The organism is Niveispirillum sp. FG156 (genome assembly GCF_057809555.1).
The window spans coordinates 1-56,149 of the sequence record NZ_JBMDKE010000032.1 but is presented as its reverse complement, the minus strand read 5'-3'; the positions used below and the strand labels follow the sequence as shown (position 1 = coordinate 56,149).

At 63.4% G+C, this 56,149-nt stretch carries 56 protein-coding genes (1 of these 56 cut by a window edge); 26 read left to right on the top strand and 30 right to left on the bottom strand.

Translation table 11 applies throughout. The annotated features are described in order from the left end of the window. Positions 1 to 737: the 5' portion of a replication initiation protein gene (locus tag ACODSP_RS19755; RefSeq protein ID WP_488967263.1), read on the bottom strand. 583 nt of this gene lie to the left of the window's left edge; 737 of the gene's 1,320 nt are visible here — the first part of the coding sequence; the start codon lies at positions 735 to 737; its stop codon lies beyond the left edge, outside the window. Positions 738 to 1,438: 701 nt separating this feature from the next. Further along, the gene (locus tag ACODSP_RS19750; RefSeq protein WP_488967262.1) at positions 1,439 to 2,014 is read right to left on the bottom strand and encodes a PAS domain-containing protein; all 576 of its coding nucleotides are present in this window, start codon (positions 2,012 to 2,014) and stop codon (positions 1,439 to 1,441) included. 127 nt (positions 2,015 to 2,141) lie between these two features. Between ACODSP_RS19750 and ACODSP_RS19745 the strand changes: the two genes are divergently transcribed. Genes ACODSP_RS19745 through ACODSP_RS19730 form a run of 4 tightly spaced genes read left to right on the top strand, consistent with a single transcriptional unit; the run spans position 2,142 to position 4,262 of the window. Then, complete coding sequence (locus ACODSP_RS19745) at positions 2,142 to 2,648, top strand: hypothetical protein (protein WP_488967261.1); 507 nt, start codon at positions 2,142 to 2,144, stop codon at positions 2,646 to 2,648. Between the two features lie 58 nt (positions 2,649 to 2,706). After that, entirely contained in the window at positions 2,707 to 3,090 is a 384-nt protein-coding gene (locus ACODSP_RS19740; protein ID WP_488967260.1) for a hypothetical protein, read from the top strand. A gap of 51 nt (positions 3,091 to 3,141) precedes the next feature. Then, positions 3,142 to 3,636 (top strand): copper chaperone PCu(A)C, encoded by a 495-nt coding sequence (locus ACODSP_RS19735; protein WP_488967259.1) that lies wholly within the window; start codon positions 3,142 to 3,144, stop codon positions 3,634 to 3,636. Positions 3,637 to 3,680: 44 nt separating this feature from the next. Beyond that, positions 3,681 to 4,262, top strand: a complete 582-nt coding sequence (locus tag ACODSP_RS19730; protein WP_488967258.1) for an SCO family protein — start codon at positions 3,681 to 3,683, stop codon at positions 4,260 to 4,262. On the opposite strand, the gene ACODSP_RS19725 is transcribed toward ACODSP_RS19730, so the two are convergent. After that, on the bottom strand, positions 4,259 to 5,152 hold the full coding sequence (locus tag ACODSP_RS19725) for a LysR substrate-binding domain-containing protein (protein ID WP_488967257.1): 894 nt from the start codon (positions 5,150 to 5,152) through the stop codon (positions 4,259 to 4,261). The two genes, ACODSP_RS19730 and ACODSP_RS19725, sit on opposite strands and share 4 nt — an antisense overlap. 148 nt (positions 5,153 to 5,300) lie before the next feature. Here ACODSP_RS19725 and ACODSP_RS19720 point away from each other — a divergent pair, with 148 nt between their 5' ends. Then, positions 5,301 to 5,720, top strand: coding sequence for a YbaN family protein (locus ACODSP_RS19720; protein ID WP_488967256.1), 420 nt, complete (start codon positions 5,301 to 5,303; stop codon positions 5,718 to 5,720). 59 nt (positions 5,721 to 5,779) lie between these two features. On the opposite strand, the gene ACODSP_RS19715 is transcribed toward ACODSP_RS19720, so the two are convergent. The 5 genes from ACODSP_RS19715 to ACODSP_RS19695 form a co-directional block, all read right to left on the bottom strand. Further along, positions 5,780 to 5,974: an AbrB/MazE/SpoVT family DNA-binding domain-containing protein gene (locus ACODSP_RS19715; protein WP_488967255.1), complete on the bottom strand. Its 195-nt coding sequence runs from the start codon at positions 5,972 to 5,974 to the stop codon at positions 5,780 to 5,782. Between the two features lie 61 nt (positions 5,975 to 6,035). Then, positions 6,036 to 6,785 (bottom strand): substrate-binding periplasmic protein, encoded by a 750-nt coding sequence (locus ACODSP_RS19710; protein ID WP_488967254.1) that lies wholly within the window; start codon positions 6,783 to 6,785, stop codon positions 6,036 to 6,038. Positions 6,786 to 6,890: 105 nt separating this feature from the next. Next, positions 6,891 to 7,937: a ferrochelatase gene (gene hemH / locus ACODSP_RS19705; protein WP_488967253.1), complete on the bottom strand. Its 1,047-nt coding sequence runs from the start codon at positions 7,935 to 7,937 to the stop codon at positions 6,891 to 6,893. Positions 7,938 to 7,978: 41 nt separating this feature from the next. After that, positions 7,979 to 8,149 (bottom strand): hypothetical protein, encoded by a 171-nt coding sequence (locus ACODSP_RS19700; protein ID WP_488967252.1) that lies wholly within the window; start codon positions 8,147 to 8,149, stop codon positions 7,979 to 7,981. Positions 8,150 to 8,240: 91 nt separating this feature from the next. Beyond that, positions 8,241 to 8,717 (bottom strand): YchJ family protein, encoded by a 477-nt coding sequence (locus tag ACODSP_RS19695; protein WP_488967251.1) that lies wholly within the window; start codon positions 8,715 to 8,717, stop codon positions 8,241 to 8,243. Between the two features lie 55 nt (positions 8,718 to 8,772). Here ACODSP_RS19695 and ACODSP_RS19690 point away from each other — a divergent pair, with 55 nt between their 5' ends. Continuing rightward, on the top strand, positions 8,773 to 9,114 hold the full coding sequence (locus ACODSP_RS19690) for a DUF4258 domain-containing protein (RefSeq protein ID WP_488967250.1): 342 nt from the start codon (positions 8,773 to 8,775) through the stop codon (positions 9,112 to 9,114). Further along, entirely contained in the window at positions 9,111 to 9,305 is a 195-nt protein-coding gene (locus tag ACODSP_RS19685) for a DUF2283 domain-containing protein (protein ID WP_488967249.1), read from the top strand. Before ACODSP_RS19690 ends, ACODSP_RS19685 begins: the two co-directional genes overlap by 4 nt. A gap of 11 nt (positions 9,306 to 9,316) precedes the next feature. Here the strand turns inward: ACODSP_RS19685 and ACODSP_RS19680 are convergent, their stop codons facing one another. Then, entirely contained in the window at positions 9,317 to 9,901 is a 585-nt protein-coding gene (locus ACODSP_RS19680) for a thymidine kinase (RefSeq protein WP_488967248.1), read from the bottom strand. Positions 9,902 to 9,994: 93 nt separating this feature from the next. Between ACODSP_RS19680 and ACODSP_RS19675 the strand changes: the two genes are divergently transcribed. The 7 genes from ACODSP_RS19675 to ACODSP_RS19645 all read left to right on the top strand — a co-directional run bounded on the left by ACODSP_RS19675 (position 9,995) and on the right by ACODSP_RS19645 (position 20,342). Then, positions 9,995 to 11,485 carry a class I SAM-dependent methyltransferase gene (locus tag ACODSP_RS19675; RefSeq protein ID WP_488967247.1) on the top strand — a complete coding sequence of 497 codons (1,491 nt, stop codon included), beginning with the start codon at positions 9,995 to 9,997 and terminating at the stop codon, positions 11,483 to 11,485. 126 nt (positions 11,486 to 11,611) lie between these two features. After that, positions 11,612 to 11,917 carry a DUF2934 domain-containing protein gene (locus ACODSP_RS19670; protein WP_488967246.1) on the top strand — a complete coding sequence of 102 codons (306 nt, stop codon included), beginning with the start codon at positions 11,612 to 11,614 and terminating at the stop codon, positions 11,915 to 11,917. 255 nt (positions 11,918 to 12,172) lie between these two features. Then, a complete protein-coding gene (flgK, locus tag ACODSP_RS19665; protein WP_488967245.1) occupies positions 12,173 to 13,579 on the top strand; it encodes a flagellar hook-associated protein FlgK in 1,407 nt (468 codons plus the stop codon). Then, positions 13,576 to 15,666 (top strand): hypothetical protein, encoded by a 2,091-nt coding sequence (locus tag ACODSP_RS19660; protein WP_488967244.1) that lies wholly within the window; start codon positions 13,576 to 13,578, stop codon positions 15,664 to 15,666. The genes flgK and ACODSP_RS19660 overlap by 4 nt, the downstream gene beginning before the upstream one ends. A gap of 29 nt (positions 15,667 to 15,695) precedes the next feature. Then, entirely contained in the window at positions 15,696 to 15,983 is a 288-nt protein-coding gene (locus tag ACODSP_RS19655) for a hypothetical protein (RefSeq protein ID WP_488967243.1), read from the top strand. 292 nt (positions 15,984 to 16,275) lie between these two features. After that, positions 16,276 to 19,587, top strand: coding sequence for a flagellar hook-basal body complex protein (locus tag ACODSP_RS19650; protein ID WP_488967242.1), 3,312 nt, complete (start codon positions 16,276 to 16,278; stop codon positions 19,585 to 19,587). 152 nt (positions 19,588 to 19,739) lie between these two features. Then, on the top strand, positions 19,740 to 20,342 hold the full coding sequence (locus tag ACODSP_RS19645) for a putative metalloprotease CJM1_0395 family protein (protein WP_488967241.1): 603 nt from the start codon (positions 19,740 to 19,742) through the stop codon (positions 20,340 to 20,342). 10 nt (positions 20,343 to 20,352) lie between these two features. Here the strand turns inward: ACODSP_RS19645 and ACODSP_RS19640 are convergent, their stop codons facing one another. Further along, positions 20,353 to 21,159 carry a hypothetical protein gene (locus ACODSP_RS19640; RefSeq protein ID WP_488967240.1) on the bottom strand — a complete coding sequence of 269 codons (807 nt, stop codon included), beginning with the start codon at positions 21,157 to 21,159 and terminating at the stop codon, positions 20,353 to 20,355. A 155-nt stretch (positions 21,160 to 21,314) separates the two neighbouring features. Continuing rightward, positions 21,315 to 21,788, bottom strand: coding sequence for a flagellar biosynthesis regulator FlaF (locus ACODSP_RS19635; protein ID WP_488967239.1), 474 nt, complete (start codon positions 21,786 to 21,788; stop codon positions 21,315 to 21,317). A 145-nt stretch (positions 21,789 to 21,933) separates the two neighbouring features. On the opposite strand from ACODSP_RS19635, the gene ACODSP_RS19630 reads away from it, so the two are divergent. Continuing rightward, positions 21,934 to 23,925 carry a tetratricopeptide repeat protein gene (locus tag ACODSP_RS19630; protein ID WP_488967238.1) on the top strand — a complete coding sequence of 664 codons (1,992 nt, stop codon included), beginning with the start codon at positions 21,934 to 21,936 and terminating at the stop codon, positions 23,923 to 23,925. A 183-nt stretch (positions 23,926 to 24,108) separates the two neighbouring features. Further along, on the top strand, positions 24,109 to 27,012 hold the full coding sequence (locus ACODSP_RS19625) for an ATP-binding protein (protein ID WP_488967237.1): 2,904 nt from the start codon (positions 24,109 to 24,111) through the stop codon (positions 27,010 to 27,012). Between the two features lie 118 nt (positions 27,013 to 27,130). Here ACODSP_RS19625 and ACODSP_RS19620 read toward each other — a convergent pair whose 3' ends face one another. Next, positions 27,131 to 27,469, bottom strand: coding sequence for a ribbon-helix-helix domain-containing protein (locus ACODSP_RS19620; protein ID WP_054169090.1), 339 nt, complete (start codon positions 27,467 to 27,469; stop codon positions 27,131 to 27,133). 223 nt (positions 27,470 to 27,692) lie between these two features. Between ACODSP_RS19620 and ACODSP_RS19615 the strand changes: the two genes are divergently transcribed. From ACODSP_RS19615 to ACODSP_RS19575, 9 genes are all read left to right on the top strand, one after another. Next, a complete protein-coding gene (locus ACODSP_RS19615; protein WP_158659995.1) occupies positions 27,693 to 27,869 on the top strand; it encodes a hypothetical protein in 177 nt (58 codons plus the stop codon). A gap of 101 nt (positions 27,870 to 27,970) precedes the next feature. Beyond that, positions 27,971 to 29,209 (top strand): YcaO-like family protein, encoded by a 1,239-nt coding sequence (locus ACODSP_RS19610; protein ID WP_488967236.1) that lies wholly within the window; start codon positions 27,971 to 27,973, stop codon positions 29,207 to 29,209. 18 nt (positions 29,210 to 29,227) lie between these two features. Further along, complete coding sequence (locus ACODSP_RS19605; protein WP_488967235.1) at positions 29,228 to 29,977, top strand: TfuA-like protein; 750 nt, start codon at positions 29,228 to 29,230, stop codon at positions 29,975 to 29,977. Positions 29,978 to 30,131: 154 nt separating this feature from the next. Further along, positions 30,132 to 30,752, top strand: coding sequence for a Crp/Fnr family transcriptional regulator (locus ACODSP_RS19600; protein WP_488967234.1), 621 nt, complete (start codon positions 30,132 to 30,134; stop codon positions 30,750 to 30,752). A gap of 41 nt (positions 30,753 to 30,793) precedes the next feature. After that, positions 30,794 to 31,090: a hypothetical protein gene (locus ACODSP_RS19595; protein ID WP_488967233.1), complete on the top strand. Its 297-nt coding sequence runs from the start codon at positions 30,794 to 30,796 to the stop codon at positions 31,088 to 31,090. 1 nt (position 31,091) lies between these two features. After that, positions 31,092 to 33,014, top strand: a complete 1,923-nt coding sequence (locus tag ACODSP_RS19590) for a tetratricopeptide repeat protein (protein ID WP_488967232.1) — start codon at positions 31,092 to 31,094, stop codon at positions 33,012 to 33,014. A gap of 194 nt (positions 33,015 to 33,208) precedes the next feature. Continuing rightward, positions 33,209 to 33,685 (top strand): hypothetical protein, encoded by a 477-nt coding sequence (locus tag ACODSP_RS19585; protein WP_488967231.1) that lies wholly within the window; start codon positions 33,209 to 33,211, stop codon positions 33,683 to 33,685. A gap of 460 nt (positions 33,686 to 34,145) precedes the next feature. Continuing rightward, a complete protein-coding gene (locus ACODSP_RS19580; protein ID WP_488967230.1) occupies positions 34,146 to 36,065 on the top strand; it encodes a flagellin N-terminal helical domain-containing protein in 1,920 nt (639 codons plus the stop codon). Between the two features lie 216 nt (positions 36,066 to 36,281). After that, positions 36,282 to 36,743, top strand: coding sequence for a flagellar biosynthesis repressor FlbT (locus tag ACODSP_RS19575; RefSeq protein WP_488967229.1), 462 nt, complete (start codon positions 36,282 to 36,284; stop codon positions 36,741 to 36,743). Here ACODSP_RS19575 and ACODSP_RS19570 read toward each other — a convergent pair. From ACODSP_RS19570 to pseB, 18 genes are all read right to left on the bottom strand, one after another. After that, positions 36,727 to 37,764 carry a ketoacyl-ACP synthase III gene (locus ACODSP_RS19570; protein ID WP_488967228.1) on the bottom strand — a complete coding sequence of 346 codons (1,038 nt, stop codon included), beginning with the start codon at positions 37,762 to 37,764 and terminating at the stop codon, positions 36,727 to 36,729. The two genes, ACODSP_RS19575 and ACODSP_RS19570, sit on opposite strands and share 17 nt — an antisense overlap. Before the next feature lie 16 nt (positions 37,765 to 37,780). Then, on the bottom strand, positions 37,781 to 38,509 hold the full coding sequence (locus ACODSP_RS19565) for an SDR family NAD(P)-dependent oxidoreductase (protein WP_488967227.1): 729 nt from the start codon (positions 38,507 to 38,509) through the stop codon (positions 37,781 to 37,783). Continuing rightward, positions 38,506 to 39,660: an AMP-binding protein gene (locus ACODSP_RS19560; protein WP_488967226.1), complete on the bottom strand. Its 1,155-nt coding sequence runs from the start codon at positions 39,658 to 39,660 to the stop codon at positions 38,506 to 38,508. The genes ACODSP_RS19565 and ACODSP_RS19560 overlap by 4 nt, the downstream gene beginning before the upstream one ends. Before the next feature lie 41 nt (positions 39,661 to 39,701). Continuing rightward, a complete protein-coding gene (locus tag ACODSP_RS19555; RefSeq protein WP_054169144.1) occupies positions 39,702 to 39,881 on the bottom strand; it encodes a hypothetical protein in 180 nt (59 codons plus the stop codon). Positions 39,882 to 39,886: 5 nt separating this feature from the next. Continuing rightward, positions 39,887 to 40,141 carry an acyl carrier protein gene (locus ACODSP_RS19550; RefSeq protein ID WP_488967225.1) on the bottom strand — a complete coding sequence of 85 codons (255 nt, stop codon included), beginning with the start codon at positions 40,139 to 40,141 and terminating at the stop codon, positions 39,887 to 39,889. Beyond that, positions 40,138 to 40,968, bottom strand: a complete 831-nt coding sequence (locus tag ACODSP_RS19545; RefSeq protein WP_488967224.1) for an alpha/beta fold hydrolase — start codon at positions 40,966 to 40,968, stop codon at positions 40,138 to 40,140. The genes ACODSP_RS19550 and ACODSP_RS19545 overlap by 4 nt, the downstream gene beginning before the upstream one ends. 4 nt (positions 40,969 to 40,972) lie before the next feature. Continuing rightward, on the bottom strand, positions 40,973 to 41,203 hold the full coding sequence (locus ACODSP_RS19540) for an acyl carrier protein (protein WP_488967223.1): 231 nt from the start codon (positions 41,201 to 41,203) through the stop codon (positions 40,973 to 40,975). A 15-nt stretch (positions 41,204 to 41,218) separates the two neighbouring features. Beyond that, on the bottom strand, positions 41,219 to 41,962 hold the full coding sequence (locus tag ACODSP_RS19535; RefSeq protein ID WP_488967222.1) for a cytidylyltransferase domain-containing protein: 744 nt from the start codon (positions 41,960 to 41,962) through the stop codon (positions 41,219 to 41,221). Beyond that, positions 41,962 to 43,008, bottom strand: coding sequence for a pseudaminic acid synthase (gene pseI, locus ACODSP_RS19530; protein ID WP_488967221.1), 1,047 nt, complete (start codon positions 43,006 to 43,008; stop codon positions 41,962 to 41,964). The genes ACODSP_RS19535 and pseI overlap by 1 nt, the downstream gene beginning before the upstream one ends. 75 nt (positions 43,009 to 43,083) lie before the next feature. Next, the gene (locus tag ACODSP_RS19525; protein WP_488967220.1) at positions 43,084 to 43,440 is read right to left on the bottom strand and encodes a hypothetical protein; all 357 of its coding nucleotides are present in this window, start codon (positions 43,438 to 43,440) and stop codon (positions 43,084 to 43,086) included. Positions 43,441 to 43,501: 61 nt separating this feature from the next. Beyond that, positions 43,502 to 44,500 (bottom strand): KpsF/GutQ family sugar-phosphate isomerase, encoded by a 999-nt coding sequence (locus ACODSP_RS19520; protein WP_488967219.1) that lies wholly within the window; start codon positions 44,498 to 44,500, stop codon positions 43,502 to 43,504. A gap of 19 nt (positions 44,501 to 44,519) precedes the next feature. Next, positions 44,520 to 45,626, bottom strand: coding sequence for an aromatic ring-hydroxylating oxygenase subunit alpha (locus tag ACODSP_RS19515; protein WP_488967218.1), 1,107 nt, complete (start codon positions 45,624 to 45,626; stop codon positions 44,520 to 44,522). A gap of 449 nt (positions 45,627 to 46,075) precedes the next feature. Further along, the gene (locus ACODSP_RS19510; protein ID WP_488967217.1) at positions 46,076 to 46,642 is read right to left on the bottom strand and encodes a GNAT family N-acetyltransferase; all 567 of its coding nucleotides are present in this window, start codon (positions 46,640 to 46,642) and stop codon (positions 46,076 to 46,078) included. Further along, the gene (locus tag ACODSP_RS19505; protein WP_488967216.1) at positions 46,639 to 47,517 is read right to left on the bottom strand and encodes an RHO alpha subunit C-terminal catalytic domain-containing protein; all 879 of its coding nucleotides are present in this window, start codon (positions 47,515 to 47,517) and stop codon (positions 46,639 to 46,641) included. The genes ACODSP_RS19510 and ACODSP_RS19505 overlap by 4 nt, the downstream gene beginning before the upstream one ends. After that, the gene (locus ACODSP_RS19500) at positions 47,511 to 47,996 is read right to left on the bottom strand and encodes a Rieske 2Fe-2S domain-containing protein (protein ID WP_488967215.1); all 486 of its coding nucleotides are present in this window, start codon (positions 47,994 to 47,996) and stop codon (positions 47,511 to 47,513) included. Before ACODSP_RS19500 ends, ACODSP_RS19505 begins: the two co-directional genes overlap by 7 nt. Then, positions 47,993 to 48,757 carry an SDR family NAD(P)-dependent oxidoreductase gene (locus tag ACODSP_RS19495; RefSeq protein ID WP_488967214.1) on the bottom strand — a complete coding sequence of 255 codons (765 nt, stop codon included), beginning with the start codon at positions 48,755 to 48,757 and terminating at the stop codon, positions 47,993 to 47,995. Before ACODSP_RS19495 ends, ACODSP_RS19500 begins: the two co-directional genes overlap by 4 nt. A gap of 4 nt (positions 48,758 to 48,761) precedes the next feature. Then, positions 48,762 to 49,979: a UDP-4-amino-4,6-dideoxy-N-acetyl-beta-L-altrosamine transaminase gene (gene pseC / locus ACODSP_RS19490; RefSeq protein ID WP_488967213.1), complete on the bottom strand. Its 1,218-nt coding sequence runs from the start codon at positions 49,977 to 49,979 to the stop codon at positions 48,762 to 48,764. Continuing rightward, positions 49,976 to 51,001: a UDP-N-acetylglucosamine 4,6-dehydratase (inverting) gene (gene pseB, locus ACODSP_RS19485; RefSeq protein ID WP_488967212.1), complete on the bottom strand. Its 1,026-nt coding sequence runs from the start codon at positions 50,999 to 51,001 to the stop codon at positions 49,976 to 49,978. The genes pseC and pseB overlap by 4 nt, the downstream gene beginning before the upstream one ends. 165 nt (positions 51,002 to 51,166) lie before the next feature. Between pseB and ACODSP_RS19480 the strand changes: the two genes are divergently transcribed. Next, on the top strand, positions 51,167 to 56,149 hold a 4,983-nt coding region (locus ACODSP_RS19480; protein ID WP_488967211.1), incomplete at its 3' end, for a tetratricopeptide repeat protein.

The window sequence follows — 56,149 nt, the reverse complement described above, 5'->3', positions numbered from 1 at the left end:
AGCAGCTTGCGCAGCGTTTCGATGTCCAGGGTCAGGGACGGGTGGTCCATCTGATAGCGCTGCATCCCGATCTCATAGAGCTTCAGGGCATAGGTGCTGGTGACCTTGACCATGGCCGGACCCGACAGACGGGCCCAGAGCTGGGATGAGCGCTGGAGTTCCAGGAAGGCGTCGGTGAACTGGAAATGGATGTCGGTGCTGTCGATCTCCACCTCATCCTCCGGCCGGACATAGGAGGAGAGAATGCGCAATTCCGCACGGCTGCGCCGGCCCCGGAACGGGCCGATGACGACCAGGGAGCTTTCGTAAATCTCTTTCACCGCATCGAAAATGCGCTCATTGCCCTTGTGGTTGCCGCGTACCACCTTCTTGGGCAGGCGGTAAAGCTTGTTGGCGAAATTCTGGCTGCCGGCCAGATGGATCATGAAATTCAGCATTTTCTGCGCCGGCAGGGACAGGCGCGAGCCGTTGGCGGGGTAGGAATAGACCGCCTCCGCCGCCTTGATCAGATGCTTGTAGCCGTCACGTTCAAAGGTGGCGGCAGCCACGCGCGCCGTCTGGCCCATCCGGTCCAGGGCAGGCAGGTTCTCCCCCCCGCCACTGCTTTCCACCAGGCTGCCTTCCAGGTCGATCACCACGCCACTGTCGCCGGCAGAGGGGACATAGGGTACGATGGCAGCCAAGGGTTTATCCCGCACCGGTTCGGCACTGCTGGTCTTGCGGCGGCTGGGTGGCATGGTGGGGTCCCCTCTCTTGGGACGGAAGTTAGTCCCTTCCTTACAGCTGGTGCAAGTAAGGAAAGGTGTTTTCCACAGGGATTTCCATGCCTTACCGGATGGGGGAAACACTTACGCCCTGGGGCGTGGGTGAAATGCCCCCGAGAAGTGGGGAAAGCCACCCCCGCCCTGTAAGGATGATGCCCAAAAACCCCAGTAATTCCGCGCCTCTCCGCGCCCTAGAATCTTTACTAGAATCTTGGAACACTAAACAGGACAGGATTTTCGAGTTGATTGAGGGATTTGGTAGGGCTGGGTGTGCGCTAACCTGAACCGTCGATGTGTTCGATTATTTCCGACTCGTAAGGGCTTATCCTTACTGTTTGGGGGATTGGCGACTCCGAACGTGATGTGCTTGCCCACTCCTTACGTCTTGGGGGAATCCTTACTGTTCGGGGGCCTGTCATGGGCGGTTTGGCACACCCCCGCGGCGTAAGGGGCTGTTTCCCCCAGGCCGTAAGGAGACTCGGGATTCTGCTTCTGCCCTGTGGTCCTGTGGACTCGGGGGTTGGTAAGACAGAGAAAGGGTTTCAGGCCCCCGAACGGTAAGGAAGTCATCCCCCGGCCAGTAAGGGTTCGGGGCGTATCTCTCATCCCCCAGGGAGTAAGGATGCGCCGAGTCCCAGCTGTGCGGCCCCCTCCCCCAAACAGTAAGGAAAGGGTCAGCGTTCCGTGCTGCGCAGGGCCTCGACAAGGTCCAGCTCCATTTCCAGACAGCGCCAATCACTGGCTGAACGGAGGCCCGCCTTGGGCAGAATCATCAGCATCACGAATCCGACTTCGCCCGTATCGTCAAGCAAAGGAAGCATCAGGCGATGATAGCCCAGCTTTTCCGTGAAGACGCGGAAACAGCGGTCGGAGAAAACGGGGCCGCCCAAGTCCAGCATGCGGCGATAGGCATCGCGCACTTCCGTCAGCGTCTTGCCACTATAGCATTGCGACAGCAGCTTGCCGGTCAGGGGCGAACCAAACAGTTTCACCAGCCCCTGCCCCGCCCACAGGTACCGCGCCTGTTCCACGCCCAGGCGCAGATCGACCAGGGCCAGGTTGTTGGCGATGCTGCGCAGGGCAACCGGCGTGAAATCCAGGGCGCGCGGTATTGCGGGGCCGGCGGCGCATTCGCGCCATTGGTCACGCAATTCCACCATCATGTCCGGCGTGTCCTGCAAAGGCTCACCCGCGTGGGTTTCCCACATGCCAAAGGGCGCGGCCAGACGGGAAAAGATCAGCATGCCCATGGATGAAACCTTTCGACCATTCACAATGGCCCGTCAGGCGTGAGGTGGCAACAGGCATTGAGTTATTGAGAATGATTATCAATAGCTCTATTGTTGCGACGTCGCATCTCCACAAGGATCAAGGAACATGCAGATCGACCGTCGCGGCCATGCCCGCCCCCATCGCCCCGCCATCGCCGGCAACATGCCCTTTGTGGCCCTGTACCCGTCGGCGCGGCTGGCCCTGTGGGGGCTGCGGTACTGGGCGGCATGCACGGGACAGGGGCGGTGCCCTTCCCTGCTGTTGCGGGATGTCTATGCATCGGCGGGGGTTCCTCTTGCCCCTGTCAATATCGACCGCCTGATGCGGATATTCCTGATTGCGGCCCGGCATCCGCCGGCCCTGGGCTGTCCCGCCTGTACCCGGCTGACCGATGATGAGGCAGAGTTGCTGAATGCGATGATCAGTGCCCAGGGTGGCGATGGGGTTGGTTTGGAACATATGATGACGGCATGGTTGCCACCGGAGGCGGCGCAGACGGCGGGTGCCGTGCTGGAAGGATATTCACGGCTGATGCTGGATGCCGGTTACGACCTGTCATCCGATCGGGTGCCGGTGCTGGAGCGGGCGCCGGTGGGCAGCCGCCTGCATTGAGCAGAGGCCGATTTGCGACAACAGAACATTGGACAGCGCCCCGCCCGCATGGCATCGCATGAATATGACAGGCGCCATGATCATGCGACAGGGTGGTTGGCGGGGCTGGACAGCGTGGATGCTGTTGCCGGTGCTGATGCTCGTCGCCCTGCTGCCGCGCGGCTATATGCCGGATACGGCTGCACTGGCGCGGGGTGCGTTGACCCTGACGCTGTGCCGCGTGGTGCAGGTGACGCCGGATGGAACCGGTACCCAGACTGTTGATCATGGGCTTGCCTGCCCCTTCGGCCTGTTGCCGGCGCCGCTGGGGCCGGTTGAACAGGCCGGCATTCCCCTGCCCCGGCTTTGGGACCGGGCGCCGATGCTTTTGCTGCCGGGATTGATCCGGCACGTCACGGTCTGGGCACATGGATTGGGTGCGCGGGGACCGCCGGGGAACTGACCTCCCCTGCCCCAACCCTGTTTCATGATGTTTCACAGACGGAATTCCACCATGCGCAAATTCGCCCAACGCCTGTTCCTTTCCGCCGCTGTCCTGCTGCTGGCCGGTGCCGCTCAGGCGGAGATCAGTGTCACCAGTCCCTTCTCCCGTGCCTCTGCCCCCACGGCAAAGGCCGGCGCCGCCTTCCTGACGCTCAACATTGATGCCGGCAGCGATAAGCTGCTGGGTGGCAGCAGCCCGGTGGCGGACAAGGTGGAACTGCACACCCACCTGATGCAGGACGGCATCGCCAAGATGCGTCCGGTCGAAGGCGGTATCCCGGTCACGGCGGGCACGCCGACCGAGCTGAAGCCCGGTGGTCTGCATATCATGCTGATGGGCCTGAAGGCCCCGCTGAAGCAGGGTGAAAGCTTCCCCCTGACCCTGAACTTTGAAAAGGCAGGGGTCGTGACCGTCAATGTGCCGGTGCAGGGGCCGGGTGCCAAGGCGCCGATGGCGGAGCATGACCATGGCGGTCATGGCGAGCATTCCGGCCATCAGCACTGATTGTCGGCATCGTGAGGCGCCGGACATTTTGGACCGGCCTGGCCGTGTTGGCGACTGCCGCACTGCTGGGCACCGTCGTTCTGGTCGCTGACCGATTGTCGCCGCAGAAGTCGGAGCAAGGACAGGGGCGCGCCGCCATCGGCGGCCCCTTCTCCCTGACCGACCATACGGGGCAGCTGGTCACCCAGGACATTCTCAAGGGCAAAATCTCGCTGGTCTATTTCGGCTACAGCTTCTGTCCCGATATCTGCCCCACCGACCTTCAGGTGATCGGGCAAGCGCTGGATCAGATGACGGATGAAGAACGCGCCGATGCCCAAGCCCTGTTCATCACCATCGACCCGGAGCGTGATACCGCCCAGCAGTTGGCGGGGTATGTCCCCCTGTTCCATCCGCAGATACGGGGCCTGACTGGTACCCCGGAGCAGATCGACGCTGCCGCCAAGGCTTACCGCGCCTATTATAAGAAAGTATCTGCGGAAGAGGCGGGAACGTCCGACTATCTCATGGATCATTCCGCCTTCATCTATCTCATGGACCGCAATGGGACCTTCGTCCGCGTTTTCGGCCATGGGGTGGAGCCGGCGGAAATGCTGGAATGGTTCCGTAAGGTCCGCGCGGGTTAAGTTCCCCCAGGATGTAAGGTTCGGATCGCCGCCGCCACCGCCTCCACGGCTGTGCGGCGGGGGAAGGTCTCGCGGAAGGCCAGACGAACCGTGCGGCCCGCCGTTCCGGGGGCCAGGGGCCGCGTCACCGTGCCAGACACGGGGGACGCGCGCCCCGCCACCGCCACGGCGGGCGCCAGGGTGCAGCCATAGCCGGCGGCCACCATGTTCAGCAGCATTTCCAGGCTTGTCGCGCGAAGGTCGGCGCGTCCGCCGCCCGGCTGTTTACAGGCCGCCAGCGCCTGATCACGCAGGCAATGGCCATCGGCCAGCACCAGCATCTCCACCGCTTCCAGCCGTGCCGCATCGATCTCCTCCACGGCGGATAGCGGATGGGCTTCCGGCATGACCAGCAGGAACGGCTCGTCGAACAGCGGGATGTCGACAATCCCATCTTCCATCACATTGGTCGCCAGAAGGGCGGCATCCAGTTCATGACGGCGCAGACGCGATAGAAGATTGTCGGTGACATCTTCCCACAGCACCAGATCCAGATTCGGATAGTGCTGTTTCAGCGGGCCAAGCACACGCGGCATCAGATAGGGTCCAAGCGTTGGGATGACCCCAAGACGTAAGGAACCAGCCAGCGGGTCGCGCCAGCCCTGGGCCAAGGCGGCGATGGCGTCGGCATTTTCCACAGCGGCGCGGGCCAGCGGCAGGATCTGTTCCGCTGCCGGTGTCGGGACGACGGACTTGTTGGTCCGTTCGAACAGGGTCATGCCCAACATCTCCTCCAGTTTTCGCAACTGACCGGAAAGGGTGGGCTGACTGACATGACAGGCCTCTGCCGCCCGTCCGAAATGGCGATGGTCGGCCACGGCGATGACATAGCGCAGGTCCCGCAGATTCATCCTTCAACCCCAGTTCGAATGATAGGTTTTGCCGATCATTATCATTTGAACAATCAATTGTACCAGTTGAAATGACGGAACTACCGTACGGGATGCTTGTCGTTTGGCCTGATTGCGACGTCGCAATCACAGGTTAGGAGAAGAGATTATGAGACGACCCTACCCTGTACCCCGGCCTATCGCCCGTGGTCTTTACCGGCTTGGTGCCAGTCTGTTCCTGCTGCTGGGTATGGTCGGCATGGTTCTGCCGGTCATGCCGACGACGGTATTTCTGCTGCTGTCGGCATGGTGCCTGGTCAGATTGGGTGATCCGCGTGTAGATCGGCTGCTGCGGCATCCGCGTTTTGGTATGCCGTTGCGGCTGTTCCTGGAGCAGGGACAGGTGACACGGCGCGGCAAGCTGGCGGCGCTAGCAGGGATGAGTGTGGGGGCAGGCATCCTGTACATGATCGAAGATGGGCAGCCTTGGCTGGCCGGCGGTGCGATCGGATTGCTGGCCCTGGCCGCCTTCTATGTCGTGTCACGGCCCGAACCACGCCCCCAAACGGTAAGGAATAGGCGGAGCTGACGGCAGCTTTCCAACGGAAACCTAAAAAGCCCATGGTCGCCAACACATGGGCTTTCTTTTTAAGAGCCTTTGCCCGTTCGGCCCAGCATGCTTTTCAGCAGTTTCTCCCCCGGCGCCTTGGCCGGTGCTGCCAGTTCGACGCGGTGATCGGCTGTCAATAGCACATTCAGACGGTCACCGGGCTTAAGGCCCAGATGGTCCAGCATCTCCGGTGTCAGTGTAATGCCGCCGTCGGGGCCGATGATCGTGTCCATGGCATGATCCAAAATGGTTTGGTCACCAGATTAGGACGGGCCGCGGGGCAGGGCAATGGGATCAGGAGGGGGGCTTTGATGCCAGCAGATCGGGTATCGCCCCTTCCGCCCGCAGCTGTGCCAGCCCCTGGTTGAACGCATCGAGAATCTGTTGGGCATTCGGGTGGTCGCGGGCAACGATCAGATGCAGGGTGGCTTCACTGGCGGCGGGGCCGGGTACGGTGGCCAGCTTTTCCCGCTCCGTCTGTTCCGCACGGCGGGCGACGGCGATGCGTTCATCCTCTACCATGAAATCGGCCCGTCCACCCACGATCATGGATAGGCAACTGCGCTGCTGGGTCGGTGTCACCCGCTGTACATCACCCTGCCGGATCAGGAAATCCATCCAGGGCGGCAGGCCATAGCCGACGGCGGCGCAAACCCGCTTGCCCTTCATCCAGCCACTGGCCATAGCGGCCCGTTCATTGCCCAGGGCCACGATCAGATGCTGGCGCACTGTGGTGATCGGGTCGGAGAACAGCACTTCCCGCATACGCTGTTCGGTACGGATATAGGGGAAGGTTCCATCGAACCGTTGGGCCAGCAGGCCTTCATAGCCCCGACGCCAGGGCTCTACGGCCACGGTCACGGCTTGGCCGGATTTGGCGAAGGCCTGCCGTACCAGCGCCGTGACAGGGCCACCATCGGGCAGCCTGTCATCCACATAGGGGGCATAGTCGGTGCCGGTAACCAGCTTTAACGATGTTGTCTCGGCCAATGCCGGCACGGGAGACAGCGACAAGACCAGCAGGACCATCGCCAAACGCCGCACCTGATGCCCCCGAAGACCATCAACATTCTGATCAGACTATGGTTAACCGTAGTCTGTGGTCAATCGAAGGTTAGAGAATTATATGCCCCCAGGCGGTAAGGATGATCAGAGCCAGCCCGCCAACTCCCGCTCCACAATCCCGCGCAGCAGGCTGATATGATCGGGATGATCATTCAGGCAGGGGATGTAGGTGAAGTCGGTCCCCCCAGCGGTAAGGAAAGTCTCCCGAATACCCTGGTTCACTTCCTCCAGCGTCTCCACACAGTCGCTGACAAAGGCGGGGGCCAGGATCGCCAGCTTCTTCACCCCCTGTTCCGGCAGGGCCTTGACCATGGGTTCCAGATAGGGCTGCAGCCATTCCGTCCGTCCGAAGCGGGACTGGAAGGCGTGCGTCAGCATCCCCGCATCCATGCACAGCTTTTCCCGAAGTAGGCGGGCCGTCTTCAGGCAGTAGCAGTGATAGGGATCGCCCTTTTCCAGGTACATCTTCGGCAGGCCGTGGAAGGAAGCGATAATACGCTCCGGCTTCCAGGACAGGCTGTCCAGATGGCGAGAGACACCGGCGGCCAGCGCGTCGATATAGGCCGGATCGTCGTGATATGTCGGAACGGTCCGTATGGCCGGCTGCCGGCGCAGACCCATCAGATGGCGGAAGGCTTGGTCACAGGCCGTCGCCGTTGTTGTGGCGCTATATTGCGGATAGAGCGGGAACAGCAGAATACGCTCGCACCCCTGCTCGATCAGGCTGTCGATGCCCTTGGCGGTGGAGGGGTGGCCATAGCGCATGCCCCATTCCACGATGATCCGGTCATCATGCGTGCCCGTCAGCGCGGTGCGCAGCCCATCGGCCTGGGCACGGGTGAAGGTCTTCAGCGGGCTTTCATTGCGTTCCTGATTCCAGATGCCGGCATAGGCATGGCCGCTTTTCCGGGGTCGGAAGGTCAGGATGATACCCTGCAGGATCGGCTGCCAAATGGCCTGCGGCACCTCCACCACGCGCCGGTCGGACAGGAATTCCGACAGATACCGGCGCATCGACCAATAATCGGTGGCTTCCGGTGTTCCCAGATTGACCAGCAGCACGCCAATCTTGGGCGCCTTGACAGGCGGATGGCCGGCGGGCAGGGCGGGCGAGGTGCTGTTCTGGGTCAATTCGGGACATACTCTGACAGGGAAGGGGGAGCCCGCCCTGGTCAGGAACGGGCGCGCACCATTGCCGCCAGTGCTTTGCGGTGACGGTGCGCCTGCATCAAGATATCCGCTGGCGCCGAACCTTCAATGACCAAACGGCCATTTTCCGCAGACAGTCCCGCCCCGTGCTGACGCAGTGACTGTATCAGTTTTTCCAGGGACTTGGTTGCCATGATCCTTCCTCCATCCTGTGTGCTTCAAGATGGCAGGAAGGGCGGCAACAGGGAAATCGATTGATCAGATTATGATGATAGGTCGCGCCTATCAGGCGCCGCAGCACTTCTTGTACTTCTTGCCCGACCCGCAGGTGCAGGGATCGTTGCGGCCCACCTTCGCGACGGTGCGCGGGCGCTGGCCCATGACGCCGTCCACATACCACCAGCGGCCATCCTGGTTCTTGAAGCGGCCGGTTTCGTGGTGGATCAGGTCCTTGCCATCCATCGTGAACTTGGCCACGAACTCGACATAGGCCTCGTCAGCGGTCTGGCCATCGGCGGTAGAACGCACCTCCAGGCCGGTCCAGATGCTCTTGGACGCCCATTCGGTCACCTGTTCGGCGTCGAAATCATCCTGCGTGCCGGGCAGCAGGGTTTCGCCCAGATACTTGATGTCCTGCTTGGCGAACGCCGTATAGCGTGAGCGCATCAGCGCTTCCGGCGTCGGGGCCGGTGTAGTGCGGGCCAGATAGGGGCCGCAGCAGGCATCAAATTCACGACCGCTGTCGCAGGGGCACTTGCTCATGGGGATCACTCACGGAACGGAACTGGTTATGGTTGCGCCAAGGGGATAGCTGAACATGACAAGCACCGCCAGTGCGGTTTTGTCATGTGACCTGGTTATCAGCGGGACCGTCCGATCCTACTCTATTCTGCGCAGGGCCATCCCCGAGGGCACTGTGATCATTCTGACCAAGCATGCACAGGATCAAATGCTGGATCGTGGGATCCGGCGTGCGTGGATCGAAGCCACATTGCTTCAACCGCACTGGACACGCCCTGACGATACCGACCCAGGGACCATCCGATCCTTTCGCGCGATTGCCGAATTTGGAGGCCGTGTTTTGCGGGTTGTTCACCGTCAGGAAAAAGATGACATTATCGTTGTCACGGTCTTTTTCGACAGGAGGGCCCGGCCATGATGAAGCAAAGCTATGATCCGCAGGCAGATGCTTTTGCGATCCGTTTCGCGCCGGAGAATGTCGCCGTCGTGGAAAGCGAAGAAGTTGCGCCGGGGGTCATCCTTGATTTTGATGCCGAGGGTGAGGTTGTCGCCATTGAGGTGCTGGGTGTCAGCCGGCGTATGAAACCGAAGGCAGCCGTGGCGGCCTGATCCCGGTTTGCTTACAAATCCAATGACAATTCCCGGCCCGACGCCTCGCTGTGATCGTGCCAATGCAGGTTGCAGCGCGGCTCGTACAGGTCGGCCTGGCCCAGTTCGACGGTGCGGTCATTGCGGTGCTTCTTGAAGGTCTTGTGCGCTTCATGCCCGCACACGGCGCAGCGGGATTTCAGTTTCCACAGGCCGTCGGCCATGGCGGCCAGGGTGGCGGTCACGGGGAAGGCCCGCCCACGCCAATCCATGTCCAGCCCTGATACGGCCACATCAATGCCCCGGTGCAACAGGCTGCGCACATCCTCCACCACGTCGCCGTGATAATGCGGGTCCACGCAGAACTGCACCTCGTCGATGAAGACGGCCTTGATGCTGTCGGCGATGGCCGGCATGCGGGTGATGGGCATGGCGTCGAAGCCGATGCCGTCATGATTGACCACTCGGTTCTCTGCATAACGCACATCAAAAGCCGGCTTCAGCAGCATGATGTGGGAACCGGTGCCGTGCGTGTACCAGATGGCGCGCTTCAGGATCTCCGTGGACTTGCCCGAGAACATGGGCCCGCAGATGACTTCCAGCTTTCCGTAGCGCATGCCTGTTTCCTGTCGATGGGCCGGGGCTTTCCATAGCCGAGTTCACGGCTTCATGCCATGAAAACAGGCTATAATTGGGCTGGGAAGGGGATCATGAGGGGCTGGACGGACGGGTATGTCACGGAAATCGGCTATACCTACAGCTTCCATGCGGAGCTGCAGCCCTGGCCCATGGCCGATGCCCTGGGGCAGCGGTCGCCCATTCAGTCAGGCCAGGCATTTGATTATTGTGAGCTGGGCTTTGGTCAGGGGTTCAGCCTGGCCCTGCTGGCCGCCGCCAACCCGCAGGCGCGGTTCTGGGGTAATGATATCAACCCGGACCATGTGGCCCATGCGCGATGGCTGGCCGATGGAGCGGGCCTGTCGAACCTGACGGTCAGCCCGCTGGGCTTTGCCGATTATGCCGACAGCGATCTTCCCGCCTTTGATGTCGTGGCCCTGCATGGCGTCTGGTCCTGGGTGGGGCCGCAGCAGCGGGCGGAGATCGTGGCCTTTCTGGACCGGCATCTGAAGCCCGGCGGGATCGTCTATCTCGGCTATAATGTCCTGCCGGGCTGGGCGCAATATCTGCCGCTGCGGGAATTGATGCTGGCATCGGCGCGGCGGGGGCAGGGGAGTTTGGCTGAGCGCATCAACGGTTCCCTGGCCCTGGCGGAGCGGTTGCGGGCACAGGAGGCCGGGTATTTCCGGGTGAACCCGACGGTGACAACCCGCCTGGATGCCCTTCTGGAACGTCCTGTCGATTATCTGGCGCATGAATATTTCAATGAGAGCTGGCACCCGACCTATTTCACGGATCTGGCCCTGACCCTGGCCCCTGCCGGTCTGCGGCTGGCCGCGCAGGTGCGGGCGGCAGACCGGTGGGAGGAGGGGGAGTTGGATAATGCCATCCTTACCGTTGGGGGGATGACCGCTGTCGATGATCCTGACTTCAGGGAGTTGCTGCGCGACTATGTCAGCAACCGGCCCTTCCGCCGCGACCTTTTCATCCGGGATGGCGGGGCCGTTAAGGCGGCGACGCCACGTCTTTGGGCCGCGTTGGGCCATCCGCGTGACCTGCCCCGCCGGGCGACGCCGGCCACGCGGCCCTTGGAGGTGCCGTTTGACGCGGCGCACGCCATACTGACGGCGTTGCAGGCGGGGCCGATGGATGAGGCCGCCCTGTTGGCGCAGGTTGGGGGGGAGGGGCCGGTGGCGTTGGCGGCCCTGAAGGCGCTGGACCTGATCGCACCGGCCCTGCCGCCTGATGGCGATGATCAGCGCCGGGACGCTTGCGCGCGGCTGAACACACTCTTGCTGACGGATGCCGCATCGGTAGACCGCATGCCGGCCTTGGCCAGCCCCGTGACGGGTGGCGGCGTAGCGGTCGACAGGTTGGGCAAGCTGTTCCTGGCGGCGTTGAAGCAGGGCAAGGAGCCGGTGATGCATGCCTTCACGACGCTGGAAGCGCTGGGTCAGCGGGTGCTGCGTGATGGCAAGCCGATCACGAATGCGGAGCGGCACAAGGTCGAGCTGGCCGAGCGGTGGGAATCCTTTGCCCGGCGCCGTCTGCCGGTGCTGCACGCTTTGGGTGCGGTGCCATAATGCGAAGGGTGGGCTTGCGGAAATTTCGAGGCAATCCAAAGGAAGGGAGTGGAAATTTCTACGGTTGCGGTGCACCATCTTCCTGCGCCCAATCTGCTTGGTTCCCTGCGATGGAGAGATAGCCCCATGCCGCGCAAATCCGCCAAGTCCGAAGCCCTGTCCGTTCCCGATACCGAAACCGTTCCGGCCCCGCCGCCGGTGAAGAAGGCCAAGGCTCCGGCCAAGCCGCGTGCCAAGAAGGCCGATCCGGCCCCCGTGGCCGCCGTGGCCATCGCGGTGGAGCCGACCACCGATCAGGTCGCCGAAGAAGCCTATCTGCTGTGGCTGTCGGAAGGGCAGCCGCCGGGCCGTGATGTCGAGCATTGGCTGCTGGCCGAACAGATCGTGCGCAGCCGCCTGTCACTGCTGTCGGCGGCGGTTCATTCCGCCTGATCCTGACTGTCCAGCCGATGATGAAGCCCCCGCCCATCGGTGGGGGCTTTTTGTTTTAGTACCCGGCCATCCTTGCCGTTTCCGGATTTTTCCATCCGGCAGATTCTGCCCAGGGGTCATATCGACCGCCCTGGAATGCCCACAAACCCTTGTAAATCCTTGAAACCTGATTGTTGGCCCGCCTATTGCAGTTGATTGGGCGGGCCGGTCATGGGGATCGGTCCTGGCATTTCGCCGGTACAAGGGACCCGTCCGATGACCAGCCTGTTTGGCGTCCTCAACAACTCAAGCAACGGCCTGCGCCTGATCCAAGGGCAGCTGGGGCTGGTTGCTGAGAATGTGGCCAAGGCGGATGATCCCAACCGTTCCAGGCATACGCTGGAGCAGACCTCCGACAATCAGGGCGGCACCGGCATCGCCCAATACAAGCGCCAGGTCGATGTGGCGCTACGTGTACAGCTGGAACAGACCATTTCGGAGGAATCCGGTGCGACGACCACGGCTGATTACATGCGCAAGGCGACCGACCTGTTGGGCACGACGGCGGGCAAGCCGCCCGTAACCGACGCGCTGGACAAGTTCGAAACAGCCTGGAAAGAACTGGCCGCCACCCCGGAAAGCACCGTGGCCCAGGGCCAGATCGTCGTCCATGGTGAAGACTTGGCGCGCGAGCTGCGCCGCCTGAATGACGGTATCAACAGCATCGAGAAGCAGCTGGATACCGACATCAACCAGTCGGTTGATAAGCTGAATTCAGCCTTGTCCTCCATCGATCAGCTCAACACCAACATCCTGGTGACGCGCGGCGCCGGTGATCCGACCATGGAGATGGAGGATCGCCGCGACGCCCTGGTGCGCGACGTGGCCGGGATGATGAGCATCCGTACCGTGGAACGGGCGGACGGCAAGCTGTCGATCTTCACGACATCGGGCGTGTCCCTGCTGGACGCGGCGCCGGTGAAGTTCACCTATGACAATGGCCAGCTGCGTTCCTCGGCATCCGACCGTGACCTGACGGGTATGGTGCGTGACGGCAAGCTGGGCGCCCTGCTGGAGCTGCGTACCGACGGGTCGGTGCAGGACCCGCCGCAGCCCGCATCCAACCTTCCCGGCGCCGAAATCCTGCGCAAGCTGCGCTCGCAGACCCAGGCCATTGCCGAAGCCTTCTTGGGATCGACCAAGCCGGGCGAGCCGACCAGCTTCGCCGACGCCTATAACAGCGCCAATCCTGTTGGCGATGGCGAGTTGCCGAACCGGTTCTTTATCGGGACCGGCGCCGGCAATATCGAGATCAATCCCGGCCTTCTCTCGGGCGACTATACCGTGAAGGCCAGTGCCGCAGCGGGTGTGGCTGACGCGATGAACGCCGCTGGCCGCACCATCAGTGCCGACGGGCTGCGGGCTACCGGCCTGTCCTACGGCTCCATGGTCTCCACCGTCATCGCGCAGTGGAGCAGCAACCAGAAGGTTGCCAGCGAGCAGGCCACCATCGCCACCGATTTCAAGGCGCAGTTGGAAGGCCGGTACAAGAACAATACCGGCGTCAACATGGATGAAGAGATCGCCATGTTGCAGGTGCTCCAGCGCAACTATTCCGCCGCCGCCCGCGTGATGCAGACGGTCAACAATATGTTGGATGCCATCGAGGGGATCGTCAGATGACCCGCATCAGCAGCTATGGCAGCTATATCAACACCATCCGCACGCTCACGGGCGGGCAGTCGGCGATCGACGATCTCTCGACCCAGCTCAACACGGGCAAGAAGTCGCAGGATGTGGCCTTCTTCGGCACGCAGTCACAGCGCCTTTTGGACCTGAAATCGGAACTGGTACGCCGCCAGGCCTATTCCCAGACCATCGACCAGACGATGACCCGCGTGAAGTCCTACGACACGCTGATGGACCGTATGGCCGACATGGCGTCGGAATTGTCCAGCACCACACGCCTGCCGCAGGGGCCCGGTGCCACGCGCATCAGCAGCGTCACCAACCAGTCCGCAGGCGCCATGAAGGTGTCGGTGGACGATATCAACAGCAAGTTCAAGGCCGAGGCCACCTACACCATCTCCGCCGTGCCCAGCCAGACCGGGCCGAAGGGCAGCTTCGATATCACCGTCACCGACGGGCTGGGCGGTCGCGCCGTCAATACCGTCAACATGAAACAGGTGCCGCCGCAGGTGGACGCTGACCGCTTCACCATTTCCGGTGGACCGGGCGACGGCGCCGTCATCAAGCTGAATATCGAGAGCCTTGAAGGGTCGGGCATTTCGTCCTTCGATGTCTCTTGGCCCGACATGGCCTCGACGCGTGAAGTGATCCGCGGCATGACCGTGGAACTGGAATCCCTTCTGAACGAACGGGTCGGCGACCGCTACCTGTTCTCGGGCTCCCGCTACAATACCAAGCCGGTGGACGATATCGTTGCGGCCAAGCAGATCACCCGCACCACGCTGGTGGGCGAGCGTGGAGACGCTGGCGAAACCTACGAGATGATCCTGAATGGCAAGCGTTTCACCTATGTCACGACGGGGAACGAGAAGTCGCTGGACGAGGTGTTTTCCAACGATACTGGCACCGGCATGGTCGACCAGATCCGTCAGTTCAGCGACCCCCCTTTCAATGTGACCCTGTCGGTCTCAAACGGGATCGTCACCGCCACGGCCAATGACGTGAAGGAAAAGTTCACGCTGACCAGCCATGTCTACGACAATGGCACGCATGCGAATGTGGTGCTTACCGCGCCCGACGCCATCGACGCTTCCCAGGCGCCCTACACGGTGCAGGAAGCCAGCGAGACACAGCGGCAGATCGACAATGTGAAGTTCCACGGGGCGGAAGCCGATGTCGGCGATGTGTTCAACATCTCCATCGGTTCCCGCACCATCGTGCAGAACGAAAATGCGCCGCCGCAGGTGATCATCGCCGGGCCGACGAAATATTCCTATGCCATCAGCCCCACTGACACCGACATCCTGCGGGGCAACGCACCGCTGCCGACCGATGCGCCGGGACAGGTGCCATCCTATACCGCCCCCTCCTCCATGTCGAACTGGGTGGCGCAGCGGATGGCGGTACAGATCAATGCCGATCCCGCCACCTCGGTGGTGGCCAGCATTGATCCCACAGACGACACCAAGCTGATCTTTACCGCCAAGGATGTGAACAGCCAGTTCCAGACGACAGCTGACATCAACAATTCCGGCAACCAGACGCGGTTGATCACCAACGACCTGCCGCCCTTGGCGGAGCAGGATACATTTGAAGGCATTGTCAACCCGCCTGGATTGCCCTTCTACGACACCGACTTTGCGAAGTCGCGCCAGGTTTCGGCGGCCTACGACATCGCGAAGCTGCAGGTCGATGACGGGCTCAGCGTCAATTACGGTGTCAGCAGCAACGATCCCGCCATCCAGAAGCTTGTCAGCGGCCTGCGCCGCCTGACCGCCGCCATCAACCGGCCCGGCGACTATACCAAGCTGATGGAGGAAGGCCGCAATCTGCTGACCGATGCGCAGAACCAGCTGCGCGGTGTCCATTCCCGCGTCGTCAATGCGGCGGCCACCATGGACAACACGCAGAGCCGTCACCAGGACGCCATCGCCAAGGCCCAGGGCGAATTGGCCAATATCGAAGGCGTCGACCAGAACGATGTGGCCGTCCGCCTGCAGTCCGCAATGTCCACCCAACAGGCCAGTTACACCATCACCGGTCGCATGCAATCCCTGTCCCTTATCAACTTTCTTGCCTGAAACAGATCCATCAGAAGGAGAACCGAGAAATGAACGCCTTCGCATCCCCCAATGGCTTCACCGCCGCCCCCGCACCGGCCAGCGCCCCCAGCGGTGACGAGGCGATCCGTACCCGCCTGTTCGATCAGTTCAATGCCTTCTGGATGAATGCCACCCGGGAAGGCGTGCCCTATGACATGATCGGCACCATGTCCGTGACGGCTGCCGTCTATGGCCTTCTGGCCAAACATGGCGTGGGCACGACGGCTGAATTCCTGGAAGGAATGGCCAATGACGTGCGCACGGGCATGTTCGCTGTCCCGCCGCGTCCGAACTGATCGGCTGCGACGGCACTGCTGTCACGTCACTTCATGGTTGAGAGTGCCCAAGGGGCCGGTCCATCCGCCGATGGATCGGCCCCTTCTCTGTCCGCACGGCCCCCGGCAAAAGACACCGCTACCCCGGCAAAATCCGCCCAGTAGCATCTTCTACTCCGGAAAAGGGCAGGGAATGCCGATCAGGTGGATTTCATAAATCCAATTAAATCAGTGTATTAGAAATTTTTCGGGAGTTGGCACCGAACTTGCTCAATAGGCCACGACACGCCATCACTCCAACGGGAGCCCTTCCATGAGCATCTTCGGATCCTTGACCACCGGCATTTCTGGCCTTCAGGCCCAGGCCGCCGCCCTTGGTCACATCTCGGACAATATCGCCAACGCCCGCACCACGGGTTACAAGCGCGTCGATACCGCTTTCACGAACCTGGTGCTGCAATCCAATGCTCGTGTGCACAATCCCGGTGGCGTGGTGGCACGCCCCAGCTATGCCAACAGCGTGGCCGGCAATATCGAAACGGTCGACCGCACGACGAACCTCGCCATCCGTGGCCAGGGCTTCTTCAATGTCAGCCGCCTGACGGAAGTCAACGGCACCTCGGTGCCGACCGGCGAACGCTACTATACCCGTGACGGTTCCTTTGAACTGAACGACGAGCGCATCCTGGTCAACCGTTCCGGCTTCGCGCTGAACGGCTATATCTACAGTGAGGCGACGAATTCTTTCTCGACCTCCGCCACGCCCATCCAGGTCACGGCCGACATTGACAGCCCGGTTCCGACCAAGTCGATCGAACTGCGTGCGAATCTGCCGACCGATCCGACGCCGGGCCAGCCGATCCAGCCGACCACGATCCAGATCTTCGACAGCACGGGTAAGCCGCGCGACATCACCCTGGGCTGGCGTCCGGGTCAGGTGGACGGCGCCTGGCGCCTGTCCGTCGATACGCCGGGCGCTGTCGGCAACCTGCCTTTGTCCGGCAACCTGGATGGTTTCCCGGTTTCGGCGCAGTCCACCTCGCTGACGCAGGGCGTCTCGCCACGCAAGCAGATCGAGGAAGTGCAGTTCACATCACCCAACGGTGACGGCGCCTTCAAGATCGGCGACACGTACCGTGTTTCGATCAACGGTGTTGAGTTCACTGAGACGGTGAGCACCACCAACTCCTCGCAGTTGTCCAATCTGACCGGTGTCGCCCAGTCCCTGGCAGACAAGATCAACGGTGCCGTGCCGCCGGTCGGTGTGACCGCCAACGTTTCCAATGGCCGTCTGCGTATCTCCGCGACCACGGCGGGTGACGATTTCACCCTGACGACGAACGTCAATAATGCCACGCCGACCGTCAACACGGCCAACGCCCCCGTTACGACCGCAGCGACCAGTACGCAGCAGCAGCAGTCCGTGATCACGTTTGCGGGCAGCTCGGTCGATATCGGTGACGAATTCAGCCTGAACGTCGATAATAACAGCACCCAGACCTACAAAGTGAAGGTGACAGCCGCCAATATTGGCCAGTTGAAGGACCTGAACGGTGTCGTCACGGCGCTGGCCGCACAGGTGAATGCCAACTCCTCTACGGAGAAGGTAATCGCCTCGGTGACGGGCAATACCCTCACCTTGCGCGGCACGACCGTGGGCGACAGCTTCAATGTCGGTGAGCAGTCCGGCACGACCACGACGGCGGCGTCGTCGTCGGCCGCCCAGGTCACGGAGTTGAGCTACCCGAATCGTGATATTACCGCCGACGAGAACGATATGTCGGTGACCATCAACGGGACCACCATCACCTACTCGCCCGTCTCCGGCAACGACATGGCGACCGAACTGGCCAGCTTTGCCAACGATATCAACGCCCAGGCCCTGGGCGTGACGGCATCCGTGTCTGGCACCCGCCTTGTCATGACTGCCGACAATGTCAACACGGCCTTTACTGTCAGCGGTCGCGACCGCATCATGCAGGCCAATGTCAGCAACGCCCCGCCAGCCGACAACACCACCTTCGTCAGCTCGGTCCAGGGCAATATCACCGGGTCGCGCCAGACGCAGCGCATCTCCATCACCGGCGTGCCGGGTGATGTCGGCGCCACCTATTCGGTGACCCTGCGCAGCCCGTCGACCAATCAGGTCGATCCCATTTCGCTGAAGGGCACGACGACGACCCAGCCCTCGACCTCTGCCGCGCAGGTGACGGAAGTCTCCTATCCCAGCACGGCGCCGAAGGTCGGCGACGTCTATAGCGTGACCATCAACGGTAGCGCCTATAATTACGGCCCCCTGACCCAGGCGGACCTGGACGGTCTGCCGACGCAACCGCCGACGACGTCGGAAGCTCTGACCAACCTGTTCCTGCCGCAGATCACCTCTGCCGACGTGACGCCGACGGTCAGCGGCAACAAGCTGGTTCTGACCGGCAATGCCGTCAACACGGCCTTCCGTCTTACGGGTACCGACGATCTGGCAACCGATCCGTCGTCGCAGTTCTTCGATTTCTCCACGACGACCGCGACGCCGGCAGTCGGCAACCGCTATGCCGTCACCATGAATGGCACTACCTATGCGGTGCAGATCACCGAGCAGAATATCGGTGATTTCCCGACACCTGCCAGCGTGCTGGATGCGCTTGTCACCAAGGTGGGCAATGATTTCGGCGCCCCCTTCACCGCGTCCACCATCAAGAATGACGGTGTCAGCACCGGCATCCTGCTGACGGCCAAGGATGCCAGCATCCAGCTGAACGGCACCCAGGAAGTGGCCCCGAACTTCAACCGCACCATCACCTACACGACGACCGGCAACGAAGTGTCGTTGGATGAGATCGCCGCCAATCTGGCCCTGAAGGTCAACCAGGAAAGCGGCATTCCGGTGCAGGCCACCTCGGTCGGCGGCGTCATCACCATGACCAGCAACCAGGATGGCATTCCCTTCCTGGGTGAGCCCAGCTCCAACATCGGCACCACGCCGCCGCACATCACGCTGAACTTCGGTGGTACGCTGCCGAATGGTGAAGCCGCCAAGGCCGGTACGCTGTCCAGCCTGTCTTCCGCCAATGTCGGTACCGGCAATGCCACGGTGAGCGCCGTGACTGAAGGCGGCCAGCCTGCCCAGGTCAGCTTCACCGTCGATTATGGCAACGGCCCGCAGCGCATCACGCTGGATCTCGGGACCTTCGGTGAAGCCACTGGCCTCACAGAGTATGAGGGCAACGCCATCAACGTGACCTCCCTGCTTCAGGATGGCAGCCCGCAGGGTACCTTCCGGGACGTGGAAATCCGCGAAAACGGTGACGTTGTTGCTAACTATGACAATGGTCGTCGCCGCGTGATCGCACAGGTGCCACTGGTGCTGTTCAACAATGCGAACGCGCTGGGCCGTGAAACGGGCGGCACCTTCACCGAGACGGCGGATAGCGGTCGCGCCCGCTTCACCTCGACCGGCGTCAACGGTGCCGGTGTGATCGCCGCAAGCTCCATCGAAGGATCGAACGTCGATATCGCGCAGGAATTCACCAAGCTGATCGTGGCGCAGCGGTCCTACACGGCCAATACCCGCGTGATCACGACCACCGACGAAATGCTGACGGAGACGATCAACCTGAAGCGGTAAGCTGACGGGCGGCAGCGGCCCCTTATCCCTAGCTGCATGGCGTGTCGATCCCGGCCTCCTCTCGTGGGGCCGGGATTTCGCATTTTTGGGGTTTGGCCAAGCCGGTCGCGGCAGTACAATTCCGGCGACCTTCATCTTCTGCCGCCTGTGCCATGTCCATCTCCGGCATCTCTTCTGTGCTGTTCACACCCATCACCGGCCAGGGACGGCGGGGGCAGGGTACGGCTGGCACAGGCCAGGCGGCGGATACATCCCCGCCGGGTGCGCCGGCGGCTGAAAAGAACCTGACCAGCGACCAGCAGTCACAACTGCGGGAGCTGAAAAAGACCGATGCCGAGGTGCGGACCCATGAGCAGGCGCACAAGACGGCGGGAGGCCCCTATGCGGGCGGTATTCAGCTTGAATATACGACCGGACCCGATGGCCGCCGCTATGCGACTGCAGGTGAGGTGCCGATCGATGTCGCTCCTGTAAGGGGGAACCCCGAAGCCACCATCACCAAAATGGAGGTGGTGAAACGGGCGGCGCTGGCACCCCAGAGCCCTTCCCCTCAGGACCGGGCTGTGGCTTCGCAGGCCGACGCCACAAAGGCCCAGGCACAGACGGAGCTGCGGCAATCGCGGTCAGGCGATGATCAGGATGGCAATGCTCAGGGAGGGGGCTTTCAGCAGGCCAATGCCCGGCAGGCGGCAAGCAGCTACCAACGGGCTGCGTCCGTGACGCAACCCGCCTTCAATGTCGCAATTTCAGCGTAGGGAACGGGGATCAGCCGAACAGCGCGTTGTTCAGCTTGGCCGTGCCGGACAGGCCGGTATCAAAATTCTGCGCGGCGGTCAGCATGTTCTGCAATTCCAGCTGTCCCACGGACTGTTGCGGCACGCCGTCGCCAGCCTTGGGCTGCTGCGCCACCGTGTCATAATCCTTGCGGTAGACACCCATGGACATCTGGATCGCATAATTCTTGGACGTCAGGACATTGCCCTTGCTGTCCTTCACGGGGCCGTTCCCGTCATTGGTGACTTTGATGTAATAGTCACCGGCAGGCATCTTATACTCACCCTTCTGCAGGGCCTTGTAATTCTCGGTGGTCGATCCCAGTCCCTCTTTGCTGTCAGCCACAACGGCGCCATAGCGGGACATGACTTGCACGCGCAGGCCGGGATCACCCAGAACACCGATCTGGGCCTCACCTGCGTTCTGCACACGGACCTTGAAGACGTCGCCCTTGTCGTCCTTCTTGATATTTGAATAGACGTTCAGTCGGGTGCTGTCCTTGACCAGGGTGCCGATATCGGTGGCGGCACCGTTGGTGGAGTAGGGCGACTTGCGCACCTGTTTCTCGAAGGTCTGAACCTGAATCTTGGATTGTGCCTCGGCCTTCTTGTTGGCCTTGGCGGTCGAAGCTGCGAACTCTGCCAGCTGCTGCTCAATGTTTGAGAGCTTCTTGGTGGTGTCAGCGATTACGGCGGAGGCGGCGGCAGTGCCGGTAAGGCCGGGCGTAGGGTTAGTGGTCACCAGAGGCGAACTGCTGGTGGTCAGAACCGAACTCGACCCGCTGACGGACGAGACCATGGCAAGTCTCCCTTCACCTTATGACCACCTAACATGCAGGCGGTCGTAAAAAGCCCCCTCTATCGCACCAATCTATAGGGCGATTAGATAAAATGCAATCTGTTCCGTTCGGTTTCTTTGGCGATTCCCAAAGAAACCGAACCCTGATGCAGGCGCTAGATCGAAATGCTGAGCTTGCCAGGGGCGCCGGGAGGGGGCGCCTGAGGCTTTGGCATCGGTGCCGTCTGCGGCGGTGCCGATGCGGATGGTACAACCGGTGACGCTGCCGACGCCGTTGGCCGCTGAGAAAGGCCGGTAGCCACAGCCCGATTGATGTCAATAAGCCGGTCCAGCTTGTTGACATCCAGGTCAATGAGCCGGTCAAAGGTCTGTCGGTCGACAATGATGGACAGAGCCAGCACATTGTCGCGGATATCCTTCGGCAGCGGACATTCCGGATCGACCATGGACGTCTGAAATATCGTCCATAGCCGCTGATTGAGGGAAAGCGCCTGCCGCAACAGATCCGGATTCTCCGGCGCTTGCCGGGCATGGATCAGGCGGCGTGCCGCTTCCGTCAGGCCCCAGGCCTCGACATCGCGAGGATCATCGGAAGTGGGACGATTGCTGTACCCCGTCGCAGGCTTCATAACGTTCGCCGTGCCCTTTGAACGGTAAATCCATAGAGGCATTATTCCACATCGGGGTACGCCCGACAAGGATAATGGCCTACAGTGAGCGACCGCGCGAAAGCCGGCGGGCTGTGCATCGGTATAGTAGGGCGATGGGGGACAGATGACGGGCGTGCCGGTTACAGCCGAACAGGCAGTGCGTATGCATCAGGGTGGTGACGTGGCGGGTGCGGCGCGTGCCTATCGAGCCTTGCTGACAAGAGATCCACGCAATGCGCAGCTGTTGAACCTGCTGGGTGTTGCCTTATTGCAGATGGGCGACCCTGCAGAAGCCGTGCGCCTGTTGAAGGACGCGGCCAAGCGCCAGCCGCAAGCCGCAGATATCCAGGACAATCTGGGCAGTGCCCTGCGGGCTGCCGGTCATCCAGCACCCGCAGTGGAAGCCCATCGCAAGGCGCTCCAGCAGCGTCCGGATCATTCCCCCTACCTGTTCAATCTGGGGAATGCCTATGCGGCCATGGGGGCTCACCGGCAAGCCATTGACGCCTACCGCCGGTCCCTGGACGGACGCCCAGGGCATGAGGGAGCCATGTTCAATCTGGCCAACAGCCAGCGGGCCATCGGCGAACTGGAAGCCGCAGTGGTTTCCTACCGGCAGCTGCTGGCCGCTAACCCCTCACATGCGCAGGCCTGGAACAATCTCGGTGCCGTCCTGGCCTTGCGGGGGGAACTGGCGGGTGCTGAACGGGCTTATCGTCAGGCGTTGGCTGCGCGGCCTGGTCATGCGGAAACCTTGTCGAATCTGGGCAATGTCCTGGTCGAACGTGGCAAGCTGGGCGAAGCGCTGGCTTTTCACCGGGCAGCGGTGGACGCGGCACCGGAAAGTGCGGAGGCCTTTATCTTCCTGGGCGTGGCGCTGCAGGAACTGGATCAGATGGATGCGGCCATTGATGCCTATCGTCTGGGTCTGTGTCTGGAACAGGATAATGTGCAGGGGCTGACCAACCTGGGTGCTGCCCTGGAACTGACCGGTCAGTTGGCAGAGGCAGAGACCGTCCTGTCACGGGCCCTAACCATTGCGCCCGGTTCCGGCGAGGTGTGGGGCAATTTGGGTCTCTGCCGTCTGGCGCAAGGGGACCGCGCACGGGGGTGCGCGGCCATCGACAGGGCGCTGGAGCTTGACCCCGATCTGCCCCGTGTCCGTGTCGCCCGTGCGCTTCTCCGCCTGGATGACGGCGCGCTTTGCGAGGGTTGGTCGGACTATGCTTGGCGTTTCGCGGCCGGAGAGGCATTGCCCGACCGGCATTTCGCCGTCCCCCTGTGGAGCGGCGAAATGGCATCCAACAAACGGCTGCTGATCTGGCGGGAACAGGGGTTGGGCGATGAGTTGATGTTCGCAAGCCTCTATCCGGAAGCGATCAGCCGGGCCGGGCAGACGGTGATCGAGTGTGATCCTCGTCTTGTCGGGCTTTTCACCCGCAGTTTCCCATCGGTATCCATTCGGGCGCAGCGGTTGCCGCCCGACGGGTCGGATGCGCCCGAACGCCCGGACGCCGATCTGCATGTCCCGGCCGGTGATCTGCCTGGCCTGCTCGCCCCGTCCCTGTCTGGCTTTACGGGTGCGCCTTATCTGGTGGTCGACCGGAAGCGATCGGAAATGTCCCGTCAGTGGTTGGCGGAGTTGCCCCGAGGACTGCGGGTTGGCATCTGCTGGCGCTCCCGACTGATAACCACGCGTCGTCGTCACAACTATGCGGATGTAAGCGCCTGGGCGCCGCTGCTTGCCATGCCGGATATTCAGGTAGTCAACCTGCAATATTCGGCGCGGGATGAGGAGATTGAAGCCCTGAGGAGGGAGGGGCGGGTGCTGCACACCATGCCCGGTCTTGACCTTACCAATGATCTTGAGGGGCTTGCAGCCCTTATCGCCAATCTGGATCTGGTGATAACGGCGCCGACCGCCGTAGGCGAACTGGCTGGAGCGGTGGGCACACCCGTCTGGCGAATTGTTGGTGGTCGCGACTGGTCAACCCTTGGTGCGGCTACCCGTCCATGGTTCTCGTCCATGCGCCTATTCTTACATTCATCGGGCGTTGATGGCGGGCTTGGAGAAATTATACGATTTCTTAAGCAAAATTTGCCCCTGCATGGCTGACATTTTATCTGTGAGCAGTTTTCAGCGGTGAAATGGGATGCTATCGTATGCGCCATTGCCGATCCGATAAGACTTGGTGGGCTTGCGGCGTCGGTATCTGATTTAAATTCCGTTACCATCGGTTGGCGGGCAGACAGAATGTCGGTGGCGGGTGTCGAGAGCGTTATAGACACACACGATGGCATGATTGCATCGTTTGGCTCTGCACGCCCGGCGCTGGTGCGGGCAGACCGCCGCATGGTCACGGCCTTCTTCTGCGATATTGTTGAATCATCCAAGCTGGTGATCCCGCAGGACCCGGAAGATGCCTATGACCAGTTGTCGGGCATGATCGATATCATGCGCCGCCATGTACTGGCCTTCGGGGGCACGGTTTGCCAGACCCTTGGCGATGGCATCTACGCTGTTTTCGGCGCCCCGGTTTCCCAGGAAAATCACGCGATCCGGGCTTGCTATGCTGCTGATGCCATTCTCCGGGAGGTTGCGCGCGGCGGCCGGGCTGTTCGTATCGGCATCTGCTCGGGCGAGGTATTGTGGGACCATATGGCGGTCGGTCGGCAGTCGGCCAACCCTGCGACGGGTCCCGCCATCCACATCGCGGCAAAGATGCAGCAGTCGGCACCCCCCAATGGTGCCAGGCTGGCGGATTGCACAGCACGGCTGATCTCCGACTGGGTTGAAACGCGCCCTTCGATGCTGCTGGCGCTGGGCGGTGATGAGCCGACGCAGAGCCATGAGTTTCTGGGCCTGCGTACCCGTCGTCGTCAGTATGATGATTGCCTGCCGCTTGTCGGTCGTGAATCGATCCGCAAGCAGCTTGGCCTGGCTATGGCCGCCCTGGATGGCGACCATCCGATGCCATTTTCCGCGCATTTGGTGCGGGGCGCTGCGGGCCTGGGCAAAACGCGCCTGATGCGTGCCCTATCCGACATGGCCCGTTCGCGTGGCTTGCGTGTCATTGAATGGCAGGTTCCGGCGGTGGAGCCTGTGGGCGCACCGAGCCCACTGCATCAACTGGTTGTTGAGCTGCTGGATGGCCCTTTGCCACGGACTGCGGGTGGTATTGCGGCCATGCTGCGTGCTGCAGGCGCTTCCCCGGAAGAGGCGGATGCCCTGGTTGGCGTGCTTCTGCCCAGCAACGAGGAAAGCCGGGGGGGAGCGTCGGCCATTCTGGCACTGGCAGTCGGTGCCGTTGTCGCCTTGGCCCGGTCTGCCGCCACCCGCCACCCCCTTATCCTGCTGGTCGAGGATGCCCATTGGGCTGACACGGCGGTGCAGGCGACCCTGTCCGCCCTGCTTCAGCAGATCCCTGCCGAAACACGGATGGTTCTGGTTCTGTCCAGCCGGGAAGAAGGCTTGGCGGCCAGCATCGGTAGTCAGGCTATTCTGCAGAAGTATCCGCTGTCCCCGCTTGCCACGTCCGAGGTGAACAGCCTTCTGGACATGTGGATGGGGCCGTCGCCGGCGCTGGAAGCGATCAAGGCTGACCTTTCCCGCCGGGCCAGGGGTAATCCCTTTTTCATGGTCGAATGCATTCGCGTTCTGATGATGAATGGTGCGCTGCTTGGCGATGTCGGGGCGATGCTGCCGGGCCCATCGCCGAAAATCCCGTTGCCTGATACGGTTCACGCTCTGCTGGCCGCTCGTATCGACATGCTGGATGAAGAGGCGCGTCGGTTGCTGCGGACGGCGTCTGTGGTCGGGCCGACCTTCGACGTTGTGGTTCTTTCAGCGCTTGTGACGAATGGCGCTGTCGAGGATCGCCTGCAGGAACTGATCCGTCTGGGCTTCATTGACGAAACCCGCTTGCTGCCCCGGCAGGAATGCAGCTTCCATCACGCCTTGCTGCATGAGGCGGTTTATGGCGGCATCACGCGGCGGGACCGGCAGCAGCAGCATGCTGCATTGGCCCGGCTGTTGGCGGACGTGGAATTCCAGCAACTGCCCGGCCGGCTGGCGGCGCAGGCGCGCCATGCCTCGCATGGTGGCCTGTGGGATACGGCTGTGCAGGCGGGCCGTGCCGCCGCACAAGATGCGTTGAGCCGGTCGCTGGCCGTGGAGGCGGTGTCGCTTCTGTCCATTGCCGTGGATGCAAATGAAAAGCTGGAGGATACGCACGAGGTGATGCTGGACGGCATCGATCTACGGTTGGCGTTGGCGCGGGCGGCCATGCCCGCCGGCGATGGTGGCCGCGCCCTGTTGGCACTGGATCGCGCCGTTGTTCTGGCCCGTGCCGCCGGTGACGAGACCCGTGCCCTGGCCGGGATGGTCCAGCAGATTAATTATGAGCGGGTCTATGGCCGGCTGGATCAGGCTGTCGCCCTGACGGAGACGGTAATCGCCTATAGCGGTGGCATCACCCGTGCCCACCCGGAATTGCTGGTCATCGCTGCCGCCTGTCATCTGGATGACAGTGCCGCCGAACAGGCCCTGACGCTGCTGGATATGGCGGAACGGCCGGATGCCTGGGTCAATCATGAGCGCAGGCTTTATCTGACCCTTGATACCGGCATGGTGATTGCCGGAAAGCGGGCCAGCTCCCTGTCACTGCTGGGCCGGGATGCCGAAGCAGAAGTTTTCATCCAGAAGGCTCTTCAGGAAGCCCAGGCCAGCACCCATCCGTTTGATCGCATTTATGCCCGTCTTGACGTGGCTGAAGTGCGGATGCGTCAGCGCCGGTTCGGTGATGTTCTGGCCTACAGCTCTGAAGCACTGAACATCTCGCGGGCGACGGGTTCAGCCCTGTTCGATGCCATCAATCTGGCCCGGCGCGGTTTGGCGCTGGCTTATCTGGGGCGCGTTGCGGGTGGGCTTGCGGATATTGATCGCGGGCTGCGGTTGGCACAAAGCAAGGGGGCGGCCATGCACGCTGCATGGGCACGCCATGCCCGCATGCTTGCCCTTGCCCTCTCGGGACGGATGGACGAGGCGATGCGGGAGCGGCAGGAACTGGCCCGTACCGTACAGGAGCGGGGCTATGGTCTGCTGCGCCGATCCATGCCCGATGAAGCGACGTTGAAGGCCATGGCCCATCACTTGCCGTCCAACAGTCTGGGGATGGCAGGACGTTCAATGCTCCTGCATTGACAGATCGGCCTTTGGCCGTGCTCAGGTCGATTGCGGCAGCCAATGCAAAAGGAGCGGTTCCGCAAATGCGGCCGCTCCTTTTTGACAAGTTTGATTATGTCGGCGGTGCCCGACGAAACTAGAATTTCAGGTCTGCCGGCAGGTCGGAAAGGTCACGCAGCAGCATGGTCGACACGCCCTTGGACACCGCGCGGTAGTAAGCCACAAGGAAAGCCCGGATCGTCGCGGTCAACGAGGCATTCTGGTGCTGCCGGCGGGACACGATCGTGATCACCTGATGGATGCTGAAACCTTCGCGTTCAGCGATTTCATGCAGGGCCTGCCACATCACAGCTTCCAGCCGAACGCTGGTCCGATGTCCGTCAACCCAGACATTGTGGCTGATCAGCTGCCCATCGATCTCCAGATCGTGGGGCTCATAGACCGTAATATCGTTACGGGAATGCGGAGCGTTCATCGGCGACCTCGCCTTTCTGGATCAAGTGGATGCCCATCGCCATTCAGCGACCGACCGCGCTTTGTAAGCACACCATAGCGTTCCTTCTGCATACGATGCTGTGAACCACTTCACACAGCAAAACGGCCCCTCCGCATTACGGTCATTATCGAGACCTGAAGCGCGCCTTGTGCCGACAGGTTGTCACCTGACCCAGCCCTGACCCTTATCAAGGAGAACTTATATGCTGACGCGTGGTGCTGATGGCCGCCTGTATCGCATTGGCCCGAACGGGGCCGTCGTTGTGACCGAAGAGCAGAACCTGTCCCGTGGACGTACGCCGTCCCAGCGCACAATGGATAACGGCGCCTCGGCCGACCTGTATTTCGCCAGTGCCGATCTGTACACGGCAAAGATGTGACGATTGGTGGGTGCTGCCCCGGAAATTGGCCGGGGCAGCCCCAACCAGTACGCTAACCGTTGCGTTAGCTTTTGCTTCATTGAATCTGAAAGGGAACGGCAATGGATCAGGTTCGCTTGACCGACTGGGACAATCTGGAAGCCCCGCAGTGGCGCCGGTTAGTCTCGGCGGAAGAGACGCTGGCCCGTGTCAAACCGCTGTTCCCGTTATTCGGCATCACCCGCGTGGCCAATGTCACCGGCCTGGACACGATCGGCATTCCCGTCGTTATGGTCAACCGCCCCAATTCTCGCGGTTTGGCCGTTTCGCAGGGCAAAGGCGTCACCCTGGCTGCGGCCAAGGCGTCGGCGGTGATGGAAAGCATTGAAAGCTGGCATGCGGAACGGGCCTCGCACCTGTCGCTGCGTATCGGTTCCTATGAGGATCTGCGCTACTCGCTGCCCGTGGTGGACCCCGATCTGCTTCCCTGCAACATGGACAGTGTGTACACCCCGCACCATCAGATGCTGTGGGCGGAAGGCACCAACCTCCGGGATGGCAACAGCCTGTGGATCCCGTATGAGATGGTTCACAGCAACTACACCCTGCCGCTGCCGACGGGGCATGGCTGTTTTCAGGCCACGTCGAACGGTCTGGCGTCGGGCAATCACTGGATTGAGGCGGTGATTCACGGCCTTTCCGAAGTGATCGAGCGGGATGCCCGTACCTTGTGGAATCTGCTGCCCGAAGAGGCGCAGGAAGATACCCGCCTTGACCTGGAAACCATCGCCGATCCTGCTTGTCGTGCGCTGCTGGCCCGCTTCGCCCATGCCGGTGTTGCGGTCGGGGTGTGGGACCTGACGTCCGATGTCGGGGTGCCCACCTTCCTGGCCCGCATTGTTCAGGCCGATGCCGGCCTGGGGACCACGGTGCGCCCGGCCGCCGGCTATGGTACGCATCTGGTGCCGGAAATCGCGCTGTCCCGCGCCCTGACCGAGGCTGCGCAAAGCCGGCTGACCTTCATCTCCGGCGCGCGCGATGACATGCGCCGCGAGGAATATGATCATTTCCTGGCGGAAGAGCAGCAGATGCTGTGGCTGAACCGCATCCGTCTGGGCGCCACGGTGCGTGACTTCAACGAGATCAAGGGATGGCGTGGTCAATCCCTGCGCGGTGACCTGGGTGAGCTGCGGCAGCGCCTTGCCAATGTCGGTATCGAAGATGTCGTCGTTGTCGATCTGACCCGTGCCGAAATCGGCATCCCCGTTGTCCGGGTTGTGGTGCCGGGCCTCGAAGGTGTGGATGCGACGTCGCAATATAGCCTGGGTACGCGCGGGCGCCGCGCCGCCGGGCTTGCCTGACCCCTGGAGGGATAGAGCATGAGCAATCCTGTGATCGTCTTCCTGGGCCCCACCCTGCCGGTATCCGCCGCGCGCAAGGTGTTGAACGCTGATTTCCGACCGCCTGTCGCACAGGGCGACGTGCTGCGCGCAGTCCAGGACAATCCGGTGGCCATCATCATCATTGATGGCTATTTCGGGAATGTCCCTGCCGTCTGGCACAAGGAAATCCTATTCGCCATGGCGCGCGGTATCCCGGTTCTGGGGGCGGCCAGCATGGGGGCCCTGCGGGCAGCGGAACTGCATACGTTCGGGATGGAAGGCCATGGGGCCGTATTCCAGGCCTTCGCCGATGGCCGGCTGGAAGATGATGACGAGGTTGCAGTCACCCATGGGCCGGCGGAGCTTGGCTATCCTTCGCTGTCCGAGGCCATGGTCAATATCCGCCGCACCCTGTCCGACGCGCATGCCGCTGGCATCCTCTCGGTGGATGGGCGGCGGCGGCTGGAAGAGATTGCCAAGGATCTCTGCTACCGCGACCGTAATTATGGCCGCGTCCTGCGCGAGGCGGAGGAAGCAGGCGAGGTCGATCCGTTTGAGCTGTCCGCTTTCCGTGACTGGCTGACCATCGGGCGGGCCGATCAGAAGCGCGAGGACGCCGTGTCCCTGTTGACCCATGTGCGCGATACGCTGACCAATGGCAGCCTGAGCGTCCGTCCGATCTACGCTTTCGAGCATACGGCCATGTGGGAGCGGGTGGCCCGTCCGGCATCGGCAATGCCCGTCTGACTTGCATTTTCCTGCCGCAGCATCAATCCTGGCACTGTAGGGGGATCGTGGTTACCGGTCCCCTGGAGATGACAGGGGGATGTCAGTGGCACCTGCCTTAGATACCGCGCTTTTGCGCCGTAACAGTCTTTTCGCGGTATTAGACGACACTGAAATGGAAGCGATGCTGGAGTTCGCCAAGGTTCGGCGGGCCGCAGCGGAGGAACGTATTTTCGCCAAGGGTGACCCGGGCGACAGCCTTTATGTCATCCTGCGTGGACGGGTGGCGGTACAGACCGAGTCGGATGAGGCGAAGGTCATGCTGCTGAACATCCTTGATACGGGCTCCCTGTTCGGGGAAATCGCCATGCTGGATGGTGGCGAGCGGACGGCAACGGTTGTGGCGCAGGAGGCGACGGAACTTCTGCGGATCGACCGCCGCGATTTCATGCCGTTCCTGTTGCAGCGTCCGGACCTCTGCGTTCGCCTGATGACGGTTCTATGCGAGCGGGTGCGCTGGACCAGCGCGATCATCGAGGACACGGTTTTCCTCAACGTGCCGCGCCGGCTGGCCAAGCGCATCCTTATGCTGTCCCAGGCCTATGGCCGTACCACCGATGACGGTACACGCATCACCACCTTCGTCAGCCAGGAAGATCTGGCCAATATGCTGGGCGTGTCGCGGGAAAGCGTGAACAAGACGTTGAAGCAGTTCCAGACAGCAGGGGCCATTTCCTACCGTAACGGCTACATCATTTTGCATGATGAAAGCTTCCTGGATCAGGTCTCGCGCTAGGCGTACTGTATCGGCGGGAATCGGCAAGCTGGTGGCGTGGCGTGAAGAAGGCATCTGACGCTCGGAATGTGGTGATCCTGGTGCTGGGTCTGGCCCTGTCGGCCTGCGCCAGCCATGAGAGCCAGGTGAACGACAATTACATGTATGTTCCGACCCGGCCACCGGCCCCGGCTCCAGCCACGGTGGCAGCCCCTGCGGCTCCGGCCCCTGTTGCGGCTCCCGCCTCGCCCCCGGCAGTAGCGCCCGCCCCAGCACCGGTACCAACGACACCGGCGCCTGTGGCGAAGCCCCCCCCGCCCGCCAAGCCTGCCCCTGCCGCGCCAAAGGCGGGCACCTGACATGGATGTCAATTCAGCGATCGATCAGGCCATCGCACGCCATCAGGCGGGCGATTGGGCCGGGGCGGAGGCTGCCTATCGGGATATCCTGGTCGTGGCGCCCGCACTAGCGGATATACATTACCTGCTGGGCATGTCATGCCTTTCCCAGGGCAAGGCAAGTGCTGCCGTGAAGCCATTGCGCACGGCCCTGCGGATGAAGGATGGCCGCGGGGATTGGTGGCACAATCTGGGTATCGCCCTGCGGCAATCCGGTGACCAGGCGGCGGCACGGCAGGCCTTTGCCACGGCCATCACCCAACTGGATGGAAACCCCGCCCAGCAGGCGGAGGCCCTGGCGGAGCAGGGCGCCCTGCTTGCCGGTACAGACCCGCAGGAGGCGGAGGCGCTGTTGCGCCGTGCCCTGGTGCTGGTACCCGGTTTGCCGTCCGCTGCGGGCAATCTGGCGGCGGTGCTGTTCAACCGTTGTACTGATGGTGAGTTTCTGAACCGGCCCGAGGCCGTGTCACTGCTGAAAGAAGCGCATCGCCTGTCGCCGGCCAATACCGTCATCGCCAATCGCCTGGGCATTGCGTTGCTGCGGGCGGAACGGCATCAGGAGGCGCTGGCCCTGTTCGATGCCGTGCTGTCGCGGGAGCCGGATAATGGCGCCGCCCTGCTGGCCCGATCGGATGTGCTTTCCATCCTGGGGCGTTTCGAGGAGGCTGCCGCCGCAGCGCGCCAGGCTGCGGTCGGGTCGTCTGGCCGGCTGGGCCCCCTCCTGGCGCTGGGTGTTGCTCTGCATGGCCTCGGCTCTCTGGAAGACGCCCGTCAGGCGTTCGATGCCGCCATTGTGGTTGATCCGGATAATCTGCCCGCCCATCTTAATCTGGGCACGCTTCTGCGTGATCTGGGGGATGATGAGGGGGCGGAGCGCTGCTATCAGCGGTCGCTGCAACTCGCCCCGTCAATGCCCGTGGTGCATTGGCAACGTGCGCTAGCCCGCTTGATGGCCGGGGATTTTGTCGAAGGCTGGCGGGAATATGAATGGCGGTGGGGCATACCGGGCTTCAGCCTTGCCCCCGTCTTGCGTGCCCTCCCCGTCTGGGACGGCAGCGGCTTGTCGTCAGGCGCCATCCTGTTGGTCCATGCGGAGCAGGGGCATGGCGACAGTTTGCAGTTTGTGCGTTATCTGCCGTTGTTGAGGGCGCGGGGCCTTAACGTGCTGTTGCAGGTGCAGCCGGCCCTGGTCAGGCTGTTTCGTGAAAGCTTGCCATCGGATATCGCGGTTGAACGGCTGGGCGCTCCGGTGCCGGAGACGGTATCATGCCGGTGTCCCTTGCTGGGCCTTCCGTTGCGCCTGGGTACCCGCAATCTGACAGACATTCCTGCGCAGGTGCCATATCTCTCGGCTCCGTCGGATCGTCGTGATCTGTGGCGTCAACGGCTGCGTGATCTGCCGGGATTGAGGGTGGGGCTGGTCTGGGCCGGGGATTCGCGGGAGGGCGATCCGCGGGCGGCGGCAACGGATAAAAGGCGCAGCCTGTCCCTGTCGCAATTGCCACTCCTGGGCACGCTTCCCGGCGTCACCTTTGTCAGCCTCCAGAAGGGACCCAAGGCTGCGGAAGCAGCGCAGGCGCCTTTCCCATTACATGACTGGACAGATGAACTGACGGATTTCGCCGATACCGCTGCACTGGTCAGTGAGCTGGATCTGGTGATTGGTGTGGATACGGCTGTCATCCATCTCTCGGCCGCGTTGGCCAGGCCGACCTGGGTGCTGTCGCGCTTCGACGGCTGCTGGCGATGGCTGCGCCATCGGGCAGACAACCCATGGTATCCGGAATTGCGTCTTTTCAGGCAGAGGCAGTGGGCTGACTGGCATCCCGCAATCGCCGAATTGGTTAACGCGCTGGCGCTGTCACCACCCAAAAGATCTGGCTAAGTCAAACTGTTGGATTTCAAGCTTATCTTTTTGCCATATCTCTGTTGGCCAAATGAAAATGGCTTCATCCGCATAATGGGTATGGGGTTTGTGACTCCTCAATGATTCTGCATATTTAGCGGATTCAAAGATTCCGTTTGCGTGTTCCGTTGAACTGCGCTAATGTTCACCGGTCTACGAGAAGGCTTACGGCCATGCAGATTGAGGGGATCAGGAGCGTATCAACGCCTTATGTGTCTGCGGTGACGCAAAGCAGCGCCGCGGCTGAGGAGCGTTTGGCCGAAGCCCCTCCGATCCGTTCATCGAGCCTGCCTTATGTCAGTCCCGTCCTGCAATATGACAGCGATGCAGCGGTTGCTGTTCTGTTGTTCCGCGATGGCGGTAGCGGTGACGTCGAGACCCAGTATCCCTCGAAGCGCGTTGTTCGCGAGTATCAGCTGCGTGGCCGGGAGGCAGGTGTTTCGGAAGCATCTTCCAGTACGGGTGAACGTTCCGGTGGGAATCAGCTTCTTGCCCTGGCCCGCAGCGGGATCAGCGCAATCAGCGGCTCCCCCCCCGCGGGTTTTGCCGGTGCCAGCACGGGCACCGCCTCGCCGACTGTGGCGGCATCACCGACCGTGGTGATCGCTGGCGGCGGCAACGTGGTGGGGACGGTCAATTTCGTCGCCTGATTTTCATTTTCGACCGTTTGATCTTGATATGCCGGAGCACCCGTCGGGTCTCCGGCATTTTATTTAATTCTTGGTTGAATTGTTCTGGTTTGCCGTCTGGATTTATTTGACGCCTCTGTGACACGGTGCGTTATCCACGCTACCCCGCGCGTGAGCTTAGCAATGCCACAAAAATCCTGATCCCGGCGGTTCCGGGCTGGCGTCAGGGGTTAGGCCGTGCACATCTGAGATCTGTAGCTTCTGTTCCGGCAGAAGCAGAAAAGGCTGGGTGACTGATCTGTGTCGTCTGCTGAGCTGGCGTGCGATCTGTCCATATGTATAGGTGTTGGCGTCTGCCGTTAAACGGCTTGACTCCTCCCCCAATTAGGTGTTCCATCCACTTAACCCGAAAAATTCGGGTGGATCATACCTCCAAAGGAGAGACACTATGTCTTCTAATGACGTCAGCTTGACCGCTGGTATGCGTAACAACCTTCTGCTCCTGCAGAAGACGAACAAGCAGGTCGAGTCCATCCAGTCGCGTCTGGCGACCGGTAATAAGGTCAATTCCGCTCTTGACGGCCCCAACTCGTTCTTCGCTGCGAAGGGTTTGAATACCCGGGCGGGCGATTTGTCGAGCCTCAAGGAAGCGATGGGCCAGGCCATCAGCACCATCCAGGCCGGTGATAAGGGTATCACCGCCATTGAGGATTTGGTTGCGCAGGCCCGTGGTCTGACCACGACTGCTTATTCCAATCTCGGCAATGATGCTTCCTCCATCGCCGCGCGTAAGTCGCTGGCGGAGCAGTTCAATCGCCTGAAGGATCAGATCGACAAGATCGCTGGCGATAGCGGCTATCAGGGTAAGAACCTGCTGAAGGGCAATGGTCTGACGCTGGATAGCACTTCCGACAGCCGCAAGGGTGTGAACAGCATCTCTGGCCTGTCGAACAGCCGTGTCACCAACGTCGTCAGTGCCGATACTTACTCGGTGAAGATCAGCGGCACCGGCGCCATCAGCGCCGACCTGGAAGATATCGCTAAGGCTGAAGATGCCCGCGGTCTGGCTTCTCTGAAGGTCTCCGGCACTATTTCGGCCACGTCCGGCAACTTCTCCGACATCAGCGTGGAGATTCGTGGTAACAGCGGTCGTGAGCGTACGGCCATTGTGACGGAAAACGGCGAATCCCGTACCTTCAAGTTCTTCGATAACACCCAGTCTGCTGTTGCCAGCACGGTTACCGCCGGTGTGACGGCCACGACCGGTGTTGCGCAGGTTTCGAAGATCGCCATCAGCGGCTCGGTTGAAGAAGGTGACACCTTCACCGCAACGATCAATGGTCAGTCGTTCAGCTACACGGCCAAGGCCTCCGATCTGACCGACTCGACCACGGGCACTGCCTACAACCCTGATCAGCGCCGCGCCAAGGTTGCCGAGGGTCTGGCCCGTGCCATTTCCGGCGGTGCCGATTTCGACGGTACCAACATCACCTCTGGCGGCACCCTGACCAGCGCTGACTCTGACGATACCGGTAAGCGCTTCAATGTCGCTTACAACACGGATGCCAGCGCCAATTCCGCTGAAATTCTGATCAGCTCTGACCTGACGGGTGGTACCGGTGCCAGCTTTACGCTGGGTGCGAGCTCCACCAACGCGGCCCAGAAGGCGATCTCGGTCACCTTCTCTTCCGGTACCACGGTTTCCTTCACGGTTGACCGCGCTCTGCTGGAAGCCAAGGGTACGTCGGCAAATGGCGTCTCAAGCATTGAGAAGAATGTCGACATCACCCTGTCGGCTACCAACCTCAATGGCGTGACCGTGGAACGCTCGGGCCTCAATGCCCGTGGCAATGCCAAGCTGAGCGAAGGCGAGAACTCGCTGAACTTCGATAGCGGTACGGTTCGTGTGACCGTCGATGCTTCGACGATCAAGGCCGCTGCTTCCTCCGCTCTGCCCGCCAACCTGACGACGGTGCAGCGTACCGACGCCAACACCGAGAACGATCTGGCTGTTCAGTTCAACGCCGACAACACCTCCAACATCCAGGTGGTCAGCCGGAATGTGACGACGGACGGTCAGGGCCTGCGTGTCGACTATGCCCAGAACAACTTCCTGGACCGTGCCGATATCGACAAGGCTGTTGCCAGCCTGGACTTCGCAACCTCCACGCTGCGCAGCGCCTCTCAGGCCCTGTCGACCAACCTGAACGTCATCCAGACCCGCGAGAGCTTCACCAACGAGTTCTCCAACGTTCTGGTTGAAGGTGCAAACAAGCTGGTCCAGTCCGACCAGAACGAGGAAGGCGCGAACCTGCTGCTGTTGCAGACCCGTCAGCAGCTGGGCACCATCTCCCTCTCGCTGGCCAATCAGGCTCAGCAGTCGATCCTGCGGCTGTTCTAAGCCACAGGGCCGTAAGGCAAAGGGAAAGGCGGGCCAAAAGCCCGCCTTTCCTGATTCTGGTCGGTATTCACCTCCCCATGCCAGCCTCCCTGGGGCAAAATGTTCGGGTGTGCTGGTGCGTTTTTTCGTGACCGCCGGGGGGTGGCTGGCTTACTTCCTTGTGCAGTATGGACGCCGCCGAGCGGGCTCGTGCGTCCTTGAACGGGAAATGCTGCCGTGCCTTTAAAACTTGTTCTGCGTCCGGGTGAGAAGCTGATCGTGAACGGGGCCGTTCTGGGCGTCGGCGATCATCCGGTTTCGCTGTTCTTCTACAACAAGGTTAATTTCCTGCGGGGCCGGGAAATCCTGAAGGAAGAGAACTGCGACACGATCGAGAAGAAGCTCTATTTCATTATCCAGCTGATCTACATCTTCCCCGAGGATGCGGAACTGAACCTGATCAAGTTCGGCATCATCCTGGAAGAGGCGCGGCTGGCGCACCCTGCCGAGTCGGGCTTGTTTGACGACGTTCAGACGCTGGTGCAGTCCGGGAACTACTATCGCGCGCTGAAAATCTGCCGGAAGCTATTTCCGGCTGAGACAGCGTCGGGTGCTGGTGACGCTGCGGACAAGCAGGCCAAGGCGCCGGTGGTCGTGACCAAGGTCCGCCGTCGCCCGGTGATCAACCAGCCGGAATGACGGTGCCCGTCTGATCCACCAATAGGGTCCGGCAGACCTGTGCCGGACCCGTGGTCCAGACGGCGGTACCCCAGGACCAGCCGACCCCGAAGCCGCACAGCAGCAGGGTCCGCCTGCACGACATCAGGGGACCGGGCAGCGCGTCGGTCATGGCCAGGGGGATGGTGGCGGAACTGGTATTGCCCCGATCCGCCAGCGCCAGAACCAATTGATCCTCACGCGCCCCGATCTTCGCACCCAGTCGCCGCAGCATCATCTCATTCGCCTGATGCAGCACGACATGGTCGATACCGTTGATGTCGGTGCCGGCGAGGGCCAGGGTGGCCGCGATGGTTTTCGGCACCTCCCGCAGGGTGAAGGCGAAAACCTGGGTACCATCCATGAATAGCAGGGGGCCGTCGGGCTGCCGGGCGCCGCCACCGGGCTGGATCAGATAAGGCGCGCCGGCCCCATCGGTGCCCGTGTCCACCGTCAGGCAGCCGCCATCCGCGTCCCATTCCAGGGCCGTGACGGTGGCGGCATCCCCGAACAGGGGCGCGACGGAGCGGTCGTCAGGGGCCATGGTCCGGCTTGTCGTGTCACCCGCCACCAGCAGTGCCCGACCGCGCCCCATCCCGGCCAGCAACGATGCCGCCAGCCATAGGCCATAGACATAGCCGGAACAACCCAGACTGACATCGAAGGCGGCGCATTGCTTGCCCAAGCCCAGACGGTGCTGCAGCAGGCAGGCGGTGGCCGGCAGCGGATGGTCCGGCGTCTGCGTGACGACGATCAGCAGATTGACCGAGTCGTCACCCCAGCCCAGCCCGCCCAGCAGGTCGCGTGCCGCCGGTAGGGCCAGATCCGACATGCATTGGCCGGTGGCCGCGATGTGGCGTCGGTGGATGCCGGTGGCGGTGGCAATCCTCTGTGCCTGATCGCCGCCGAACCGGGCTGCCAGATGCGTTACATCCTCCACCCCGACCGGCAGGGCGGAGACGATGCCGCGAAGGGCGATGCCGTTGATGCGGGCCTGGGCCATGCGCCTTACCTTCCGATCAGCAGGTGATGCCGCCGTCGATGGTCAGCGTCTGCCCGGTAATATAGCGCGCGCCATCGCCCAGCAGGAACAGAATGGCAGGCGCCACATCATCGGCTGTGCCCAGACGGCCCATGGGGGTGCGCCGCACGATCTGGTCGCGCTGCCCTGCCGACAGGGTGCCGGACATTTCCGTGTCCAGATAGCCGGGGGCGACGCTGTTGACCGTGATCTGCCGCCGCCCCACCTCCCGCGCCAGGGCGCGGGTCAGCCCATCCAGCCCCGCCTTGGTCGCGGCATAGGCGGTAAGGCCGGTATAGCCGCGCTGCCCGATGATGGAGGAGATATTGATAATCCGGCCCCCGCCGGGGCGCGACAGCATGTGACGCAGGACGGCGCGTGCCACCTGGATGGCCCCCGTCAGGTTGGTCTGGATCAGGCTGTCCACCTCTACCAGAGGCAGGGTCGCAAGTATCCCTTCCCGTGCGATGCCGGCATTGTTGACCAGGCCCCAGGGGGCCCCGAAACGCTGCACCGTGGCGTCGATGAAGGACTGGGTGGAGCTAGGCTCCCCGATCTCTGCCTGTTGCCAGAACAGACGGTCGGGATGGGCGTCCAGCAGGGCCGGCAGGGCATCGCCCAGACTGCGGCTGCAGGTCGCCACATTGTAGCCGGCATCCAGCAGGGTGCGGGTGAGGGCGAGGCCCAGGCCCCGGCTGCCGCCGGTGACGATCACGGTACGGGTCATGCTTCCTCCGCGATGCGGCGCTTCTTGCCGGCGGCTGACAGGGGGAGCGCCTCGACAAGGCGCAGACGGCGGGGACGGGCAGGGGGCGGCAGGTCGGCAACAGCCTGCGTTGCCAGCATCCGCCACCCCTCATCCGCGTGCCAGCCGGGGGCGATGATGTCGGCGGCCAGGATGGCGCCGGTGATGGGGTTGGGCACGCCATAGACCACAGCATCGGTGACCCCCGGCAGGGCCAACAGCCGTCGTTCGGCCAGGGTGGGGTTTACCTTGGCGCCGCCGACATTGACGACAAGGTCGTTCCGGCCACGGAATAATATCCGGTCACGGTCAATCTCAACCAGATCGCCGGTATCATGCCAGACAGAGCCCACCCTAGCTTCCAATATATCATTCTGAATACGGAATGATATTTGATCCGGTGGCTGCGATAGCCATGCGGCGGGAAATCCTTCCCGGCCGTCGGCCACGGTCAACAGACGCCCCAACTCAGTCGAGGCGTAGATGCAGCGGATGGGCACACCGGGAAAGCGTCTGGCCAGCGCGTCCAGCAGCGGCTGGTCCACCGCCTCTCCGCCCAGCGTGATGCGGGCCAATGGCGGCGCAGCGCCTGACAGCAGCAGCACACGCCAGAAGCTGGGTGTGGCGCTGATATGGCTGGTACCGCCGGTTACGGCCAGCCGCACCAGACCTGCGGCGTCCGCCGTGGGATCGGCCAGCAGTTGCCCGCCCCCGGCCATGGCCGTCAGCAGCACCTGCAACCCTGCGAAGCCGCAGGCATCGTAGGTCAGCAGCCAGTTGCCGCCATCCCCGCCGCGTGTGCCCGTGATCCCGCGCAGAACATCGTCGAATGACCGGGCGATACGCTTTGGCGTGCCCGTGGTGCCCGAGGTTTCCAGCAGAAGCGTTCGGCCCATTGCTTCAACAGTGTCGGGTGCCGGCAGGCCACCCCGCAGCAGGGCAAGTGGCACCTGCCGGTTCCATGCCGCCAGCAGGCTGGCGATCAGCCGTGGCAGGTCCTTGCCGTCCGCCGACAGCGGGCCATCGGGCAGGTTTCCCGCCATGGCCCGCAGGTCGGGCCATGTCCAAGTCCGGCCACCTGTGACCAGGCGGAATGCGGGATTGACCCAGGATGGGGGGGCGGCGTCATGCATGGCGCCATCATGCGGCAGGGTGGGATGGCATTCCAAGGATTTCAGCCACTGGCGATGGTGATCCAGGCCCAGATGACCCCGCCGACGAAGCCGATCAGGCCCGCGACGATCACCATACCCCAGAGGAACTGCTTGAACTCCCCCTGCTTCCAGGCGCTGCGGGCCAGCAGCAGCAGGTAGAGCAGGACGCCGATGCCGATCCATCCCCAGATGCCGGGCATGGCCATCACGCGACGGCGTAAAGGGCGGCCAGTTCGCCAGCCGTGTTGAACTGCCGGAAGCCCTGACGGAACGGGTCCTTGCCCGTCACCCCCTCCAACGCCACGATCAGGGTGGCAAGGTCCAGGCTGTCAAAGGGCAGGGGGCCGTCAAGGAACGCGGTGTCCGCCGTCACGGGGGCAGCCGCCGTTTCACCCTTTTCGGCCAGGATGCGGGCGGTTTCGCGGGCGATCAGGTCCAGCATGCTCTTTGTGTCGGTCAATGGAAGCTCCCGATCAGGGCGTTGACGCGGCTGGCCGCCTCCACATGCGGCATGTGGCCGGCGCCGGGCAGAAGATGGAAGGGAATACCGGTCGGGACCAGTTGAGGAGAAGGCGGTGGAACGATACTGTCCTGCGCCCCCCAGATCAGCTGCACCGGCACCTTTGGCGCCCAATCGCGGGTTACCAGCCGTTCGGAAAGATCGGCACGGTTGGCATCCAGCAGCGCCTTGATCGCGGCCCGGTTGGCCGGCACCGACTGGCGCAGCGTCAGGGCGCGTGCCGTCGGCTCCACCAGGGGCCCCGGTTCCGCAAACAGCTTGGCCGCGGCCAGCCGCGACTGTTCCAGGTCTGATGCATCGGCCAGACTGTCCAGGAACTGATGGTCAAGATCACTGCCCAGCCCGGCGCAGGCAATCAGGGTGGCACGCCCGATCTTGGCTGGCTGCTGATGGGCCAGCGACAGGGCGATGCGCGCGCCCAGCGAATGGCCCACCAGATCGACCTGGGACAGACCCCAGGCATCGATCAGGTCGCCGACCCAGCTTGCCAGATCATCGACATGGCCGGGCCCGACCTCCAGCGTGCTGGACCCATGGCCCGGCAGGTCGGGGGCCAGCACCGCGCGGTCGGTGCCAAGCGCTGCTAGATTGAACTGCCAGGTCAGGGCATCGCCGGCCAGACCATGCAGCAGCACCAGGGGCCGCAGCGTTCCTTCCCCGATACCCAGCCGCCCGCCATTGATCCAGGCGGCCGGACGGCCAGCAAGGTCGATCACCTGCCGTCTGATGCGGCTGATGGGTATGGCGGGGCGGGGCAGGGCGGACATGGGGTCAGGCGCGGTCGGCACCGGTCAGGGCCAGCAGATCACCAATGGTCTTGGCCTTGGCCAGATCCTCACCGGCCACGACATGGTCGAAATGTTCATCGACCAGGGCGATGAAGCTGATGACGGCCAGACTGTCCCAGCTGTCCAGGCTGTCCAGGGGCGTGTCGGGCGACAGGCTGCCGGCATCGGTTTCCAGCATCTCTTCCAGGGCGGCCAGGAATTCAGCGCGCGTCATGACACACTCCTCACGTCAGGTCGGGGGAAGGGTCTTCTGGACCACATCCCGGTTGATCAGCGCCCATTGCGGGTGGGCGCGCATCGCCGCATCCGCGTCGCGCCAGCCGAACGCTGGCTTAACGGGCAAAAGCGTTTCCAGCAAGTGCCGTACCAGGATCAGATCCTGTTCCGTATCGACGCACCAGCGCCAGGGTGCCTCCAGCGTGGGATCGGACAGCCAATTCAGCCGGAACCGGTCGGGCCGGCGCCAGAGGAAGGGCATCACATGTTCCCGTTCGAACGGCTCCGTCGCCTCTTCCCAGGCGGCGCGCAGATCCGCCATCCCAACGATTTCCGCATCCAGCCCGCGCGGGTAGCGGGCGACATCGATGGCGGCATAGGCCGGCGGTGGGTCGGCAGTGCGGTAGAGCGTGATCAGGTCGTCGACCAGGGCCGGGTCGATCAGCGGGCAGTCGCCGGTGAAGCGCACGGCGATATCGGCCAGCTGGGCAAGGGCTGCCCGGTAGAAACGATCCAGCACGTCGCCTTCGCTGCCCCGGAAGACCGGCACGCCCAACGCCTCCACATGGGCGGCCAGCGCATCATCCTGGGCCAAATCGCTGGTGGCGACGCACAGGCCCGTCAGATGGCGGGAACGGCGCAGGCGGTCGATCTGGTGGGCAATCAGGCTTTTGCCGGCCACCGCCATCATCACCTTGCCGGGCAGGCGGGTGGAGCCCATGCGGGCCTGGATGATGCCGATGATCCGGGGGGCCATCAGGGGGCCTTGCCCAGCATGGTCCAATCCACCGGCTCCCCCCGCGTCAGGTCGCGGGCGGCGGTCCGGCCCAGCACGTCGGGAAGGTGTTTGGGCGCCAGACCCAGGCCGGGACGGATGGAGCGCACATCCGCGTCGGTCAACACCGTCCCCGCCGGCACATCGCGGCTGACATAGAGGGAGCGGCGGAAGGTCCGCCCGCCCGCTTCGGATGGTTTCAGGGCGTAGGAGATGTCGCCCAGGGCGGCATGGGCCACGCGGCAGGCCTCCGCCATGGCCTTGAACTCCGCCGGTTCCAGGGAGAAGGCGCAGTCCGGGCCGCCATCGGCGCGAGCCAGGGTGAAGTGCTTTTCGATGATAACGGCACCCAGGGCCACCGCCGCGACCGGCACCGCCACACCCATCGTGTGATCCGACAGGCCGACGGGCAAGCCAAAGGCCTGCGCCATATGCGGGATGGTCGCCAAGTCGCAATCCTCCACCGGCGTCGGATAGCCCGAGACACAATGCAGAAGGGCGATATTGTCGTTGCCAGCCTCCCGCGCCGCCGCCACAGCCTCCGCAATTTCCCCCAGGGAGGCCATGCCCGTGGACATGATCAGCGGCTTGCCCGTGGCGGCGGCCTTTCGGATCAAAGGCAGGTCGATCAGTTCAAAGCTGGCGATCTTGTAGGCGGGTGTATTCAGGCTTTCCAGAAGGTCGATGGCGGTGGGGTCGAACGGGCTGCTGAACAGAGCGATGCCGGCGTCGTGCGCATGGTCGAACAGGGCCGCGTGCCATTCCCAGGGGGTGTGCGCCTCCTGGTACAGCTCATACAGCGTCTTGCCGGCCCACAACCCGCCTTCCAGCCGGAATTCCGGACGGTCGACATCCATGGTGATGGTGTCGGCGGTGTAGGTCTGTATCTTGACGGCATCGGCACCGGCATCGCGCGCCGCATCGATCAGACGGCGGGCGCGGTCGATATCGCCATTATGGTTGCCCGACATTTCCGCGATCAGGAAAGGCCGCTGGCCGGGCTGGAATCGGTCGGGAAAACGGGTCATGCCTGATGCCGGATGGGAAAGCGATGGCACCATGGTAGCATCGTGTAAGGCCCGAGAGGAAGCGGGCCGGTGAGATCAGGCCCGCCGCGTCATCTTCTTCGTGGCTGCACTTTCCACATTGTCGAGATAGATGATGAGGTTCAGCGACCCGGCAATGACCTCCACGAACTTGTTCGACATGGAGGGCAGGCGGATCTTGCGACCGATGCAGTAATTGACCAGGGACGCGGCCAGTTCCGCCGCATTGCGGGGCAGGTGCGTGCGTTTGCCGTTATCATCCTCGATGATCAGTTCTGCCGAGACGGGGTCCTCATGCAGCTCCAGCCCCACGACCTGGCCGACCGGCAGTTCCAGCCGTTGCTTGCGCATCAGATCGATGATGGCCTGGATCGCCTCACGTTCTGTGAAGCCCAGGGTGCGCATCTCCTTCACCGGACTGCCCTTCTTGTTTCCACAACATATCCTTGTACGACATTAGGCAGAAATCCGCCGGTCAACCCAGCGATTTTTCAACCTCCAGCCCCGCAATATCGTGCAAACGCAGCAGGCCGAGCGGGAAACCCTCGCCGTCCACCACCGGCAAGACATTGATCTGGTGCGGTGTTTCCATGATTTCAAGCGCTTCCAGCGCCGTGGCATCGGGGCCGCAGGTCCGGCGCACGGGCGAGGTCATGCAGGCCCCCGTATCCCGCTCCAGGAAGGTTTTGCCATGGGCGGCAAGTCTACGGCGGATGTCGCCTTCGGTCACGATCCCAGTCAGCCGGCCTGCCCCATCCACCACCAGGGCGGCACCGTTGGGGAAGCGGGTCATGGCCAGCAGGGTTTCGAAGATCGGCTGTTCTCCCGTGACCAGGGCTACCTGTTCGGGCGTCTTCACCATCAGGTCACGCACCTTGCCGGCCAGCACGATGCCCAGCGTGCCGCCCGGATGATTGTCGCCATAGTCGGCGATGGTGAAGCCGCGCCGGCTGGCGACAGCCACGACCAGCGCGTCGGCAAGGGCCAGCATGGCGGTGGTGCTGGCGGTCGGCAGCTTGGTTTCCGTTGCCTCCCGCTCCACATGGCAGCGCAGGGTCCAGTCTGCGATCCGTGACAGGCCCGATGGCACGCGCGACACCATGGCCGCCACCTTCACCCCGCGCCGGGCCGCCACCTTGCCCAGGTCGATCAGTTCCTGGGTCTGGCCGCTGTTGGACAGCAGGATGACAAGGTCGCCTTCGCGCAGCGCGCCCAGTTCGCCATGCAGGGCATCCAGGGCGGAATAGTAGAAGGCCTGCGCCCCCACCGACGCCAGTTTGGACGAGAGCAGCCGCGCGATCAGGCCGGATTTCCCCACGCCCGCCACCAGCGTATTGCCGGCCCCGCTGGCAATATGGCTGACGGTCGCCAGGAAATCGGCGTCCAGGCTGTCCAACTGGGCCAGCACGGCCTTGGCCTCAATCCGCAGCAGGTCGGCGGCGGCCATCAGGGCCGGGTCGTCACGATGGGTCATCTCAAAGTCCGAATGGCGTTCAGTTGGCCTTACATAAGGTCTGGATCGTGGCATGGAAATGACGGATGCGGTCCTCGTTCGCGCCCAGCAGGGCTGCCCCTTCGACATGGCGCAGGCCGGCACCCACCGCGGCGCAGACGGCCCGATCCTCCGACAGCAGCTTTTCATTCAAGGCTGCCAGATGGGTAGTGACGGCGGCCAGGGCAGCCTTGCTGGCCCCGTCCCTGGCCTTGGCCAGACAGAGGCGATAGCGCAGGGTGAAGCTTTCCGGTCCCGTCGGCTCCAGCGTCTGCACGCTCATCATCCGTCCCGCCGTGATGCCGATGGCGAGGTTGGGGAACAGCAGCAGGTGGACATAGCCCTCCACCCCCGCCACGGCATCGACGGGGATCAGGCCCAGGCGTTTGCCCGCCCCTTCCCACCAGCGCTGCGCCTCTGCCCGGATGCCGGCATAGCCGATGGAATGCGGACCCGATGGCACCACGCGCCAGGAGCCATCCACCACGGTGCGGAAGCTTTCGGCATGGACCGCATCGACGTGATAGACCTCCAGCACATTCTCCACCCCCACCTTCCAGTTGGCGGCCCATGGCTGCGCGTCCTGAGCGAAGGGGGCGGACATGCCGTCGGACAGGGCCAGCAGCAGGCCCGCATGCGGACCCACAAAGTCCAGCAGGGACGGCCCACCGGGAACCAGCCGCACGAACAGGAACCGGCCGATCCGGTCCAGTTCATAGCGGGGCAGGGCCAAAGCCTGCTTGTCCGCCCTGTCCAGCCCGAAACAATCGGCATTGCCGGGGATACCGACGGGCACCCCGTCGCGATCATAGGTCCAGCCATGATAGGGGCAGCGGAGCGGGCCGCTGGCCGTGCCCGCGTCGCCTGCTCGCAACTGTGCGAAGCGGTGGGAACAGACATTGCGCAGGGCCCGCAATTCGCCATCGAAATCCTGGATAAGGACCGACTGGCCCGCGATCTGCCGCACCAGCCAGGAGCCGGGTTCCGCCACCTCATCCGTGAAGCCCACGAACTGCCAGGCATTAGCGAACAGGGATTGCTGTTCGGCCCGGTATCGATCCGCGTCACGGTAATCGGCGGCGGTCAGGGCGGCGGCGTGGGCCAGCATCGGGGAAGCCTGTGGTTAGGTTAGATCGGGTTTACGTTGACTGGAAGCACCCCTTATCGTCATCCCGGCGCAAGCCGGGACCCAGCGTAGAGCGGCGTCCGCCGCGACATGAGTCATATCGGCGCTAACCGCGCCTCACGCTGGGTCCCGGCTTTCGCCGGGATGACGAAGAAAACGCGCTTCCAGTCAAAAGAAGCCCGCTCCAAGGGGCATTGTGCAACATTGTGAAACACGAAAATCTTGTTGTTTCGGAGTTTGTGTCTTACCGGCTCCGACATGTTGGTATCTCCGAAATCTGGCAGTCTGTGCAACCAAGTGGAACACAAAATAAGGGGGTGTTTCACCGCTTACGGCTTTCCCATACCCAAAGCCGATGGCTTTGGTTTGGGGTGGGCGCAGATCGGGCGTTGATGGGAAAGACCATATCAGAAAGAAGGCTTTGGGGCAATTTAGACCTCCCCCACAACCTGCCCGTCCATGTCCTGAAACAGGCCGAAGCGGTGGCGCACGGCGGCCCAGTCGGCGGCCCGCATTTCGAACAGATGGACGTCGCGCGGTTCGCCGTTTTTCAGGGCGTGGTCGCGCAGGACACCAACATGGCGGTAGCCCAGCATGGTTTGCCCCTTCAGCACACGCTCATTGCTGGAAAACACCTGATTGACCAGCTTGCGCAGGCCCAGCGTGTGGAAGCAATGGTTCAGCATGGGCGCGAAGTTGAGCGCGCCGATGCCGGTACGGCCCCGCCGGTCGCCCATATAGACGCCGATGGTGCCGATCTTCCAATCGGCGTGGGTGATGGTGATGCTGCCATAGCCGACATCGATGCCATCGACCTGAATGATGCGGTGGACATAGTCGGTGCGGGCGTTGGAGCGGTCGATCCAGGTGCGCTGCCGGTCGATATCGTCGGGGACCTCGCTGAAGGATTGTTCGACGATTTCGGGCAGGCGCCGCCAGGTCAGCAGCAAATCGGCATCGTCGGGCGTGGGCAGGCGGAAGGTCAGGGCGCTGGTCATGGGGCGGTCCCATTTGTCGGCAGCAGGGCGGACAGCGCCGCATGCACATCGCCGATGCGTTGTTCACGCCAGCCCAGGATGCCGGGGCCGGTGGCGGCGATGCGCGCCTGCTGCACCTGTTCGCACAAGGGGCGATCCTCATCGATCACCTGCCGGGCCGATGCCGCCAGCATGGAGACAAGGCCGCGCCGGAAGCTGGCGGCCTTGGCATCATCGGACCCGGCGGGCAGGAAGGTCCGCCATTCCAGGCGGGTCCGGTCCACGGCCAGCGGCACCACGCGGTGGACGATGACCATGGTGCCGTGGAAGCTGGCGACATAGAGATCGGGGAAGATGAAGCAATGGTCGTAAAGGTCCTGCACCGCGAAACGGCGCAAGGCCCCACGTGCCACCAGCTTTTCCCACCAAGCGGCAGTACCTTCCGACAATTTCCATTGCGAGCGGCTATGTGCGCCGAACCGGTCGGTGTGCAGGTGGCGACGCCAATCGGCATCGACGGCGGGGTGGATGGTCTGCGGATGGACGGTGGAGCCGTGGAAATCATCCAGGGTGTTCTCCACCAGGATTTTCCAGTTGGCGGCAAAGTCGGTGCTGTCGCTGGCCACCGGGCTGTCGAGTGCGGCGGACAGCAGAGACAGATGGTCCGCCATGGGGCCGAGCCAGTCGGTGAGCGGCGGGGCGTCGGGCGTCTGGCGCCGGAACAGGAAGGGGCCACAGGCGGCGTCGCCCGTAACCCCTTCATCGGTCAGCCCGGCAAAGCGCCAGGGCAGGCCTGTGGCAAGGGCGGCCTGTTCGGTGGCGAAGGAATCCTGGTCATGGAACCAGTGGGGGGGCAGCAGGTCGCGGCGGGGTGGGGGCGTGTCGTAATTCAGCATGCCCCCTCCCGCCGCGCCGATGCGCGATGCAGGATGGCGGGGCCGGGGCCGATTACGGAGCCATCGGGAAGGGTGCGTTCCCTGTCACCGCCTACCATCCAGCCAGCGGGGATGGCGGGGGCAGCATCCGGGTCCAGATGCGCGAAGACCAGTCCACCGGCCACAGTGACCCCGATGGCGGGCAGGGCCAGGGCCTGACGCGCGGCATCGTCCAGGTGAAAATCGCTGTCATTGAAGGGAATGGCCTTGGGCACCCCATCCTGATCATAGACCCAGGCGTGATAGGGGCAGCGGAGCGGACCCTTGCCGGTGGGTTCCGTCAGCATCAGGGCGAAGCGGTGGGAACAGACATTGCGGAAGCCGCGCAGGGTGCCGTTGAAATTGCGCACCAGCACCGGAATGGCGCCGATCCAGCCCGTGGCCCAGCAACCGTGCGCCGCCAGATCATCACCATGGGCCAGCAGCACCCACCCGCTCATGCCGTGCGGCCCCCATCCACCACCATGGAGGTGCCGGTGATCCAGCGGCCTGCGTCCGAGATCAAAAAGCAGATGGCGTTGGCCACATCGTCGGGATGGCCGAAGCCCAGCGGCTGTAACTTTTCCAGATGCGCGATCTGATCGGCATTCAGCTTTTCAAAGCCGCGTTCGATCAGTTCGGTCATCACGATGCTGGGCACCACGCAATTGACGCGGATGGCATCGGGCAGCAGCTCCGCCGACAGGCCCTTGGTGGCGGCGATGATGCCGCCCTTGGCCGCCGCATAGACGACATTGGCAGGCGACGACGCGGTGGCGGCGGTGGAGGAGATATAGACAAGGCTGGCCTTGTCCGCCTTCACCCCCTTCTGTCGCAGACCCTTGGCCAGCGCCAGCGAGGCGCCCAGGTTGGTGCGCATCACATCATCGAAGAAATCGGCCTGGAAGATGCGGATGGGGCGCAGGGTCTGGATACCGGCGCAATGGGCCAGACCGTCAAAGGGGCCATTGGCCTGCGCCGCCGCCTTCATCCAGGCGGGGATGGCATCGATGGCGGACAGGTCGAAACTGTCGGCGCGGTGCCCGTCGCCGGGCAGGTTGGCCAGGGTGGCGGCCAGCCGCCCCTGATCCCGGCCCGTGATGGTGACGCGTGCCCCCAGCTTTGCCGCCAGGATGGCCGTGGCGCGACCGATACCGGCAGAGGCACCCGTGACCAGGATATGGCGGCCCGACAGGTCCATGGGATTGATGATGGCGGGCATGGGACTATCCCTTGATGATGCGCGTCAGAGCGTCCACGACCCGATCCTGATCGGCCATGGACATGGCGGGATAAAGCGGCAGGGACAGGCAGCGATCATACCAGCCAGTGGCACCCGGCAGATGCAAATCGCCATAAAGACGCCGGTAATAGGGCTGGGTATGGACGGGAATATAATGCACTTGGGCACCGATCCCATCCTGGCGAAGGGCGGCCATGAAGGCGGCCCGGTCCATGCCCAGGGCCGCGAAATCGATCAGCGCGACATAGAGATGCCAGCCCGCCGCCACGCCCGGCATGCGGGCCGATGGTGTCAGGATCGGGGCCAGTGGGGCCAGGGCCGTGTCATAGGCCGCGACCAGCTTGGCGCGGGTGCGCACGAAAGCATCCAGTTTTGCCAGCTGGCTGATGCCCAGGGCCGCCTGGATATCGGTCATCCGGTAATTGAAGCCGGGTTCCGGCATCTCATAATACCAGGGGTTGGGTTTGCCATCGGCGGCCAGGGCGGCGGTCGGGTTGGTGAAATCGGTCGGGTCGCGGGTCATGCCGTGGGACACGGCGGCCCGCATCTTTTTTGCCAGCGCGTCATCATTGGTGGTGACCATGCCGCCCTCACCCGTCGCCATGGTCTTGACGGGGTGGAAGGAGAAGCAGGCCAGGCTTGAGCGGTCGCAGGCACCGACAGCCACCATGGCACCATCCGCCCCGGTCAGGCTTGTGCCGACGGCATGGGCCGCATCCTCCACAATCATCAGGCCGCGTTCGGCGGCGAGCGCCGATAGGCCCGCCATGTCGGCTGTCTGCCCCGCCAGATGCACGGGCGCGATGGCCCGCACGCGCCAGCCCCGGGCCTCTGCCCGCGCGATTGCCTCCTCCGCGTCCTGGCGGCGCGTCAGGCCGGTATCGGGATCGACATCGGTGAAGGCCACCTGCGCACCGACATAGCGGACGGCATTGGCAGTGGCCAGGAAGGTGACGCTGGGCACCAGGACCGCGTCATCTGGCTTCAGATCGAGCGCCAGCATCGAGACATGCAGGGCGGCGGTGGCGTTGGCGCAGGCGATGGCATGGCGTGCCCCCACCTTCTCCGCAAAGGACCGCTCAAACCAGCCGATGCTGGGTCCCTGGGTCAGCCAGTCGCCGCGAAGCACCTGTTCCACGGCGGCGATGTCGGCCTCGTCAATCCATTGCCGCCCATAAGGCAGAAAGGGACCCTTGCTCACGAAGGCCGCTCCAGCAGGGCGCGCATCGCATCCTCTGACAGCCATTCGGGATTGGTGTCGCTGCGATAGCTGAAGCCATCGGGAACGGGCACCGCCCCCTGCTTGGCATAGGGGCCGCGATCCCACCATTTGAAGGCGGGTTCGATGATGTAGCGGTCGGGCAGTTCCACCGTCTGGCGGGCATCATCCTCGGTGATCATGATCTCATGCAGCTTTTCACCAGGGCGGATACCGACAATGCGGTGGGGCAGGGTCGGGGCCATGGTGTGGGCCAGATCGACGATGCGCATGGAGGGGATCTTGGGCACGAAAATCTCGCCCCCCTGCATCATGGAAAAGGAGGTGGCGACGAAATCCACACCCTTGTTCAAGGTGATCCAGAACCGGGTCATGCGGTCATCGGTGATGGGTAGTTCCTTGGCCCCCTCCTCAATCAGCTTGCGGAAGAAGGGCACCACCGACCCGCGTGACCCCACGACATTGCCATAGCGCACGGCGGCAAAGCGGGTGCCGACGGAGCCGGACAGGTTGTTGGCCGCCACGAAAATCTTGTCAGATGCCAGCTTGGAGGCACCATAAAGGTTAACAGGACTGGCCGCCTTGTCGGTGGAGAGCGCCACCACCTTCTTTACCTTGTTGGCCAGTGCCGCCTGCACCACGTTTTCCGCCCCGTTCACATTGGTGCGGATACATTCGATGGGATTGTATTCGGCGGTGGGCACATGTTTCAGGGCGGCGGCGTGGATGCAATAATCAATCTCCCGCATCGCCATGGACAGGCGCTGCTGATCGCGGACATCGCCGATGAAGAAGCGCAGGACGTCGCGGTTATCCATGTCCGCGAATTGCTGCTGCATCTCATACTGCTTGAATTCATCGCGCGAGAAGATGACCAGTCGGCGCGGCTTGCCATGTTTCAGCAGGAAACGCGTGAATTGCCGGCCAAAGGAACCGGTGCCGCCAGTGATCAGGACGGACGCGCCCTTAAACAGGGCGGGGGCGCGGGTGGGCTCTGTGCTCATCTCAATCCGGTTCGCTGACGGGCGGGCAGGATGCGTATGCTAGCCAGTTTGGCGGGCAGGGTTAAGTATTTCCGCAGATTGGGGCTTTCACCTCATCCCAAGCTTGTTGGATGCGGCGATGTCCTTGGGCTAAGGTGGCCGCACCCCGCCCCAGACGGACCGGAAATGGACCGCAAGCCACCGCCCCCGACCGACTCGCCCGACCGTCTGCTGGATGGGGCCATCGCGCGTCATCAACAAGGTGATCTGGCCGGGGCCATCGCGCTTTACCGGCAAATCCTGACAAGATGGCCGGGGCACGTTGATGCGGGGCATCTGCTGGGCCTGGCGCTTTGGCAGTCGGGCGAGGCCGAGGAAGGGCTGCACCGGGTCAAGGCGGCGGCGGAAGCAGCGCCGAGATCGCCCGCGATCCAGAATAATCTGGGCGGCATGCTGATGGCGGTGCGGCAGTTCCGTGCCGCCGAGCGGGCGTTTCGCGCAGCACTGGCCGTCAAACCCGATCTGGTTGATGCACAATCCAACCTTGCCGCCGTGTTGCTGGACCTGAACCAGCCGGCGGAGGCGGAGAAGGCGGCGCGCCAAGCGCTGGCCCTGGCGCCGACGCGGGCCGATGCCTGGTCCAACCGGGGCGTGGCCCTGCTGGAACTGGGCCGGTTTGAGGAGGCGGAGCAGTGTCAGCGCAAGGCCCTGTCGCTGAACCCCGATCTGGCGGTGGCCCATGCCAATCTGGGCACGCTTCTGCGCCGCCAGGGGATGAGCGACGAGGCGGTGCCCTGTTTCCAGCGGGCGCTGGAACTGGACCGGGATCAACCGGTGGCGCGGTTCAATTTGGCGCTGGACCATCTGGTTCATGGGCGCCTGGAACCGGGCTGGGCCGATTATGAGGAACGGTTCCGTGCCCGCCTGCGTCAGCCCCGGCGGGAACTGGATATCCCGTTCTGGCAGGGCGACATGCTGGCGGGCAAGCATCTGCTGATCTGGCCGGAACAGGGGCTGGGGGATGAGATCCTGTTTTCCAGCATCTTCCCGGACCTGAAGGGGCTGGACGGTCCGGTGACCGTGGAATGCGATGCCCGGCTGGTGCCGCTGTTCGCGCGGTCGTTCCCGCATCTGACGGTGGCGGCGACGGGGGCGACCCCCAGCGCGGATTTGCAGATCTCCGCCGGAAGCCTGCCGCGCATGGCGCGACCGGTGCTGTCCCGGTTTCCGGGGCGGCCCTGGCTGCTGGCCGACGGGGCCGGGACCGACCGCTGGCGCCAGGTATTGGACAGCCACGGTCCGGCGCTGAATGTCGGCTTCTGCTGGCGCAGTGGTTTGAAATCGGGGGAGCGGGCGGGGCTTTATCCAAGCCTGAGCGACTTCGCGCCCTTGCTCGCGCTGCCGGGTATCCGTTGGGTGCCGCTGCAATATGATCTGGATGAACCGGCCACCGTGGCGGAAATGAAGGCCGCCCTGCCGGACGGGATCAACCAGTTTCGCCCGGATATCGATCTGCGCGATGACCTGGACGGGGTGGCCGCACTGACCGCCGCGCTGGACCTTGTCATCAGTGCGGGGACGGCGGTATCGGAACTGTCGGGGGCGCTGGGCGTGCCGGTCTGGCGCATCGGTGGCGAGGATGAATGGACGCGCCTGGGCACGGATGTCAGGCCCTGGTATCCCAACATGCGCTGCTACAGCAGGCCTGCCGATCAGGATTTCGCTTCGCTGCTGTCCGGGATGGCCCGCGACCTGACCACGATGTTGATCAGTGGGGCGGTGGGCGAGGGGGAGGGTGCGCAGGACGCGGACGATCTGCATCGCCGGGGCCATGCGTTGATGCAGCAGGGGAAGGCCGGGGAGGCGGTGCCGCTGCTGGAGCGGGCGGCGCGGCTGCGGCCCGGTGATGCCCTGCTGCTGGCCCGCCTGGGTGCTGCGTTGCGGGCGGAGGGCCAAGCGGCGGCGGCGTGCGACCGGTATCGGCAGTCGTTGGCGCTGCGGCCCGGCCATGCGGTCACCATCGTGAATATCGTGCGCTGCCTGCTGGATTTGGGTGAGTTGGACGCGGCGGAAGCCGAATTGGCGCCGCTGCTGACTGGTCCCGGCATCTCGCCCCATGTCCATGACACGCTGGGCCTGATCCGGCAGGCGCGCGAACAATATGACGCCGCCGCCGCCGCCCATCGTGATGCGGTAACGGCAGACCCGGCGCTGGTTTCCGGCTGGATCAACCTGGGCGGTGCCCTGCGCGCCGGTCATCGCTTTGCCGAGGCAGCGGCGGCCTTCCGCACCGCGCTGGACCTGTCGCCCGATCAGGTGGAGGCCTGGACGGGCCTTGCCTATGCCCTGTTCCGCAACGGTGATCCCGGAGGGGCGGAGGCGGCACTGGATAAGGCGCTGGCCCTGGTGCCTGATTACCCGCCCGCCATCACCGACCTGTCCCGTATTCGGGAAATCCAGGGGCGGGAGGGGGAGGCGCTGGCCCTGCTGGACCGGTTGCTGGCGACGCATCCAGATAATGCGCTGGCCCGCTGGAACCGGTCGCATCTGCGGCTGTCGCGGGGGGATTTGGCGGAGGGATGGGCCGATTACCGCGTCCGTTTTGCCGCCGGTCAGGCCAATCCGGTGCGACAGATGGCGATGCCGGAATGGCGGGGCCAGGATATTGCCGGCAAGCGTCTGTTGGTCTGGCGCGAACAGGGGCTGGGGGATGAAATCCTGTGGGCGGGCCTGATCGCCGACCTGCAGGCCGCCGGCATCCAGGTGATCGTCGAATGCGATCCCCGCCTGACGGGTCTTCTGTCCCGGTCCTATCCGGCGATCGTGGCGCGGGCCGAAACACCCGATCCACGTGATGCGGACTTTCATTGTCCGCTGGGTGACCTGCCATCCATTCTGCGTCCGGGCCTGTCGGCCTTCCCGCCCCATGCAAAAGGCTGGATGAAGCCAGACCCCGCCCGCGCGCAGCATCTGGCATCCTGGCTGGACTGCCTGCCGCCGGGCCTGCGCGTCGGTTTCTGCTGGCGGTCGCAGCGGCAGGAGGGGGATCGTAAACAGGCCTATCTGTCCCTGGCCGACCTGCTGCCGCTGCTGACCCTGCCCGGCATCGTGCCGGTCAGCCTGCAATATGATGGGGCTGTGGCGGAGATCGCGGCATTGCGCGATGCCCGGGGCGTCACGGTCCATCAATGCCCCGATATCGACCTGAAGGATGATCTGGAGGCGGCGGCGGCCCTGATGGCCGGGCTTGATCTGGTGATCTGCGCGCCGACGGCGGTCGGGGAAATGGCGGCATCGCTGGGGGTGCCGGTCTGGCGGTTCCAGAACCGGCACGACTGGTCGGCGCTGGGTATGGCAGTCCGGCCCTGGTATCCAGCGATGCGGCTGTTCATTGCAGATCCGGTGCGCGAGGTCGTGCCCGCCATGGTGCGGGGATTGAATCACCTGCTCACTGCCCCGACCTTGCCGGCGGCACCGCCCACCCTGGAAGCGGTGGTGGAGCGACATCGCCTGGGTGATCTTGTGGGCGCGGAACAGGGGTACCGCGCCGTCCTGCGGGCACAGCCCGACGAGGTGGATGCCCTGCATCTGCTGTCGCAGGTGTTGCTGCAACGGGGCCGTGCGGCGGACGCGCTGCCCCTGGTTGATCGGGCGCTGGCTCTTGATCCGGAATATGCCAATGCCCACAACACACGTGGCAGCCTTCTGAAGGCGCTGGGCCGGTTCGCAGACGCGGAGAAGGCGTTCCGGCAGACCCTGTCCCGCCGCGCCGACCATGCAGAGGCCTGGGCCAATCTGGGTGCGACGCTGGTCGAACTGCGCCGTTACGGCGATGCGGAGAAGGCCAGCCGCCGTGCGCTCGCGCAACGGCCCGACTATCCCCGTGCCTTGGTCAATCTGGGCGTGGCGCTGCGCCATCTGGGGCGGTGGCGGGAGGCAGCGGAATACCAGCAGAAGGCCCTGTCCCGTGCCCCGGACATGCCGGACGCGTGGGGGGAGCTGGGCCTGTGCCGGGCGGCGTTGGGGGATGCGGCGGGGGGGCGGCAGGCGCAGGAAAAGGCCCTGTCCATCGATCCGACCTATGCCGAGGCGGCGGTCAATCTGTCGCTGGACATGGCGGGTCAGGGTGATGTGCCGGGTGCCCGTGCTGCCCTGTCCCGCGCCCTGTCCATCCGGCCCGGCTTTGCCCGCGCGCTGTATAATGATGCGCTGCTGGCCCTGGGGCAGGGAGACCTGAAGGCCGGTTGGACCCGGCATGAGGCGCGGTTTGACAGTGGGGAAGTGGCCTGGGGCGGCCCACCATCCGTTCCCCGCTGGGACGGAACACCCCTGTCGGGCCGGCGCTTGCTGGTCTGGGGGGAACAGGGGCTGGGCGATCAGGTGATGATGGCGGCCCATTATGGAAGGCTGTCGGGGCTGGGTGGCTCTGTCACCCTCTGGACCGATCCGCGGCTGGTGCCGATCCTGGCGCGGGCCTTTCCGTTTGCCACGGTGATGGCCGAGGGAACAGCGGTGGCGGTGGATTGCCATGTGCCGGCGGGCAGCCTGCCCCTGCTTCTGGCCCTTGATATCGCGGGTTGGAATGGGGCGGCGTTTCTGTCGCCGTGTTCCGACCTGGCCCCGTTATGGCGCGACAGGCTGGCGGCCCTGCCGCCCGGGCTGCGCATCGGCCTATGCTGGCGCAGCCAGTTGCGGACAGCTGCGCGGGAGGCGGCCTATACGGAACTGTCCGACTGGCTGCCCCTGCTGCGCATGGGCGGTGTCCAGGCCGTCTCCCTGCAATATGACGGGGCGGAGGAGGAGATTGCGGCGGTGGAGGCAGCCCATGGCGTGCATATCCACCGCTGGGACGGGGTCGATCTGCGCGATGATCTGGAAACGGCCCTGGCCCTGACGGCACAGCTGGATCTGGTTATCACGGTGGCCACGGCGGTGGGGGAAATGGCGGGTGCCTTGGGCGTGCCCGTCTGGCGCCTGTCGGGGCCGCTGGATTGGACAAGGCTGGGTACTGCTGTGCGGCCCTGGTTTGCCAGCATGCGGGTCTTCACGCCGGCATCCCAGGCGCCCATGGCATCGCAGGTGCCGGCGGTGGTCACGGCGCTGAAGGCCTTATACCAGTCCGTCTTGATGCTGACCGATGGTCAGCATCAAGACGGCCCTCAAACGCCG

What these genes read in the sequence shown, in the direction of transcription:
- ACODSP_RS19505 (WP_488967216.1), bottom strand. Translation starts at nt 47,517, where the DNA reads ATGCTGAATTACGACACGCCCCCACCCCGCCGCGACCTGCTGCCCCCC.
- ACODSP_RS19640 (WP_488967240.1), bottom strand. Translation starts at nt 21,159, where the DNA reads ATGGTCTCGTCCGTCAGCGGGTCGAGTTCGGTTCTGACCACCAGCAGT.
- ACODSP_RS19715 (WP_488967255.1), bottom strand. Translation starts at nt 5,974, where the DNA reads ATGGACACGATCATCGGCCCCGACGGCGGCATTACACTGACACCGGAG.
- ACODSP_RS19605 (WP_488967235.1), top strand. Translation starts at nt 29,228, where the DNA reads ATGAGCAATCCTGTGATCGTCTTCCTGGGCCCCACCCTGCCGGTATCC.
- ACODSP_RS19660 (WP_488967244.1), top strand. Translation starts at nt 13,576, where the DNA reads ATGACCCGCATCAGCAGCTATGGCAGCTATATCAACACCATCCGCACG.
- ACODSP_RS19630 (WP_488967238.1), top strand. Translation starts at nt 21,934, where the DNA reads ATGACGGGCGTGCCGGTTACAGCCGAACAGGCAGTGCGTATGCATCAG.
- ACODSP_RS19565 (WP_488967227.1), bottom strand. Translation starts at nt 38,509, where the DNA reads ATGACCCGTACCGTGATCGTCACCGGCGGCAGCCGGGGCCTGGGCCTC.
- ACODSP_RS19600 (WP_488967234.1), top strand. Translation starts at nt 30,132, where the DNA reads ATGGAAGCGATGCTGGAGTTCGCCAAGGTTCGGCGGGCCGCAGCGGAG.
- ACODSP_RS19510 (WP_488967217.1), bottom strand. Translation starts at nt 46,642, where the DNA reads ATGACCAGCGCCCTGACCTTCCGCCTGCCCACGCCCGACGATGCCGAT.
- ACODSP_RS19700 (WP_488967252.1), bottom strand. Translation starts at nt 8,149, where the DNA reads ATGGCAACCAAGTCCCTGGAAAAACTGATACAGTCACTGCGTCAGCAC.
- ACODSP_RS19545 (WP_488967224.1), bottom strand. Translation starts at nt 40,968, where the DNA reads ATGTCCGCCCTGCCCCGCCCCGCCATACCCATCAGCCGCATCAGACGG.
- ACODSP_RS19620 (WP_054169090.1), bottom strand. Translation starts at nt 27,469, where the DNA reads ATGAACGCTCCGCATTCCCGTAACGATATTACGGTCTATGAGCCCCAC.
- ACODSP_RS19540 (WP_488967223.1), bottom strand. Translation starts at nt 41,203, where the DNA reads ATGACGCGCGCTGAATTCCTGGCCGCCCTGGAAGAGATGCTGGAAACC.
- flgK (WP_488967245.1), top strand. Translation starts at nt 12,173, where the DNA reads ATGACCAGCCTGTTTGGCGTCCTCAACAACTCAAGCAACGGCCTGCGC.
- ACODSP_RS19750 (WP_488967262.1), bottom strand. Translation starts at nt 2,014, where the DNA reads ATGGGCATGCTGATCTTTTCCCGTCTGGCCGCGCCCTTTGGCATGTGG.
- ACODSP_RS19570 (WP_488967228.1), bottom strand. Translation starts at nt 37,764, where the DNA reads ATGGCCCAGGCCCGCATCAACGGCATCGCCCTTCGCGGCATCGTCTCC.
- ACODSP_RS19675 (WP_488967247.1), top strand. Translation starts at nt 9,995, where the DNA reads ATGAGGGGCTGGACGGACGGGTATGTCACGGAAATCGGCTATACCTAC.
- ACODSP_RS19535 (WP_488967222.1), bottom strand. Translation starts at nt 41,962, where the DNA reads ATGGCCCCCCGGATCATCGGCATCATCCAGGCCCGCATGGGCTCCACC.
- ACODSP_RS19735 (WP_488967259.1), top strand. Translation starts at nt 3,142, where the DNA reads ATGCGCAAATTCGCCCAACGCCTGTTCCTTTCCGCCGCTGTCCTGCTG.
- ACODSP_RS19625 (WP_488967237.1), top strand. Translation starts at nt 24,109, where the DNA reads ATGATTGCATCGTTTGGCTCTGCACGCCCGGCGCTGGTGCGGGCAGAC.
- ACODSP_RS19745 (WP_488967261.1), top strand. Translation starts at nt 2,142, where the DNA reads ATGCAGATCGACCGTCGCGGCCATGCCCGCCCCCATCGCCCCGCCATC.
- ACODSP_RS19585 (WP_488967231.1), top strand. Translation starts at nt 33,209, where the DNA reads ATGCAGATTGAGGGGATCAGGAGCGTATCAACGCCTTATGTGTCTGCG.
- ACODSP_RS19520 (WP_488967219.1), bottom strand. Translation starts at nt 44,500, where the DNA reads ATGACCCATCGTGACGACCCGGCCCTGATGGCCGCCGCCGACCTGCTG.
- ACODSP_RS19680 (WP_488967248.1), bottom strand. Translation starts at nt 9,901, where the DNA reads ATGCGCTACGGAAAGCTGGAAGTCATCTGCGGGCCCATGTTCTCGGGC.
- ACODSP_RS19500 (WP_488967215.1), bottom strand. Translation starts at nt 47,996, where the DNA reads ATGAGCGGGTGGGTGCTGCTGGCCCATGGTGATGATCTGGCGGCGCAC.
- ACODSP_RS19515 (WP_488967218.1), bottom strand. Translation starts at nt 45,626, where the DNA reads ATGCTGGCCCACGCCGCCGCCCTGACCGCCGCCGATTACCGTGACGCG.
- ACODSP_RS19690 (WP_488967250.1), top strand. Translation starts at nt 8,773, where the DNA reads ATGACAAGCACCGCCAGTGCGGTTTTGTCATGTGACCTGGTTATCAGC.
- ACODSP_RS19685 (WP_488967249.1), top strand. Translation starts at nt 9,111, where the DNA reads ATGATGAAGCAAAGCTATGATCCGCAGGCAGATGCTTTTGCGATCCGT.
- pseB (WP_488967212.1), bottom strand. Translation starts at nt 51,001, where the DNA reads ATGAGCACAGAGCCCACCCGCGCCCCCGCCCTGTTTAAGGGCGCGTCC.
- ACODSP_RS19560 (WP_488967226.1), bottom strand. Translation starts at nt 39,660, where the DNA reads ATGCATGACGCCGCCCCCCCATCCTGGGTCAATCCCGCATTCCGCCTG.
- ACODSP_RS19555 (WP_054169144.1), bottom strand. Translation starts at nt 39,881, where the DNA reads ATGCCCGGCATCTGGGGATGGATCGGCATCGGCGTCCTGCTCTACCTG.
- ACODSP_RS19495 (WP_488967214.1), bottom strand. Translation starts at nt 48,757, where the DNA reads ATGCCCGCCATCATCAATCCCATGGACCTGTCGGGCCGCCATATCCTG.
- ACODSP_RS19725 (WP_488967257.1), bottom strand. Translation starts at nt 5,152, where the DNA reads ATGAATCTGCGGGACCTGCGCTATGTCATCGCCGTGGCCGACCATCGC.
- ACODSP_RS19695 (WP_488967251.1), bottom strand. Translation starts at nt 8,717, where the DNA reads ATGAGCAAGTGCCCCTGCGACAGCGGTCGTGAATTTGATGCCTGCTGC.
- ACODSP_RS19580 (WP_488967230.1), top strand. Translation starts at nt 34,146, where the DNA reads ATGCGTAACAACCTTCTGCTCCTGCAGAAGACGAACAAGCAGGTCGAG.
- ACODSP_RS19740 (WP_488967260.1), top strand. Translation starts at nt 2,707, where the DNA reads ATGAATATGACAGGCGCCATGATCATGCGACAGGGTGGTTGGCGGGGC.
- ACODSP_RS19615 (WP_158659995.1), top strand. Translation starts at nt 27,693, where the DNA reads ATGCTGACGCGTGGTGCTGATGGCCGCCTGTATCGCATTGGCCCGAAC.
- pseI (WP_488967221.1), bottom strand. Translation starts at nt 43,008, where the DNA reads ATGACCCGTTTTCCCGACCGATTCCAGCCCGGCCAGCGGCCTTTCCTG.
- ACODSP_RS19655 (WP_488967243.1), top strand. Translation starts at nt 15,696, where the DNA reads ATGAACGCCTTCGCATCCCCCAATGGCTTCACCGCCGCCCCCGCACCG.
- ACODSP_RS19720 (WP_488967256.1), top strand. Translation starts at nt 5,301, where the DNA reads ATGAGACGACCCTACCCTGTACCCCGGCCTATCGCCCGTGGTCTTTAC.
- ACODSP_RS19635 (WP_488967239.1), bottom strand. Translation starts at nt 21,788, where the DNA reads ATGAAGCCTGCGACGGGGTACAGCAATCGTCCCACTTCCGATGATCCT.
- ACODSP_RS19590 (WP_488967232.1), top strand. Translation starts at nt 31,092, where the DNA reads ATGGATGTCAATTCAGCGATCGATCAGGCCATCGCACGCCATCAGGCG.
- ACODSP_RS19645 (WP_488967241.1), top strand. Translation starts at nt 19,740, where the DNA reads ATGTCCATCTCCGGCATCTCTTCTGTGCTGTTCACACCCATCACCGGC.
- ACODSP_RS19650 (WP_488967242.1), top strand. Translation starts at nt 16,276, where the DNA reads ATGAGCATCTTCGGATCCTTGACCACCGGCATTTCTGGCCTTCAGGCC.
- ACODSP_RS19670 (WP_488967246.1), top strand. Translation starts at nt 11,612, where the DNA reads ATGCCGCGCAAATCCGCCAAGTCCGAAGCCCTGTCCGTTCCCGATACC.
- ACODSP_RS19610 (WP_488967236.1), top strand. Translation starts at nt 27,971, where the DNA reads ATGGATCAGGTTCGCTTGACCGACTGGGACAATCTGGAAGCCCCGCAG.